Source organism: Streptomyces adelaidensis, from assembly GCF_016598475.1.
GTDB lineage: Bacteria > Actinomycetota > Actinomycetes > Streptomycetales > Streptomycetaceae > Streptomyces > Streptomyces adelaidensis.
Map to the genome: position 1 here is coordinate 1 of NZ_JAEMUX010000044.1, position 57,317 is coordinate 57,317.

The window sequence follows — 57,317 nt, forward strand, 5'->3', positions numbered from 1 at the left end:
GCTCCGCCTGAGGCGCTCCGCCTGAGGCTTCGCGCCTCGGCGCGGTCCGGCGAAAAAGGCGCGGCCCCGGCCCGAGCGGCGGGTCGGGGCGGGGCGAGGGTGCCGTCGGAGGGAGTCAGCCGGTCCGGGCCGGGCCCGCCGGCTCCTGCTCCACGGGGTCGTTGGCATGGGCGAGGAAGTCGTCGACCATACGGTGGAACAGACCCGCGAGCTGCTGGAGTTCCTCGGGCTCCCAGCCGGACAGCGCCATCTGCATGCCGCGGACCCCGGCTTCACGGATGCGGCCTATGGCCTGCTTGCCGACAGGTGTCAGCTCGATGCGCTGGGCGCGGCGGTCGTCCGGGTCGGGTACGCGGGTGACGTAGCCGGACTTCTGGAGCTGCTGGACCTGGCGGGTGACGTGGGAGGCCTCGACGCCGAGGCGGTTGGCCAGCTCCCCCGGGCGCAGCGGCTCGGAGTCGGCGATCTGGCGCAGCAGGGCCACGGCGGCACGGTCCAGCGGCACGTCGGCCAGGCTCATCAGGCGCTCGTGCGCGCGGGCCCGGGTGCTGAGGTACGTGATGCGAGTGAGGGCTCGCTCGATCTCGATCACTTCCGGGGAGGCGGTGTCGGAGGGTGGTGGTGATGGGGACATGGGATCCACTTTACCATCTTGTTGCCTGACTCAAGTAAGTTCATCGCCCCGTTGATGGTCAACGGGGACGCCGGGCGGTACGATCGGGCGCCGATTGACAGGATTCCTGTTGATTGGTTTCCTCAACGAAGGCGCGCTCCCGATGGTGGTCGAGCGCCCTCGGACCGAAACGGAGCCTTCATGCCTCTTCTCGCCCGCCCGGCGGTGGCCGCCCTCGCGGCCAAGGCGATGCAGCGTCTGCTGGCGCTGGCGAGCCGACGGGCCAGTGGGTCCGGTTCCACCGCCTCCTGGCTCGCCCGGCTCCCCGAGTACACCTGCGCCACCCGCGAACTGACCGTGCCCACCTCGTTCGGCCCGGCCCGCGCCGTGCTGTACCTGCCCGCCGCCACCGAGGGCGCTCCCCCGCCGCCGATCCACGTCAACTTCCACGGCGGCGGCTATGTCATGCCGCAGATCGAGCTGGACGACTCGTTGTGCCGGTGTCTCGCCGTCGAGGCGGGTGTCGCCGTGCTCAACGTGGACTACGTGGTCGCCCCGCAGCACCCGTTCCCGGCGCCGCCCCGGCAGGCGTACGAGGTCGTGCGGTGGGCCGCCGGACACGGGGACGAGCACGGCTGGGACGGGGACCGGCTCTCCGTGGGCGGTCAGAGCGCCGGCGGCGGGCTCGCGGCCGCGGTGGCCCGCCAGGCCCTGGAGGAGGCCGGCCCCGCCATCGCGGCTCGCGGCCGCGGTGGCCCGCCAGGCCCTGGAGGAGGCCGGCCCCGCCATCGCCCTCCAGGTCCTGCACTATCCCCCGCTCGACCTGGCCACCGCCGCCCGCGACAAGCGGGCCGCCGTCGCCAAGCCGGTGCTGCGCCCGTGGATGGCGGACATCTTCGACAGCGCGTACATCCCGGACCGGAAGCAGCGCGCCGACCGCCTCGCCTCCCCCGCGCACCCCTCGGACACCGCCGACCTCAAGGCCATCGCCCCGGCCTTCGTCGTCACGGCCGAGCACGACCTCCTCAGGGCGGAGGGCGTCGCCTACGCCGACCGGCTGCGCACGGCCGGCGCGCTTGTCGGTCACCACGACGTCACCGGGGCCGACCACGGCTACGACAACACGGACGAGGACAAGGCCCGTGAGGTGTATCCGCTGATCGCGGAGCAGGTGCGGCGGGCGTTCGCCGAGGGAGCTTCGTAGGGCTGTCGCCGAGGGCCCGCCGTACGGCGGAGCGCGGCCCCGACGAGCACGCTGAGACCCCGCACGCGGAGAGGGCCGGCCCGGAGCTTCGGGCCGGCCCTCTCCGTGGTGCTCAGCCGGTCGGCGACAGCGACTTCTCGAGATCGTTGCGCGGGGCCTGCCGGGAGGTGCGCAGGGCGGCGATGCCGATGAAGACCATGGAGGAGACGCCGGCGAGGGCGAAGGCGGTGAAGCCCCAGTCGCCGTTGCCGGCGGCGAGGAGCTGGCCGCCGAGCCAGGGGCCGAAGACGGCGCCGAAGCGGCCCATACCGGAGGTCCAGCCGACGGCGGTGGCGCGGTTGCCCGGGTCGGAGCGGATGGAGACCGTCGCATAGATCATGGTCTGGGCGCTGTTGAGGAAAACTCCGGTGAGGAAGACGACCAGGAAGGTCACACCCAGCGGCATCCGGACGCTGAGCAGGAAGACTCCCGCGGCGGTCAGCGCGAACCAGATCGACGAGATGCGGGGGGCGCCGAAGCTGTCGGCGGCCCGGCCGGCGACGAGCATGCCCACGATGCCGCCGAGGTTGAACAGGACCACGAAGGTCAGCGCGGAGCCCAGTTCGTAGCCCTCGCTCCGCATCAGGGTCGGCAGCCAGGTGGCGACGCCGTAGACGAGCAGCAGACCGCCGAAGGAGGCCACCCAGTACAGGAGGGTCTGGGTCCACTCGCCGCCGCGGAAGAGGTTGGCGAGGGCGTTCCAGCGGTCGGCGGCGTCCTTCTTCTTCTCGTCGGCGACGGGCAGTTCGACGTCGAAGCGGCGGGCCAACCGCGCGGCCTCGTCCAGGCGGCCCTTGGCCACCAGGAAGCTCAGCGACTCGGGCATGAACTTGGCGAGCACCGGGACGAACAGCAGGGGGGTCACGCAGATCCAGAAGGCGGCGCGCCAGCCGAGGGGCTCCACGACCCACAGGGCGATGTACGCGGAGAGGATGCCGCCGGCGTGGTGGGCGGTCATCAGCATGCCGATGGTGAGGGCGGCGCGGCCGCGCGGGGCGTAGTCGGAGACCATGCTGATGGCGGTCGGCAGCAGACCGCCGAGGCCGATGCCGGCGAGGGTACGGCCGAGGCCGAAGACGCCGACGCTGTTCGCCATCGCGCAGAGGCCGGAGGCCGGAGGCCAGCGAGAAGAGCGCGACGCAGCCGACCATCAGCTTCTGGCGGCCGATCCGGTCGGCGACCGTGCCCGCCGTCAGGGCGCCGATCAGCATCCCGAACGTGGCGTAACTGCCCAGGTCACCGGCCCGGTCCGGGGTGAGACCGAGGGCCTTCTCCGCCAGCATGTGCGGCAGCACCGAGCCGTAGATGAACATGTCGAGGCCGTCGAAGAGGACGGCCAGCCAGCACAGGCCCACGGCCAGGGCGGCCAGCTTCCCGACGCGAGCGGTCAGGGGCGGGGAGGAGGACATCTTTGTTTCCCTCTCGAACCAGTCGAAGCAAGGGGGGTGAGCCAGACGCTAAGCAGCCGCCCAAAAGAGTCAACATTTTTGTCAACAATCTTGGCAACGATTGAGTCGCGTCCGGCTCGGAGCGGAACCCGTACCCGTACCCGTCAGCCGACCGGCGGTGTGCCGTGCGTGTGGAACGACTCGATGGTCTTCAGACCCCAGGCCTGGCCCTTGGAACGCTCCTCCTGGGTCCAGGTGATCAGCGGCCAGTCGGGGGCCAGCAGGAGCCGGGTGAGCGGGTTGCAGAGCTCGATCCGGTTGCCGCCCGGCTCGTAGACGTACAGGAAGAACGTCTGCTGGATGGCGTGCTTGTGCGGGCCGGTCTCGATGAACACGCCCTGGTCGAGGCAGAGATCAGCGGCCCGGAGGATGTCCTCGCGGGTGTCGGTGGCGAACGCGATGTGGTGCAGGCGCCCCTGCGAGCCGGTCCAGTCCTCCGTGTAGACGACGTCGTACGACTTGTTGGTGAAGGTCAGCCACTGGGCGGCGACCTTCCCGGTGTCGAGGACGATCTGTTCGGTGGCGCGGGCGCCCAGCACCTCGCGGGTGAAGGCGGCGTTGGCCCCGACGTCGGCGGCGAGGAAGTTGACGTGGTCGAGGCGGCGTACGCCGACGCCGTGGCCGGGTTTGGCCTGGGGCTGGTTCTTCAGCCCCGGCCTGAGGTCGGCCGGCGCCTCGTACCACTCGCTCTCCCAGTACAGGGCCACCTCGTGGCCGTCGGGGTCGGTGGTGACGTAGAGCCGGCCGATGCCGGGTTCGTCCTCGACCCAGCGGCCCGCGCGGCCGGTGTTGGTCAGCTCCTTGACCCGGCGCTGGAGGGCCTCTTCGGAGGAGGTGCGCAGGGCGGTGCGGCGGATGCCGTTGGTGGAGTGGGCGGTGAGGGTCAGGCTGTGGTGCTCGTAGTCGTCCCAGGTCCGCAGGTAGACCGAGCCGTCGGAGCGGCCGTTCTCGGTCAGGCCCAGGATCTCGGTGAAGAACCAGAGGCTGCGGTCGAGGTCGGGGGTGAGCAGTTCGACATGCCCGAGGTGGGCGATGTCGCCGAGCGGCGGGGCCATCAGCGACTCCTTAGGAGTGGGAAGCGGGTACGGCGGGCCGGGGGAAGACCGTGCCGTCGAAGATCTTGCGGGCGGTGCGTACGACGGCGGTGCGGCTCGCCGTGGGGCTGCCGCCCCGGCCGTACGCCACGCCGCTCTCGATGTCGAGGAAGCCGGTGGGGTGCTCGATGCGCAATCGGTCACCGGTGGGCGGGAGTTGGGCCGTGCCCTCGCCGACGCCGCCCACGACGCGCAGCCCGGCCGCCACGCTCGCGGCGCCGAGCACGCCGATGGAGGTGTGGCAGCGCACCGGGATGAAGGTGCGGGTGGTGACCGCGCCGCCGTCCCGGGGCGGCGCGAGCAGGGTGAGCTTGGGCACGGTGGTGTGCTCGACGTCGCCGAGGCCCATCAGCCGGCCCGCCGCCAGCCTGATCTCGCGCAGCCGGCCGGCGAGAACCCCGTTCTCCTCCAGTTCTCTCGGCGCCTCGTAGCCGGTGACGTCGAGGACGGTGGCGGGAATCAGGACGGTCGGCATGCCGTTGTCCACGCAGGTGACCTCCGTGCCGGCGACGAGGTCACGGGCGTTGCCGGTGGGCAGCAGCGGGCTGCCGCTCATCGGGAACTCGATCACCACCGGCGCGGCCGTCCCCGGCACCCCGGAGATCTCGGCGCCCCCGGTGACCGCGATCCGGCCGCCGGGGGTGGGGAAGGTCGCGACGGCGAGGTCGCCGGTGTTGAGCATCCGGATGCGTACGGAGGTCTCCGGCTCGCCGGCGGTCACCAGTCCGCGTTCCAGCGCGAACGGGCCGACCCCGGCGAGGAGGTTGCCGCAGTTCTGACGGTCACTCACCTCCGGCTTGTCGACGCCGACTTGGAGGAACAGGTAGTCGACGTCGGCCTCGGGTCCGGCCGAGAGCGACACCACAGCCACTTTGCTGGTCAGGGGGTGGGCCCCGCCCAGGCCGTCGATCTGGTGCGGGTCGGGGCTGCCCATGACCCGCAGCAGCAGGTCGTCGCGGGCGGCCGGGTCGGCTGGCAGGTCCCCGGCGAGGAAGTAGGCGCCCTTGGAGGTGCCGCCGCGCAACAGCATGCAGCGGACCCCCTCGGGCCGGCCGGTCACGACTCCCTCTCCTCGGCGACGTACTCCTCGTAGGACCGGTAGGTCACTCCGAGGCGTACGAGGGTTTCGCGCAACCCGTAGCGGTCCAGGCCGAGTTGGCCGTCGAGGAAGGCGGCGCGGGAGGCGGCCTCCTTCTGTTCGCGGGCCTCGGCGGCCTCGGCCACCCGGCCGGCCCTCTCCCGGGATACGACGACCACGCCGTCGTCGTCGGCGAGGATCACGTCGCCGGGGCGGACGAGTTGGCCGCCGATGGCCACGGGGACGTTGACGGAGCCGCCGGTGGCCTTGACCGTGCCCTGCGGGCTGACGGCGGCGGCCCAGGCGGGGAAGTCCATGGCGCGCAGTTCGGTGGTGTCGCGGATGCCCGCGTTGATGATCAGGCCGCGTACGCCGCGCCGCTGGAGGGCGGTGGCGAAGAGTTCGCCGAACATGCCGTCGGTGGAGGGCGAGGTGGTGGTGACGACGAGGATGTCACCCTCTCCGCACTGCTCGACGGCGGCGTGGATCATGAGGTTGTCGCCGGGCCAGGAGAGCACGGTGACGGCGGTGCCCGCGATCCGGGTGTCCTGCTGGACCGGGCGGAGGTGGGTGCCGAGCAGGCCGGTGCGGCCCATCGCCTCGTGGACGGTGGCGACGCCGTACCCGGCGATCGCCTCGACGTCCTTGGCGTCCGCCTTCGGCGGGTTGGTGACGATCACGCCGCCCATCAGTCCAGCACCTCCGTGACCTGCGGGTAGGGGCGCATGTACGCCTCCGCCATCGTCTTGTGGGCGAGCCCCAGGTTGGGGCCCGCGTTGCGCTTGAGCTGGACGCCCCGGCGTACGGCGAGGTCGGTGTAGTAGTCCCACAGGTGCCGCTGGGCGCCGAGGCACTCCATGGCCTTGCGCTTGGTGTCCCAGACCTCGGTGATGTCGAGGAGGACCTCAGGCTTGAAACCGCACATCTCGGGCTGGTGCGGCTCGAAGAAGAACACCGGCGGGGCGCCGATGATCTCGCCCTCGGACGGGTAGCCGATGGCCTGGGCGAGCACGCGGGCGTCCAGGGCCATCCGGGCGGCGGCCGGGTGGTCGCCGTTGTACGGGTCCTGGAGCGGGTGGGTGAGGACCACGTCCGGCTGGGCCGCGCGGTAGGTGGCGACCAGCCGGTCGGTGAGTTCGGGGGTGCCGAGCAGCGGGTAGTCGCCTGCGTCGAAGAAGACGATCCCGGCGCCGAGGGTGGCGGCGGCCTTCTCGGCCTCCTCCCGGCGGATCGTCTTGATCTCCTCCAACCGCCGGCCCTCGCGCCAGGCCTTCGCGGACTCGCCGCGCTCCCCGAAGGTCAGGCAGGCGATGGTGACCAGCTCCCCGCGTGCGGCCGCCAGGGCCATGGCGCCGCCGGCCCTCCACACGAAGTCACCCGCGTGCGCGGTGATGACCAGGGTCGATCGTGGTGGGGTGGCGGCGGGCGCCGTGCCATCCGTCATCTGCTGAATCTCCTTGGTGGACAGACCGGACAGGCCGAACAGGCCTGTCTGCCCACCCCGGAGCGTCGTGCGCGGTGCGGCTATTCGCGCAGCGCGGTGATCACGCTCATGAGGTGGGCGCGGACGGCATCCTCGGCCGCCCGCGGGTCCCTCGCCGTGATCGTCTCGATCATGGCCAGGTGTTCACTCAGGGAGTGCTGGGGCCGTCCCGGCCGCAGCGCGAGCTGGAAACGGTGGCGTACCAGTTGGGCGTTGAGCCGCTCCAGCAGCTCCACCGCCACCTGCTGACCGGAGATCTCCCGGATGCGGGCGTGCAGTCGCTGATTGAGCTCGGAGTACGTCACCGGCTCGCCGTCGGCCACGGCCTTGGTCATCGCCGTACCGATGTCGGCCAGCTCGGCCAGCTGGTCGTCGGTGGCCAGGGTAGCCGCCTTCGCCGCGCACAGCCCTTCCAGGGCCATACGGCACTCGCTGATGGCGACCGCTTCCTCCACGCTCACCACCCGCACCCGCGAGCCCCGGTTGCGGATCCGCTCGACCAGTCCCTCGGCCTCCAGATCGATCAGTGCCGCGCGGATGCTGGCCCGTGTCACACCGAACTGCTCGGCGAGTTCGTTCTCCACCAGCCGTTGGGCCGGTGCCATCTCGCCGTGCAGGATCGCCTGCCGCAGCTTCGCCAACGCGAGCTGTTTGGCCTGCTCTCCGGTGCCCGGACGGGCTTCCTCCTGCATCGTGCCCTCCCTGAGTGAGTGCCTGTCGAACGTAAATCTAGGCCAACAGGATTGTCAACAATTTTGTTCCCACAGGGTTCGCACTGTTTCCGCCGCTTACGCCGTACCGCGCGTCTGGCGCACCGGGAGGATCACCGCCGAAGGGCGCGCCGGGTCGTGATGGACCCTCTGGTCGGCCGCGCGCAGGGTGGTGGCGGTGGCGAGGGGTTCGCCGGTGCCGGGGTTGCGGGCATAGCGCGGAAACGCGCCGCTGGAGAGCTGGACCCGGATGCGGTGGCCGCGCCGGAAGCGGTGCGCGGTCGGCCAGCGGCGGACGGTGGCGCGGCCGGGTGCGTCGGCGCCGGCCAGGCTGGTCAGACCGTCGCAGACATTGACGGAGCGGCCCTTGGCGTCGACGTCGCAGAGCCGGACGAAGACATCGGCGTACGGCAGGCTGGAGCTGAACCACACCTCGGCGCGCACCCCGCCGACGACCTCGACGTACTCGTCGAGCACGGCGGTGGTGTAGGTGAGCACGTCCGCACGGGCCTCCAGCTCGGTGTTGTCGACGCGGCCCGCGCCGGGCGGCATGGCGACACCGCCGACGGAGGGTGTGGGGTCGGCCGGGTCGTAACGGTAGGTGTCCGGTGCCGAGGCTAGGGGCGGTCCGACGGCCAGCGTCCCGCCGGGGTGGAGGTGGAAGCGCTGCTCCTCGTACCCCTTCGGCGGCCAGGACTCGAAGTCGCGCCAGGCGTCCTGGCCCGTCACGTACAGCCGTACCGGGCGCGCTCCGGGGGCTGTTCGCCGCGTGCGTGGGCGAGGCCGAACTCGACGGCCTCGCACGCGACGGTGCTGTCGACCGACGTGTGCGTCCAGGGGCCAATGGTCAGCCGCGCCTCCCGTCCGGCCGCCCGGAGGGTCGTGAAGTCGCGTATCTGGCCGGGCAGGAAGATGTCGTACCAGCCTCCGATCGAGCTGAACGGGACGGTCACCGTCGGCCACGCGCTTGCGGTGGTCGAGGTCGGTCCAGTGCGGGTCGTCGGTGTCGTGGGCGAGGATGTCCACCGCCGACTGCTCATAGCCCATGTAGCTGGTGCCGATCAGCACGGTCGGGTCACCGGCCCACGGCTGCCCGACCATGTGGTCGGGGAGCCGCCGGAGCCGAGCCACCGCGGGTGCTCTGGATCAGCACCTGTTGACGCCCTCTCCTGCCCGAGGGCAGGAGATTCCGGTCCGTGCCGCTACGCCGCACCCCCTTGGGTTCCTGCTTCACGGGCCCCTGCCGACCGGTGAGGTCGGTCTTACACGGCCTCCACAGGCCTGACTTCCCGCCCGACCGGCGGTAGGTCCGACAACTACGTTGTCGGACAAGGCGATCCCGCCATGGATCTGCGGCCCTCCGGGCCGTTGGAGCCAGGATGCCCCACACCTCCACCCTGAAAGGTGGAGGTGTGGGCAAGGGTTCGGTAGCCACGCTCGGCCAGCGGTCTGACCGCCCCGAGGGCGACCGCACCCCGCCTGCCGTACGGGCAGCGGATCAGCGCGGTCGGCAGGCCCTCGGCGCCGGTGCGGGGCGCCCAGCGGTCGGCCAGCAGGTCCACGCCGTCGGGCATCGGCACCCGCAGGTCGCGCTCGACCACGACGTCGCGGGTGAGCGGCGGGGGCAGTTTCAGCGCGCGCTGGATCAGATGGCTGCTCAGATTCACCGGCGTTGCTCCTGTTCCGGTGGGGGTGTGGTGGACCGGCCCAGCGCGGCGGTGACCACGGGCACCATCCGCATGAGCCGGTCGATGAACTCCTCCGGGTCCAGCGGCTCCGCGCCCGCCACGACCCAGGTGTTGACGACGGCGGAGGCACCGCCGGTCAGGAACGTCGTCAGGTCCTCGGCCAGTTCCGGTTCGAGATGGGCGCCGTACCGCCGGCGTACGACCTGCCGGTTGACCGGGATGATCAGTTCGGTCAGCGCCGCGTTCAGTTCGAACGCGCAGGACCCGGTGAGCATCGCCCGGTAGAACCCGCGGTGTTCCGCGAAGTGCCGCGCCATGGCCAGCACTCCGGTGCGGTCGGTCATGTCCGCCGAGTTGTGGGCGGCGCCCTCGATCAGTTCACGCCGGGCGAGGTCCAGCGCGGCCTGGAGCAGCAGCCCGTCGCGGTCGCCGAACTGCTGGTACAGCACCTGCCGGCTCACATCGGCGGCCTCGGCGATCTCGGAGACCGTCACGGCCGTGCTGCCCCGCTCGGTGACCAGGGCGCTCGCGGCCCGCATCAACGCGGCCCGCGAGCGGCGGACCCGGCGGTCCATGGGCGGCGGGGTGGCCGTCGGCTGTGGATTCGGCGGCGGCGGCTCCGTCGGCTCGGGTAGTTCCGGCTTCATGACCACGGTGATGGACACCTGTCAAGAAATGAGCAAGTGTCCAGGAAGACCGCGCCGACCGTGATCAGCTCCGAGGTACGGCGATGCTCAACGCGTTCGCCGTGACCACCGCGCCGATGGCGGTCCACTCGATCGGGCCCAGGTCCTGTCCGAGCATGATCCAGCCGGCCAGGGCGGCCAGGACGGGGTTGACGCTCATGAAGAGCCCGAAGGTCTGGGCGGGCACGCGGCGCAGGGTGAACACATCCGCGAGGTACGGCACGGCCGAGGCCAGGATGCCGGCGGCGATCGCGTAGCCGACGGCCCCGGCGGTCGGCGGGTGCCGGAGCACGACCACGACGCCGACCGGCAGGAAGGCCAGCGCGGAGAGCCCGGCGGCGACCGCGGCGCCCTGGGCGCCAGGGACACGCCGGCCGACGGTGCGGTTCAGGAGGATGTACGACGCCCAGCAGACGGCGGCGAGGAGGCCGAGCCCCATGCCGAGGTGGTCGGCGGACGGCTGCGGACGCATCAGGGCGACGACACCCACGGCGGCGATCGCCGCGCAGCACGCGTCCACCCGGCGGCGTGAGCCGGCCAGGGCGATGGCGAGCGGGCCGAGGAACTCCAGGGTCACCGCGAGCCCCAGGCCGATGCGGTCGATGGCGGTGTACAGCGACAGATTCATCGTCCCGAACACCAGCGCCAGCAGCACCACCGGCCACCACTGCCGCGCGGTGAAGGAACGCGGCCGGGGCCGGGCGACGGCCACGAGGACGATCGCTGCGACGTACTGGCGTATCGCGACCACCCCGGCGGGCCCGAGCACCGGGAAGGCCAGCGAGCCCAGCGCGGCACCGACCTGGTTGGACACCCCGCAGCCGACCATCGTGAGGACACCGGCCGGCTGGGCCCCGCCCGGCTCGGGGGCCGGGGCCGGGGGCCCTGGGACCGTTCCGGAGGCGGCGGGGGCGGAGGCAGCGGCGGTGTCCATGCGCCGATCGTGCGCCCGGGCGGCGGTTGCGCAAAATGCATCACCGCCGCGATCCATACGCTGGAGTCATGGATGTCACCGACCCGGCCGTCCGGGGTGTGGAACTGCGGCAGCTGCGCTGTCTCGTCGCGATCGTCGAGGAGGGCACGTTCACCGATGCCGCCATCGCGCTCGACGTCTCCCAGGCGGCGGTGTCCCGCACCCTGGCCTCGCTCGAACGCACGCTGGGCGTACGGCTGTTGCGGCGGACCTCCCGCGAGGTGACCCCGACGCCGACCGGCCTGCGGGTGGTCTCGCACGCGCGGCGGGTGCTCGGTGAGGTGGAGGAACTGGTGCGGGAGGCCACCTCGGGTCATGTCCGGCTGCGGATCGGCTACGCCTGGTCGGCGCTCGGCCGGCACACGCTGACGTTCCAGCGCCGTTGGAGTGCCACGCATCCGGAGACGGAGTTGCAGTTCCTCCGGGCCAACTCCGCGACAGCCGGGCTCGCGGAGGGCGCGTGTGACCTCGCCGTGGTGCGGCGGCCGCCGGACGACCGCCGGTTCGACGCGGCCATCGTGGGCCTGGAGCGCCGGCTGTGCGCGATGGCCGCAGACGATCCGCTGGCCCGGCGCCGCTCGGTGCGGCTCGCGGACCTGAGCGGGCGCACCCTGCTGGTGGACCGCCGGACCGGCACGACCACCACGGAACTGTGGCCGCCCGACGCCCGCCCGGCGACCGAGGAGTCGCATGACGTCGACGAGTGGCTGACCACGATCGCCGCGGGCCGTGCCATCGGCGTGACCCCGGAGTCCACCGCCAACCAGTACCGGCGGCCCGGCATCGTCTACCGGCCGGTGCGCGACGCCGAGCCCATCGCCGTACGGCTCGCCTGGTGGCGGGACGATCCGCATCCCGCCACCCAGGCCGCCATCGAACTGCTGTCGGAGCTCTACCGCTCCGGCTGAGCCCCTGGCTTCGGCGTCAGCCGCAGCACGGTGCCCTCGCCGTTGGCCGACAGCAGGAGCGTCCCGTCCGGGGCGGCGGCGAGGCCCGCGAAGCGGCGGGCCATGCCGGGCATGACGTCCGCGAACAACGCCGGTTCGGCGCGCGGGACGACCCCCGGGGCGGTCCGACCGGCAGGTCCTCCGCGTCGATCCGCCGCTCCCTCGTGGCGAGGGAGATCGCGCACAGCCGACGATGCCCGGTCTCCACCGTGAACAACTCCCCGCCCAGGACTGCCAGTCCCTGCGGTGCGCCGAGCCCGTCCGCCACGACGGCAGACTTGCCGGCCTCGTCGATCCGGAGCACCGTCCCGAGCCGTTCCTCGCTGACGTAGAGGCGGCCCTCCGCGTCGAAGGCCACGTCCGTGGGCCGGTCGAGCCCTTCGGCGAGCACGGTCACGGTGCCGCCTTCCTCTTCGCCGTCCTCGATGGCCACGATCCGGCCCGCGCCCGCCTCCGCGACCACCAGCGACCCGTCCGGTCCCACCGCGATCCCGATGGGCCGGTCGAGCCCGCGCGCCCGTTCCCGCCTGGTCCCGGACTCGGGGTCGTAGGTCTGCACATTGCCGAACTGCGAGGTGTAGTGCAGCAGTTCGCCCTCGGCGGTGATGCCGTGGGCGAAGGGCAGCAGGAGGTGCGTGGTCACCTCGTCGGCCGCCGGGCTCGCCAGCCGGTAGTGGTCGGCCGCGTACACCGTGCCGCCGAGGTCGACCGTCACGCCGTAGGGACCGCCGAAGCCACGGGGCACGAGGTCACGGGTGCGGCCGTCGGGGTGCAGCTCGGAGATGCCGCCGGCGGCGTAGCTGGAGACGAACATGCGGTTCTCCGCGTCGAACGCCGCGTTGTCCAGCCCCTTCAGCCCGCTGGTGACGAGCGTGCGGGACCCGCCGCCGTGCAGGTCGATGCGGGTGACGATGCCTTCCACGCCGCGCGACACGACGTGCATGACGCCGCCCTGGTCGAAGCGGACCGCGACGGGCTCGTGCACGTCCTCGGAGACCACCTCGGGCACCCCGCCGTCCGGCGGGATCCGCCAGACCTGGCTGGTGATCATGTGCGGGTAGTAGAGATGGCCGTCCGGGCCGCGCTGCATCGCGTTGCCGAGGGCCAGGCCCTCGGTCAGCACGACCGGGTCGCCGCCGTCCGGGAAGAGTTCCATCAGGCGGCCGTTCGGCTTCATCTCGTTGATGAAGAGCCGGTCGCCGATACGGGTGATGCCGTTGGGGTTGTGCACGTCGTCGGAGACGAGCGTGTACTCCCCCAGCGGACTGCGGCGCCACACCCGGCCGGGCACCAGGTCGGCTATGTACATCGAGCCGTCCGCGCCGAAGGCGAGGTCGTCCGGCGACTGCACCGGGCTGTCCATCGGGACGACGATGTCGACGTCCCCGGTGGCCGGGTCGACGGCGCTGATCTGTCCGGCGAGGAACTGCGCCACGTACAGCCGCCCGTCGGGGCCGAAGGCGACGCCGTTGGAACCCCACAGCGGGTTCGGCGGGTTGAGCCGCCGGGCCTCCCAGCGGGTGCTGGTGGCGCGGAGTTCGCCGGTCTCGTCGTACCGGTTGGGGCGATCGGTCATGGCCGCTCCCGTCCCGCTCACTCGGCGCCCACGAGGACGTCGTCCATGCCGCCGTCCGCGCGCCAGCGCCGCAGCAGTTCGTGGAAGGCGACCGGTCCGTCGCCGTACGACTCGCTGCGCTCGCGGGGCTTGCCCTCGTTGTTGTAGTAGCCGGGGGTGCACTCGGCGTGGAACTTGTACAGGTCGGCGGCCTTCTCGCGGATCGTGGCGACCCAGGCGCCCTGGGCCTCGGCGGTCGGCTCGACGTAGCGGGCGCGGCGCCTGCGGGCCTCGGCGACGACCTCGCCGATGTGGGACGACTGCTGGTCGAGGATGTGGACGTAGTTGACGGCGCTGGCGTTCTGCATGGGGCCGAGCTGGAAGAGGTTGGGGAAGCCGTGGCTGTAGAAGCCGTGGAGGGTCTGCGGTCCTGCCGTCATCCAGGACTCCAGCAGGCTGACGCCGCCGCGGCCGTACGCCGGGAGCCGGCCGGACAGCAGCCCCGAGACGCCGACCTCGAAGCCGGTGGCGAAGATGACGCAGTCCACCTCGGACTCGACCCCGCCGACCACGACGGCCTTGTCGGTGATCCGCTCGACGCCGTGGGTGTCGGCGGTGTCCACGAGGGTGACGTTGGGCCGGTTGAAGGTCTGGAGGTAGTGGTCGCTGAAGGTGGGCCGCTTGCACATGTAGCGGTACCAGGGCTTCAGCTTCTCGGCGGTCTCCGGGTCCTCGACGATGGCCGCCACCCGGTCGCGCAGCTCGTTCATCTTCTGGAAGTCGGCGATCTCGTAGACCCGTTCGCGCTCGTCCACCGGGACGTCCGCGTACGCGTCGGTCGGGATCAGCTTCTCCTGGAGCCGGGCGCTGCTGGTCCAGGCGTCGCCGACCAGGTCCTCGTCGACCCTGACCCCGGTGACGGTCTTGAGGAAGTTGTCCATGCGCCGGCTCTGCCAGCCGGGGGTGAGCGTCTTCGCCCACTCCTCGTCGGTGGGGCCGTTGCCGCGGACGTCGACCGTCGAGGGTGTGCGCTGGAAGACGTACACGTGCTCCGCGTCGGCCCCGAGGTGGGGGACGACCTGGATGGCGGTGGCGCCGGTGCCGATGACGGCGACGCGCTTGTCGGCGAGGCCGGTCAGACCGCCGTCGGCGTCGCCGCCGGTGTAGTCGTAGTCCCAGCGGCTGGTGTGGAAGGTGTGGCCCTTGAAGTTCTCGATGCCGGGGATGCCGGGGAGCTTCGGCTGGCTGAGCGTGCCGCTGGAGACCACCACGTACCGGGCCCGCATCAGGTCGCCCCGGTCGGTGGCGACGACCCACTCCAGGTCGGTCTCGTCCCAGCGGAGTTCGGTGGCCACGGTCTGGAAGCAGGCGTCGCTGTAGAGGTCGTAGTGCCGGCCGATGGCGCGGGTGTGCTGCCGGATCTCCTCGCCGGGCGCGTACTTCCACTTCGGGACGTAGCCGACCTCTTCGAGCAACGGCAGGTAGACGTAGGACTCGATGTCGCAGTGGATGCCCGGGTAGCGGTTCCAGTACCAGGTGCCGCCGAAGTCACCGCCCTTCTCGATCACCCGGATCGACTCCACACCGGCCTGTCGCAGCCGGGCCGCGGCGAGCAGTCCGCCGAACCCGCCGCCGATGACGACCGCCTCGACCCGGTCGTGCAGCGGTTCCCGGGTGAACTCCGGGTCGGCGTAGGGGTCGGCGTCGTAGGAGACGAACTCACCGGCGATCCGCTGGTACTGCCGGCCGCCGTCCGGGTGGATGCGGCGCTCGCGCTCGGCCCGGTACCGGGCGCGCAGGGCGTCCGGGTCGAAGCCCAGCTCTTCGGGGTCCGGGGGCGTGGGGGCGGACGAGGTGTGGGGGGTGGTCATCGATGTCCTCTCTGCTTGGCTTGGCCTGGTGCGATGGTCGTGCGGTGCGGCCCGCTCGGGTGAGGTGTCGTCAGGCGGGCCGGTGGCGGCGGAGCCAGGCGGCCTGTCCGCCGTCGACGAGCAGGTCCGTACCGGTGATGTAACGCGCTTCGGGGCCGGTGAGGAATGCCACGGCGTCGGCGATCTCCGCCGGGGTGCCGGTGCGGCCCGCGCCGCTGGTCTCCAGCATCGCGAGCATGTGCGCGCCGCTCGGGCCCTCGGCCTCCGCCTTCGACATGGCGGTGGTGATGACGCCCGGGCTGACGCTGTTGATACGGGCGCCGAGCCGGTTCCAGGCGAGCGCGGCACCCTCGACACGCAGGTGGTTGGCCCGCTTGGAGACGATGTACGCCATCGTCCCGCTGTCCCCGACGCCGGTGACCGCGCCGAGCCCGAGCAGTTCCTCCACGGGAGCCGTGGCGAGGGCGGCCTCGTCCTCGCGGCTCAGGGAGGCGACGTGGCCGGCCATGCTGGAGACGCAGACCATGGCCGTGCCCCGGGTGGCCACACGCTCGAAGGCGTCGATGACATGGGCCGTGCCCAGCAGGTTGACCTCCAGGATCGTCCGCGCCGAGCCGAGGGCGGCGGAGACGCCCGCGGTGTGCACGACGGCGGCCACGCGGCCCGCGTAGGCCGCCGCCCGCGCCAGTTCGTCCACGGACTTGCGGTCGGAGACGTCCGTCAGGACGCCCTCGACCGTGTATCCCTCGTCGCGCAACGCGTCGACGGCCCGGTCGAGTTGACCTTGTGAGGCGTCGGCGAGGTACACGGTCCGGCCGCTGCCGAGCCGGCGCGCGATCGCCACGCCCATGCCGCCGGCTCCGGTGACCACGACCACGTCACGACCCTGCTCAGGCTGCTGTTCCGCCATGGTCGACCTCCTTCAGTGCGATGGGTGTGCGGTCGGGTACCGCCTGGCGCCAGAGCTCGCCGGCCGCGATGGCCTGCCGCCACTGCCGGATCGCCTTGGGCGGCATGCCGACCGCGAGGGCGCCGGTGACCCGGTCGCCGGTGCGGTAGACGGCCACGAAGCGGCGTTCGGCCAGGTCCCCGTCGACGACGGCGACCTCGTCGTGGCCGCGCAGATAGCCGTAGGCCTGGACCTTCATGTCGTACTGGTCGGACCAGAAGTACGGCACCGGAGCGAACGGCTTGCGCGCCTCCGGTCCGGCGAGCAGGTTGCGGGCGGCCGCCATGCCCTGCTCGGCGGCGTTGGTGCGGTGCTCGACGCGCATCGAGGTGCCGAACAGCGGGTTGTACCAGCGGGCGATGTCACCGGCCGCGTACACGTTCTTCGCGGCCTCGCAGTACTCGTCGCAGAGGACGCCGTCGCCGACGGACAGGCCGCTGTCCGCTAGAGGCCCTCCCCGCCCAGCGGCAGGCGGACCGTGAATGTCGTCGCGCCCGGCCCGCTGGTCAGGTCGATGGTGCCGCCGTGGGCGCGGACCAGGGAGCGGGCGACCGCGAGGCCCAGGCCGCTGCCGCCGCGGTCGCGGCTGCGGGCCTTGTCGACGCGGTAGAACCGGTCGAAGACGCGTTCCTGGTCGTCCGCCGGGATACCGGGCCCGGAGTCGGTGATCCGCACCTCGGCGGTGCCGGACTCGACGGACACCTCCAGGGAGACCTTCGTGCCGGGCGGGGTGTGCACGGCGGCGTTGGTGAGGAGGTTGTCGAGGACCTGGCGGACGCGCAGCGGGTCGTGGCGTAGCCGTACCGGGTGGGAGCCGGTCGAGACGGTCAGTGGGTGGTCGGGGCGGCCGGCCCGGAAGGCGTCCGCCGCCTGGCCCGCCAACTGCACCAGATCGGCCTCCTCCAGCCGCAGCGGGGTCTCCACGTCGGCGGCGTCCAGGCGGGCGAGCATCAGCAGGTCGTCCAGCAGGTAACCCATGCGGGCGGCCTCGGCGCGCAGCCGGGCCAGGTGCTTGTCGCGTTCTTCCGGGCTGTGGGCGGCGGCGTACTGGAAGAGGTCGGCGTAGCCGCGTACGGACATCAGGGGGGTGCGCAGTTCGTGGGAGGCGTCGGCGACGAAGCGGCGCAGGCGCTGCTCGGCCTCGGTGCGGACGGCGAGCGCGTCGTCGATGTGCTCCAGCATGGTGTTGAAGGCGGTGCGCAGTTCCTCGACCTCGGGGCCGCCGTCGCGGTTGTCGTGGCGCACCGGCAGCCGTGCCGAGTCCGTCAGGTCGTGCGAGGTGATGCCGCGGGCGGTGTGCGCCATGTCGCTGAGCGGCTTCAGGCCGCGCCGCAGCGTGGCCCGGCCGAACACCACCAGCGCCATCAGGGCCAGTACGAAGGCGACGACCTGGACCGTGATCAGCTGGCCCACGGTGTCGTCGATGTCGTCCAGGGGCGCGGCGCTGACCAGGACCACCCCGGGCTCGACCTCGCAGGCCCGCAGCCTGTACTGGCCCTCGCCCCGGAGATGCTCGGTGCGCAGGATCTCTGTGTCGGCCGCGGCCTGGGCCTTGGCCACGAGGGTGAAGTCGTCGACGTCCTCGGGCACGTCGGCGGCGTCCTCGGGCTTGCGGAGCACGGGGGTGCCGTCGGAGACGTCGTAGACCGCGTAGTACCAGCGGTAGTACTTCTTTCCCTCGAGCGTGCCGTAGTCGGCGATGCTCTTGGACTGGGCGATCTGGGCGATCTTCAGCTGTTCGTTGAGCTGCGCCGACAGGTAGTCGCGCATGTACATGGTCAGCGTGCTGCCGACGACGGCGAACACGACGAGCGCGAGGGCGCCGAGGCCGAGGGCGAGGCGGGTGCCCAGGCGCATGCCCCGGTAGCTCCGCTTGAGTCGGGCGATCACTCGGGCGGTCACTCGGGCGGTCACTCGGTGGCCTGCCGCAGGACATAGCCGAATCCGCGGACGGTGTGGATGAGGGGTTCGCCGGTGTCCTCCAGTTTGCGGCGCAGCCGGCTGACGACCAGCTCGACGACGTTGGAGCGGCCGCCGAAGCCGTACTCCCAGACGTGGTCGAGGATCTGTGCCTTGGTGAGGACGGTCGGGGACTTGCGCATCAGATAGCGCAGGACCTCGTACTCGGTGGGCGTGAGGGTGAGCAGCTTGCCGCCGCGGCGGACCTCGCGGGTGTCCTCGTCCATCGTCAGGTCCGACACCTGGAGCACGGACCGCTGGAACGTGGGCCCGGCGCTGCGGCGCAGCACGGTGCGCAGCCGGGCCATCAGTTCCTCCACCGCGAAGGGCTTGACCAGGTAGTCGTCGCCGCCCCGGGTGAGGCCGGCGACCCGGTCGGCGACGCCGTCGCGGGCGGTGAGGAACACCACGGGCACCATCGTGCCGGACTGGCGCAGCCGGTCGAGCACGCCGAAGCCGTCGACGCCGGGCAGCATCAGGTCCAGGACCACGATGTCGGGACGGAACTCGGCCGCCTGCCGCAACGCCTCCTCACCGGAGTGGGCCGTGACCGCGTCCCAGCCCTCGTAGCGGGCGACGGTCGCCACCAGGTCAGCGATGGGCGGATCGTCGTCCACAACGAGAAGTCGCACTTTTTCCACGTGCTCATACTGCGCTACCGGTCGCATCGCGCCATAGCCGCTCACGGATGGGACGCCGATCGATAAAGACTTGAAAGTTGTCCGACAGGAAAACGACAGCACTCACCGGAGAAGCTCGTACCCCGGACCCGATCAAGGAGCTTTCCCCGTGACCACCGTCCAGCAACAACCCCCCACAGCGGTGAGCCGCTCGGGAGCGCGTCCCAAGGTGATCGCGCGCACCGGTCTGTACGCGGTCCTCGCGGCGAACGTGGCCGTGGTGACCTTCTTCTTCGTCCAGGCGGGCTTCGCCTCGAACGCCCTCATCGTGCTGGGCCGCCTCACCGGCCTGTACGGGGCGCTCCTCATGGCCTTCCAGCTGCTGCTGGTGGCCCGGCTGCCGTGGTTCGACCGGCGCATCGGCATGGACCGCCTGACCTCCTGGCACCGCTGGACCGGCTTCTCGGTGCTGTGGATGCTGCTGGCGCACGCCGTGTTCATCACCTTCGGCTACGCCCAGTCCGCGGACCTGGACCCGGTGAACCAGCTGATCGACCTGGCCGAGACCGTCGAGGGCGTGCTGCGCTCGATCGTCGCGCTGGGGATCATCATCATGATCGGCGTCGCCTCGGCCCGCTTCGCGCGGCGCAAGCTCGCCTACGAGACCTGGCACTTCATCCACCTGTACACCTACGTCGCGGTGGTGCTGGCCTTCACGCACCAGGTCGCGGCGGGTACCACGTTCGCCTCTTCGGAGACCGCGACGGCGTACTGGTACGTGCTGTGGGGCGTGGCGCTGGCCTCCGTGTTCGTCGGCCGGCTGGTCCTCCCGCTGTGGCGGAACTGGCGCCACCAGCTGCGCGTCACCGCCGTCGTCCCCGAGGCCGACAACGTCGTGTCGATCTACATGAGCGGCCGCGACCTGGACCGGATGCCCGCGCTGGCCGGCCAGTTCTTCCTGTGGCGCTTCCTGACCCGGGACCGCTGGTGGCAGGCCAACCCGTTCTCGCTGTCGGCCGCGCCCGACGGCAAGCAGCTGCGGCTGACCGCGAAGGCGGCCGGCGACGGCTCCGCCGCCCTGCGGCACGTGAAGGTCGGCACGCGTGTGTTCGCCGAGGGCCCGTACGGCGCTTTCACCGCGATGCACCGCACCCGGCCGGAGTCCGTGCTCATCGCCGGCGGCGTCGGTGTCACCCCCATCCGCGCCCTGCTGGAGGAGATCGAGGGGCACGCCGTGGTCATCTACCGGGTGGCCACGAACCAGGACGCTGTCCTCTACAACGAGCTCCAGCAGCTCGCCTTCGACAAGGGCGCCGAGCTGCACCTGGTGTCCGGCCCCGTCACCCCCGACAAGCTGGCGCCGCGCGAGCTGTTGCGGATGGTGCCGGACATCGCCGACCGGGACGTGTTCCTGTGCGGGCCGCCGCCGATGATGAACGCGGTCCTCGGCAGCCTGCGTGAGCTGGACGTGCCCAAGCCGCAGATCCACTTCGAACGCTTCAGCCTGGCCGGCTGAGAGACACGGGACACGAGGAAAGCACAGTGAAACGAGTCATACCCGCCCTGGTCCTCAGCGCCGCCGCGCTGGTCCCCGTCTGGCGTTACGCCCCCTCGACCGCCACTACGTCCACGACGACGACCGCCGAGTCGGCCCCGTCGGCCTCCGCGTCCGCCGCGGCGGGCTCCAACGTGGTCACGGGCACGACGGTCGACACCGAGAAGGGTCCCGTCCAGGTCCAGGCGACCTTCAAGGGCGAGAAGATCACCGCCGTCAAGATGCTCCAGCAGCCGGACCATCCGCAGACCGAGGCGGCGGTGCCGGTGCTGATCGAGGAGACGCTGACGGCGCAGAGCGCCGACATCGACACCGTCTCCGGCGCGACCATCACCAGCGACGGCTACCGGGAGTCCCTCCAGGCGGCCATCGACGAGAACGAGGAGTCGGCGTCCTCCGCGACCTCCTCGCCCTCCGCGTCCGCTTCGGAGGACTCGGCGAAGTCGCAGGAGAGCGCGAGTCAGACCGTCGCGGGGTCGACCGTCGGCACCTCCAAGGGTGACGTCCAGGTCCAGGTGACCTTCGAGGGCGACAAGATCACCGCCGTAGAGATGCTGAAGCAGCCGAACCACCCGCAGACCGAGGCCGCCGTGCCGGTGCTGATCAAGGAGACCCTGGCGGCGCAGAGCGCCGACATCGACACCGTCTCCGGCGCGACCATCACCAGCGACGGCTACCGGGAGTCCCTCCAGGCCGCGATCGACGCGAAGGCCTGATCGGGTGCGTCGCGTCGAACACATCATGGGGTTCCCGATCTCGCTGGTCGTCGAGGACGAGGACGCGACCGCCGCGGCCGCGGAACCGGCGTTCGACTGGCTGCGCGCCGTCGACGCCCGGTTCAGCCCGTTCCGCGCCGACAGCGAGGTGTCCCGGCTGGACCGGGGGGAGCTCGCACCGCACGAGCTCAGCGCCGAGCTGACCGAGGTCCTCGACCTGTGCGAGGAGTACCGCGTGGCGACGGGCGGCGCGTTCGACGTACGGCTGCCGGGGCGCGGGCTCGACCCGTGCGCCATGGTGAAGGGCTGGGCCGTGCAGCGGGCCGCCGAGCTGCTGACGGACCGGGGCGCGAAGAAGCTCTGCCTCAACGCCGGTGGCGACGTGGCCGCCACCGGCGGGCCGTGGCGGGTGGGGGTGCGGCATCCGGAGCGGGCCGACCGGCTCTGTACGGTCCTGGAGATCACGGACGGGGCGGTCGCGACGTCCGCGCGCTATGAGCGCGGCGATCACATCCTCGACGGCCGTACGGGGCGGCCCGCGACCGGGCTGCTCAGCCTCACGGTCGTGGCGCCGTCCCTGACGGAGGCCGACGCGACGGCCACGGCGGCGTTCGCGATGGGGGCGGAGGGGGTCGCGTGGGCCGCGGGCCGGGCGGGCTGCGAGGTGTTCGCCGTGGACGCGGAGCAGCGGGTGTTCCGTACGGCTGGGTTGCGGGTGGCTGCCGCCTGAGGGGCCCGGGACGCCTAACAGCTCGGGAGTGAGTGCGCCTCGTTCTGCGGCCACCGGCCGTGCGTGGCTGATCGCGCAGTTCCCCGCGCCCCTTACGGGGCTCCGCCCCGCTGCGCCCACGCCGTCGCGGTTCTCCCTACGACGGGGTCGCCCGTGGCTGCCGCCTGAAGGAGCCCGGGACGCCTGACAGCACGGGGGTGCGCCTCGTTCTGCGGCCACCGGCCGTGCGTGGCTGATCGCGCAGTTCCCCGCGCCCCTTACGGGGCTCCGCCCCGCTGCGGCCACCCCGTCGCGGTTCTCCCTCCCCCGGTGGATCCTGGGATGGATCACCGGGTGAAGGGAGGCGTATGGCCGACGTCTCGGGCGAGCGTGCGCCGATGTGGCGGCGGCTGCTTCCCGGGCTCGGGATGCTGCTGGGGTACCGCCGGTCGTGGCTGCGGGGGGATCTGGTCGCGGGTGTGACGGTGGCGGCGTATCTGGTGCCGCAGGTGATGGCGTACGCCGTCGTGGCGGGGCTGCCGCCGGTGGTAGGTCTCTGGGCGATGCTTCCCTCGCTCGCGCTGTATCCCCTGCTCGGCTCCTCCCGGCTGCTGTCCATCGGCCCGGAGTCGACGGCCGCCCTGATGACGGCGGCGGTGATCGGGCCGCTCGCGGCGGGGGACGCGCGGCGGTACGCCGTGCTCGCGGCCGTTCTCGCGATCGCCGTCGGGCTGCTGTGTCTGCTGGCCCGGGCGGTGCGGCTCGGCTTCGTCGCCGATCTGCTGTCCCGGCCGGTCCTGATCGGCTATCTCGCGGGGCTGGCCCTCGTGATGATCATCGACCAGGTGCCCAGACTCGCCGGCGTGGAGACGAGCGGCTCGGACTTCTTCCCGCAGCTGTGGTCCTTCGTCCGGCACCTCGGCGACGCCCACCCCGCCACCGTCGTCTTCTCTGCGATCACGATCGCGTTCGTCTTCACCGTGCCCCGGCTCTCCCGCACCCTCCCCGGCCCGCTCCTCGCGGTGGTCCTCGGTACGACGGCGGCGGTCGTCCTCGACCTCGACGGCCGGTACGGCATCGACGTGATCGGCGAGGTCCCGTCCGGCCTGCCGGGCTTCGCCGTGCCGGACCTGACCGAGCTGCCGTCCCTGATGCTGCCCGCCCTCGGTGTGCTGCTGGTCAGCTACACGGATGTCGTCCTCACCGCACGGGCGTTCGCCGACCGGGACGACAAGGGCCCGGGGTTCGACCCGAACCAGGAGTTCCTGGCGCTGGGCGCCGCCAGCCTGGGCGCGGGGGTGCTGCACGGCATGCCGGTCAGCAGCAGCGCCAGCCGTACCGCGCTCGCGTCCTCGGCGGGCGCCCGCAGCCAGGCGTACACGCTCGTGTCGGGTGTGGTGGTCCTCGCCGTCCTGCTCTTCCTCGGCCCGCTGCTGACCCGCACCCCGGCGGCCGTACTGGGCGCGATCGTGGTCTACGCCGCCGTCCGGATGGTCGACGGGGCCGGCTTCCGGCGGCTGGCCGCCTTCCGCCGCCGCGAACTGCTCCTCGCGGTCGGCTGTCTGGCCGGGGTGCTCGCCTGGGGCATCCTGTACGGCGTCCTGGTCGCCGTCGGCCTGTCCGTGGCCGAGCTGCTGACCCGCGTGGCCCGTCCGCACGACGCCGTGGAGGGACTGGTACCGGGTGTGGCCGGCATGCACGACGTCGACGACTACCCCGAGGCCCGCACGATCCCCGGGCTCCTCGTCTACCGCTACGACTCCCCGCTCTTCTTCGCCAACGCGGAGGACTTCCGCCGCCGGGCGCTGGCCGCGGTGGACGAACAGGAGGGCCCCGTACGGTGGTTCCTCCTCAATGCCGAGGCCAACGTCGAGGTCGACATCACCGCCCTGGACGCGGTGGAGGAACTCCGCCGCGAACTGGACCACCGCGGCATCGTCTTCGCTCTCGCCCGGGTGAAGCAGGATCTGCTCGACGAGCTGGAGGCTTACGGGCTCGCGGAGTCCGTCGACAGCGAGCTGATCTTCCCGACGCTGCCGACGGCCGTGGCGGCGTACCGGCGGTGGTGCCGCGAGCAGTGAGTCCGCAGGGGCGGCGCGGCCGGGAAATCCCGTTGCGAGCCGTGCCGCCCGCACCGGACAGTGACCCCATGACGACGCCGCACCCCACCGCCCTGCCGCCCGGACTGACCGTGCGCCCGGCCACGCTCGACGACGCGGAGAGGGTGTGCGCGCTGCTCAACGAGATCGACGTGCTGGAGATCGGCCGTGCCGAGACCGAGGTGGCCGAGGTACGGGCCGACCTGAAGCATCCCGAGGCGGACCTGGAGCGGGACTCCTGGCTGCTGTTCGACGGGGATCGGCTGGTCGGGTACGGGCTGATGTGGGACGAGTCCGGCGGCGAGCGCATCGACATGGACCACTACGCGCTGCCCGGCCAACCGCTCGGCGCACTGCACCTGTTCGACCTGATGGAGGCCCGCGCGGCGGAGCGGGCCGCCGCCAACGGGGCGGAGCGGGCGGTGGTGCACCTGCATCTCAACATCGCGCCGACGACCGACCTCGACGCCCTGCGCGGACGCGGCTGGCGCACGGTCCGCCGCTACCACGTCATGGACCGCTCCGTCTCCCCCACCGAGCCGCTCCCGACGCCCCCGCCCGGTGTCACCCTGCGCCCCTGCGCCACCGAGCCGGACCGCCGACAGGCCCACGCCCTCCTCCAGGCCGCCTTCGCCGACCACTTCGACTTCCAGCCGCGTACGTACGAGCAGTGGCTGGACGACATCGACGCCGAGACCGTCGACTGGTCGCTGGTCTGGCTCGTGCGTGTCGACGGTCTCGGGGACGCGGCGGCCCTCCGTTCCCGCAACGACCGCACCGGCATGGCCTGGATCGCCGGCATCGGCGTCCTGCGCGAGGCCCGCGGCCGAGGGCTCGGCAGTCTGCTGCTCCGCCACACCTTCGGCCACTACGCGTCCCTCGGCCGCGACCGCATCGGCCTCGGCGTGGACACCGACAACAGCACCGGCGCCCTCTCCCTCTACGAACGCCATGGCATGAAGCTGGACTTCGCGGTCGCCACCTGGGAGCTGGTCCGCCCTGTGGACAAGTAGACAAATCGAGCAGTAGAGAAGAGCGGCAGAGGAAGAGCAGCAGAGGGAGCGGCAATCCGTTCGACCCGTCGGACATTGTTCGAAACCTCTTGACGCCCCACCACGCGTCGATTGACACTCTCGCAACACGACGTCACAAGGTCGAAACAGCGGGACACCCAGGGCGAGGGTCCCCCGCCCGTTCGGCCGGCTGCCTCCTGTCTTCCTCACCCTTACTTCAGCCGTGCTCTCAGCAGGGATACTCGACATGACGTACATCGCACGTCTGCGCGGCCGCGCGAGACGCCGGGCGGGTCGTTCGCTCGTCGGACTGACCGCCGCGTCACTGCTCCTGGGCCTCGCCGGCCCCGCCGCGCCCGCCATCGCGGCGGACGACGCGGACACCGCCGCGAGCGCCGACATCACCGACGGCCTGGCCCTCTGGTACAAGCTCGACGCCACCTCCGGCACCACCGTCGCCGACGCCTCCGGCAACGGCCGGGACGGCACGGTGAGCGGCACCGCCGGCTGGTCGGGCGCCGAGGGCCGGGGGCTCGCCTTCAACGGCTCCGACACCTACGTCAAGGTGCCGAACGACGTCATGAAGGGCATGGCCTCGATCAGCGTCTCGATGGACGTACTGATCGACTCCGCCCAGACCACCCCGTACTTCATCTACGGCTTCGGCAACACCAGCGGCGGCAACGGCAACGGGTATCTCTTCACCACCGGCAACTCCTACCGGGCGTCGATCGCGACCGGCAACTGGTCGACCGAGCAGACGACCAAGCCGTCCGACTCCCACAACCTCACCCGCGGGGTGTGGAAGCAGCTCACGTACACGCAGACCGGCAACACGGCGGTGCTGTACGAGGACGGCGTGGAGGTCGGCCGCAACACCTCCGTCACCACCACGCCGGGCGCGATCGGCTCCGGCACGACGACCGCCAACTACATAGGCAAGTCGGTCTACTCGGGCGACAAGCTGTTCAAGGGCAGCATCCGCGACTTCCGGGTGTACGACCGCGCGCTCGCCGGTTCCGAGATCGAGCAGCTCTCGCTCCCCGTGGCCGAGCAGGGCGTCGCCGACGACAAGGCGGCCCTGAGCCTGGGTGACACCAGCGGGGTGAGCGCCGACCTGGAGCTGCCGAAGACCGGCACGGCCGGCGGCTCGTCCATCAGCTGGAAGAGCGACAACACCGAGGTGGTCGCGGACTCCGGCGCGGTGACCCGCCCCGCCGCCGGTGAGCCGGACGGTCACGCCACGCTGACGGCGACCCTGAAGAAGGGTTCCGTGAGCGACACCAAGACCTTCGAGGTCACGGTGCTCCCGGCCTTCGACGACAAGGCCGCGACCGAGCAGGCCGCCGAGGCGCTGAGCGTCCACAACCTCGACGACGTCCGCGGCAACCTCACGCTCCCCACCGACGGCTCCTTCGGCACGAAGGTCGCCTGGTCGTCCTCCGAGCCGGACGTCGTCTCCGCCGAGGGCGTCGTCAAGCGTCCCGCGCACGGTGACGGCGCCACCACGGTCGAGCTGACCGCGACGGTCACCAAGGGCGACGCGAAGACCACCCGCGACTTCACCGCCAAGGTGCCCGAGCTGCCCGCGAAGCAGGCCCTCAAGGGCTATATGTTCAGCTACTTCACCGGCGAGGGCACCTCGGACGGCGAGCAGCTCTACGCGGCTCTCAGCAAGGGCAACGACCCGCTGAAGTGGCGGGAGTTGAACGACGGCAAGCCGGTCCTGACGTCCACGCTGGGCGAGAAGGGCCTGCGCGACCCGTTCATCATCCGCTCCCCCGAGGGCGACAAGTTCTACCAGATCGCCACCGACCTCAGGATCTACGGCAACGGCGACTGGGACGCCTCCCAGCGCACCGGCAGCAAGTCCATCATGGTCTGGGAGTCCACCGACCTGGTGAACTGGACGAACCAGCGCCTGGTCAAGGTCTCCCCCGACTCGGCGGGCAACACCTGGGCCCCGGAGGCGTACTACGACGAGCAACTCGGCGAGTACGTGGTCTTCTGGGCGTCGAAGCTGTACGACAACGCCGACCACTCCGGCAGCACGTACAACCGCATGATGTACGCGACCACCCGCGACTTCTACACCTTCAGCGAGCCCAAGGTCTGGGTCGACCGCGGCTACTCGGTCATCGACTCCACGGTGATCCAGCACGACGGCACCTACTTCCGCCTCTCCAAGGACGAGCGGAACAACACCTCCGACACCCCCAACAGCAAGTTCATCTTCGAGGAGAAGAGCGACTCGCTGCGGAACCTCTCCTGGGACGCGGTCGCCGAGGGCATCGGCAAGGGCGCGATGAACGCCGCCGAGGGCCCGCTGGTGTTCAAGTCGAACACCGAGGAGAAGTGGTACGCGTTCCTCGACGAGTTCGGCGGGCGCGGCTACATCCCCTTCGAGACGACCGACCTGGCGTCCGGCACCTGGACCCCGTCCACCGACTACGACCTGCCGTCCAAGCCCCGGCACGGCACCGTGCTCCCGGTCACCCAGGCCGAGTACGACCGGCTGCTGAAGACCTACCAGCCGGAGCAGACCGTCACGAGCGTCGAGGACGTCAAGGTCGAGACGCGCATCGGTGACGCCCCGGTCCTGCCCGCCACCGTCATCGCCGAGTACGCCGACGGCGCCGAGCGGCCCGTCGCCGTCACCTGGGCGGCCGTGGACGAGGCGAAGTACGCGCAGGCCGGCACCTTCACGGTCAAGGGCAGCCTGCCCGGCGACTCGGCGATCGAGGTCAACGCCGAGGTCACCGTCTCGGCACAGGGCCCGGACGTCCCGGCCGACCTGCTCCTGCACTACGGCTTCGACGAGAGCGGCGGCAGCATCGCCCGTGACTCCAGCGGCCACGGCTACCACGGCACCTACGTCCGTACGCCCGACTTCGGGACCGGCGTCGACGGCGGCTCGTTCAAGATGTCCGGCGGCGACAGCGGCTCGACCTCCCCGTACGTCAAGATCCCGAACGGCGTGCTGAAGGACGCCGACAGCGTCACCGTCTCCACGTACGCGAAGTGGAAGGGCGGCGACAACTGGCAGTGGCTCTTCGGGCTCGGCCCGGACAGCAACAAGTACCTGTTCGCCAGCCCGTCGAACGGTTCCTCCTCGCTCTACTCGGCCATCACCGCGGCGAGTTGGGGCGCGGAGAAGAAGCTGTCGGGGGCTCGGCTCCCCGCCGGCGAGTGGAAGCACGTCACCGTCACCATCGACGGCGGGGCCGGCACGGCCGTGCTCTACGTGGACGGCATCGAGGTGTCCCGCGCGACCGACGTGGTCGTCAAGCCGTCCGAGCTGTACGACGCGAACAAGGACTACAGCGGCTACATCGGCCGGTCCATGTACTCCCCCGACCCGTACTTCGGCGGTGAGGTCGACGACTTCCGGATCTACAACCGGGCCCTGACGGCCGCCGAGGTCCTGGAGCTCAGCGGCAACACCACGGGCATCGCGAAGGTGACGCACCCGGAGCTGAAGACCGACGCGATCATCGGCGACGCCGACAGCAAAATCACGCTGCCGATGAAGCCGGGCACGGATCTCACCGAGCTGGCACCGGAGTTCACCCTCGCCCACGGCGCGGCGATCAGCCCCGCCTCGGGCAGCGTCCAGGACTTCAGCAAGCCGGTGACGTACGAGGTGACCGGCTCGGACGGGAAGAAGCGCACCTGGACGGTGTCGGCGCGGGAACTGAAGAGCCCGGTGCTCCCCGGCCTCAACGCCGACCCGAACATCGTCCGCTTCGGCGACACCTTCTACATCTACCCGACCACCGACGGCTTCGAGGGCTGGAGCGGCACGCAGTTCAAGGCGTACTCCTCGACCGACCTGGTCAACTGGAAGGACCACGGCGTCATCCTGGACCTGGGTCCGGACGTCTCCTGGGCGGACAGCAGGGCCTGGGCGCCGGCGATGGAGGAGAAGAACGGCAAGTACTACTTCTACTTCTGCGCCGACGCGAACATCGGTGTCGCGGTCTCCGACTCGCCCACCGGCCCGTTCAAGGACGTCCTGGACAAGCCGCTGCTCAAGGCGGGCACGTACAGCGGCCAGATGATCGACCCGGCGGTCTTCACGGACGACGACGGCCAGTCGTACCTCTACTGGGGCAACGGCCACGCCTATGTGGTGCCGCTCAACGACGACATGGTCTCCTTCGACGCCTCGAAGGTCACCGACATGACGCCGAGCAACTACAACGAGGGCACCTTCGTCATCAAGCGCAAGGGCACCTACTACTTCATGTGGTCGGAGAACGACACACGTGACGAGAACTACCGGGTCGCCTACGCCACCGGCTCCTCGCCCACCGGTCCGTGGACCAAGCAGGGCGTGATCCTGGAGAAGGACCTCTCGCTGGGTATCAAGGGCCCCGGCCACCACTCGGTGGTCCATGTCCCGAACACCGACGACTGGTACATCGCCTACCACCGCTTCGCCATCCCGGGCGGTGACGGCACCCACCGCGAAACGACCATCGACAAGCTGGAGTTCGACGCGGACGGCCTGCTGAAGAAGGTCGTGCCCACCCTGGAGAGCATCGACCCGGTCACCATCGTCCGGGCCGGCCCGGACGCCACCGGCAAGGAGGGCGCCAGGATCGAGCTGAACGGCACGATCTCGGGCGCCGGCACCGCCAAGTGGACGGCCGAGAAGGACGCGCCCTGCGCCTTCGCGGACGCCAAGTCGGCGAAGACCACCCTCACCTGCACCGACAACGGCACCTACACGGTGACCCTGACCGGCGGCCGCGGCAGCGACTCGGCCACCGTGACCGTCACCAACGCGGCCCCGAAGATCACCTCCGCGACCGGGCCGAAGGCCCCGGTGGCGGTAGGCAGGAGCACGGCGGTCACGGCCAGGTTCAGTGACGCGGGCACCCGCGACAAGCACACCTGCCAGGTCGACTGGAAGGACGGCACCAAGCCGACGGCCGGCAAGGTCACCGCCACCGGCTGCAAGGCCGAGCACACCTACCGCAAGGCCGGCGTCTACCGCCCGGTGATCACCGTCACCGACGACGACGGCGCCTCGGACAGCATCACGCTCCCCGAGCTGATCGTGTACGACCCGGCGGCGGGCCCCGCCACCGGCGCCGGCAGCTTCACCTCCCCGGCCGGGGCCTTCCCCGCCGGTCCCAAGCTCACCGGCAAGGCGTCCTTCTCCTTCAACGCCAAGTACGGCAAGTCGAAGAAGGACGCGAAGGCGGCCACCGTCCTCACGGGCAAGGCGTCCTTCGACTTCGGCCCCGGCAAGCTGAAGTTCCGTTCCACCGGCTCCGACTGGCTCGTGGTGACCGGCTCCAAGGCCGTCCACCAGGGCTCCGGCACCGTCAACGGCAAGAGCGGCTACGCCTTCCGCGTCACCGCCACCGACAACCCGGACACCTTCAAGATCAAGATCTGGAAGAAGTCCACCGGCAAGGTCGTCTACCAGAACGCCACCGCCGCGAAGACGAAGGGGATCACCATCGGCCGTAAGTGACAGCGGCCGTATGTGACAGCGGCCGTATGTGACAGCGAGTCCTTCACGGCACATTCCGCCGAGCCGCGCCCGGGTCGATCCCGGGCGCGGCTCGGCGCGTTGGGCGGCATCGGCGCGCCCTGGTCGGCCCCCCGGTTCGCGGGCCGCGAAACCCACGACCGCGAGGCACTGCTGGACTCCTACACGAGGCTGGCCGGGATCGCGGACCTCGGCCGGTCGCCCGTGGCGGGCGGCCGCAGCTGAGCCCCGGCCGTCGGCCGGTGGTGGTCTCCCGCCGCAAGCCCCCGGTCCGCCCAGGAAATCCTGGTCACGACCACCACCCACGACCGCGAGGCACTGCTGGACTCCTACACGAGGCTGGCCGGGATCGCGGACCTCGGCCGGTCGCCCGTGGCGGGCGGCCGCAGCTGAGCCCCGGCCGTCGGCCGGGGGTGGTCTCCCGCCGCAAGCCCCCGGTCCGGCCAGGAGCTGCCGTGCTCTCCCCACAGGTGCGGGACGACGGCGTCCATGTCGGTCACGGCCGTCTGTGCGGCCGCCGCCAGGGCCCGCCGGTCGGGGTGGCCGCCCGGGCCGATGACGGGCCGCACCTCGGCCTCGGCGAGCACTCCGCGTGCCGACACCACCCGCCACACCGACGCGAGCAGCGAGTCGTCCCCGACGTAGGCGGGCGTGGTGCTCGCCCCGCCCTCGGCGAACCGGTAGCGGACGCGCACCGGCTGCACGGGCACGCCCGCGTCGAGCGCGGCCTGGAACACGGCCCGCCGGAAGGGGCCCTGCGCACGGCCGCACCAGGTGCTCCCCTCGGGGAAGGCGACGACGGCCGCACCGCCGCGCAGGGCCTCGGCGATCCGCGCGACCGTCTCGGGCAGCGCCCGGATCCGGTCCCGCTCGATGAACAGCACCCCGCCGCGCGCGACGAGGGCGCCCGCCACCGGCCACCGGCGGATGTCGGACTTGGCGAGCATCCGCGCCGGACGCACCGCGCCGAGCAGCGGTATGTCCAGCCAGGAGACGTGGTTGGCGACGAGGAGCAGCCCGCCGGTGGAGGGGGCGGCGCCGGAGATCCGTACCCGTACCCCCGAGGCCCGCACGGTCCACCGGCACCAGCCCCGTACGATCCCGGCCGGCACCCGCAGGCCGGCCTGGCTCACCAGGACCCCGGCGAGGACCAGGGCCACGACCGCCGCGAACCGCGCGGCGGCCTTGACCGCGGCGACGCCGGAGTCTCTCGCGTCCACGCACACCTGAACGCTGCAGGGCGCGCTGGGCAGCCAGACGCTCACCGGGTCACGCGGCCGGTACGAGGGAGAGGAAGTGCCGCAGGTAGCAGGGGTTGACCCGGCGCATCGACAGCAGCACATACAGGTCGGCGACCCCGAAGTCCGGGTCGTGCGCGGGCTCACCGCAGACCCAGGCGCCGAGCCGCAGATAGCCGCGGAGCAGCGGCGGCAGCTCCGTACGGCCCGCCGGGGCCTCGCTCCTCGGGATCCAGGGCAGCAGCGGCCGTACCCGGTACTCCTCCGGCGCCAGGTGCTTGGCCCGCACCCGGTCCCAGGACGCGGAGGCGAGGGCGCCGCCGTCGGCGAGCGGGATCGAGCAGCAGCCGGCCAGCCACTCGTGGCCGCGGTCGAGCATGTAGCGGGCGATGGCGGCCCAGATGAGGCCGATGACCGCGCCGTCGCGGTGGCCGGGGTGGACGCAGGAGCGGCCGACCTCGACGAGGCCAGGCCGGATGGCGTCGATCCGGGTGAGGTCGAACTCGCTCTCCGAGTACAGCCGCCCGGCGACGGCGGCCCGCTCGGGCGGCAGCAGCCGGTAGGTGCCCACGACCTGTCCGGTCACCGTGTCCCGGACGAGCAGGTGGTCGCAGTACGCGTCGAACGCGTCGACGTCGAGCCCCGGCCGCGGGCCGGCCGGCAGGGCGCCCATCTCTCCGGCGAACACGTCGTGGCGCAGCCGCTGGGCGGCACGGACATCGGCCTCGTCGCGGGCGAGGGTGACGGTGTAGCGGGTGGGGGCCGCTGACAGGGGAGGGGTGTCCAGAGCGGATACGGCGGTCATGGCTCACTCCAGGTCACGGGCCGGTTCGGCCTGAGCGGAAGAACAGGCCGGTCGGTGCGGCCTGCGCGTACCTGTTCTTCCGATGCCGTCTGGCCGACGCGTGTCCGGTGGCGGGAGCCGGGATGTGGGCTTGTTGAACGGAACGCTCCCGGTGACCGGTGTCTGGCCGGTGCGCGACCCCCGAGCCACGTGCGGGTTTCGTCCCGAAATTCCAGACGGGGCCGGGGATGAGCACCACTCCCGGCCCGCCCGTCCGCACGTTTCGGCGAACGTTCATGAGGTGACTGCGACCCGGGCCCCGAAGACGGCGGTCCCCCTACGGCGCTACCGCTTACCGGCTTTCCGGGCAGCCCGGAGCCACTCCTTGTTCATGCTCGTGATCGACACCAGCGGAATCCCCTTGGGGCAGGCCGTGGCGCACTCCCCGGCCAGCGTGCACCCCCCGAACCCCTCGTCGTCCATCCGCTCCACCATGTCCAGCACCCGCGTCTCCCGCTCGGGCGCCCCCTGTGGCAGCACGTTCAGATGGTTGATCTTGGCCGAGGTGAACAGCATCGCCGCCCCGTTCGGACACGCGGCCACACATGCCCCGCATCCGATGCACTCCGCGTGCTCGAACGCGAAGTCGGCGTCCGGCTTCGGCACGGCCGTCGCGTGCGCCTCCGGCGCGGCCCCCGTCGGCGCCGTGATGTACCCGCCGGCCTGGATGATCCGGTCGAACGCCGACCGGTCCACCACCAGGTCCTTGATCACCGGGAACGCCGACGCCCGCCACGGTTCGACATCGATCGTGTCGCCGTCCGCGAAGGACCGCATGTGCAGCTGACACGTCGTGGTCCGCTCCGGCCCGTGCGCGTCGCCGTTGATGACCAGCGAGCAGGCCCCGCAGATCCCCTCGCGGCAGTCGTGGTCGAAGGCCACCGGGTCCTCACCGCGCAGGATGAGTTCCTCGTTGAGCGTGTCGAGCATCTCCAGGAAGGACATGTCGGGCGAGATGCCGTCGACGTCGTACGTGGACATGGCGCCGTCGGCGTCGGCGGCCCGCTGCCGCCAGACGCGCAGGGTGAGCTTCATGCGTAGCTCCGCTGGGTGGGGTGGACGTACTCGAAGACCAGGTCTTCCCTGTGCAGGACGGGGGCCGTGCCGGTGCCCGTGAACTCCCAGGCGGCGGCGTACGTGAACTCCTCGTCGCGGCGCTCCGCCTCGCCGTCCGGCGTCTGGGACTCCTCGCGGAAGTGGCCGCCGCAGGACTCGGCGCGGTGCAGCGCGTCGAGGCACATCAGCTCGGCGAGTTCGAGGTAGTCGACGACGCGGTTGGCCTTCTCCAGGGACTGGTTGAACTCCTCACCCGTGCCCGGGACCTTGATCCGCCGCCAGAACTCCTCACGGATCTGCGGGATCCGCTCCAGGGCCTTGCGCAGTCCGCTGTCCGTGCGCGCCATGCCGCAGAACTCCCACATCAACTCGCCGACTTCGCGGTGGAAGGAGTCGGGCGTGCGGTCGCCGTCGACGGCGAGCAGCAGGTTCAGCCGGTCCTCTGTCTCGGCCAGGACCTCCTGGACGACGGGGTGTTGGCGGCCTGTGTCGCCCTGCCGCGGGTGCCGGGCGAGGTAGTCGTTGATCGTCGCCGGCAGTACGAAGTACCCGTCCGCGAGGCCCTGCATCAGCGCCGACGCGCCGAGCCGGTTGGCCCCGTGGTCGGAGAAGTTGGCCTCGCCGATCGCGAACAGGCCCGGGACGGTGGTCTGGAGGTCGTAGTCGACCCAGAGTCCGCCCATCGTGTAGTGCACGGCCGGGTATATCCGCATGGGCACCTCGTACGGATCCTCGTCGGTGATCCGCTGGTACATGTCGAAGAGGTTGCCGTACTTGGCCTCGACGGCCTTCCGCCCCATCCGTGCGATCGCGTCGGCGAAGTCCAGGTAGACACCCTGCCCGCCGGGACCGACGCCCCGCCCCTCGTCGCAGACGTTCTTCGCGGCGCGGGAGGCGATGTCGCGGGGCACGAGGTTGCCGAAGGAGGGGTAGATCCGCTCCAGGTAGTAGTCGCGCTCGTCCTCGGGGATCCGGTCGGCCGGGCGGGTGTCGCCCTTGGCCTCGGGCACCCAGATCCGCCCGTCGTTGCGCAGCGACTCGCTCATCAGCGTGAGCTTCGACTGGTGTTCGCCGGTGCGCGGAATGCAGGTGGGGTGGATCTGGGTGAAGCACGGATTGGCGAACAGCGCGCCCCGCCGGTGCGCCCGCCACACGGCGGTCGCGTTGGAGTTCATGGCGTTGGTCGAGAGGTAGAAGACATTGCCGTAGCCACCGCTCGCCAGCACCACGGCGTCGGCGAAGTAGGTGTCGATGCGACCGGTGATCAGATCCCGCGCCACGATCCCCCGGGCCCGCCCGTCGATCACGATCAGGTCGAGCATCTCGGTCCGCGGACGCATCTCCACGTTCCCGGCGGCGATCTGCCGGGACAGTGCCTGGTACGCGCCGAGCAGAAGCTGCTGGCCCGTCTGGCCACGGGCGTAGAACGTCCGCGAGACCTGTACGCCGCCGAAGGAGCGGGTGTCGAGCAGACCGCCGTACTCCCGGGCGAAGGGCACGCCCTGGGCGACGCACTGGTCGATGATCTCGACGGAGATCTGCGCGAGCCGGTGGACGTTGGACTCACGGGCCCGGAAGTCGCCGCCCTTGACGGTGTCGTAGAACAGCCGGTGCACGGAGTCGCCGTCGTTGCGGTAGTTCTTCGCGGCGTTGATGCCGCCCTGCGCGGCGATCGAGTGGGCGCGGCGCGGGGAGTCCTGGTAGCAGAACTGGACGACGTGGTAGCCCTGTTCGGCGAGGGTGGCGCCGGCCGAGCCGCCGGCGAGGCCCGTGCCGACGACGATGACGGTGTGCTTGCGGCGGTTGGCGGGGTTGACGAGCTTGGCCTCGAAGCGGCGGGTGTCCCAGCGCTCGCCGATCGGCCCTTCGGGCGCCTTGCCGTCGACGACCGGTTCCCCGGTCACGTAGTCCGCGTACGTAGACATGTCAGCTCACCACTCCGGTCATGACGGCGACGGGTACGGAGACGAAACCCACGGTCAGCACCAGCGCGAGGAGGTTCGCGGTGGTCTTCAGTGCGCGGTCGCGGGTGCGGCTGCCGGCGCCGAGGGTCTGCGCGGCGCTCCAGAAGCCGTGCCGGATGTGCAGGCCGAGCGCGAGCACCGCGACCAGGTAGACGACGTTGCCGTACCAGGTGGAGAAGGTGTCGATGACGTTCTGGTACGGGTGGCCGGACTGGAAGCCGCCCGGGTGGAGGGTGCCGGTCGTCAGGTCGAGGATGTGCCAGACGATGAACAGGCCGAGGATGACGCCGCCCCACCGCATGGTGCGGGTCGCGTAGCTCGCCCGGCGCTTCTTGTGCACGTACTTGGCGGGCCGGGCCCTCAGGTCGCGGCGGCTCAGCTGGTAGGCGGCCGTGGCGTGGGCGACGACCGCGACGACTAGCGCCACGCGGGTGATCCACAGGGCCCACTCGTAGTGCAGGAAGGGCTCGCCGAGGGTGCGCAGCCAGTGCGCGTAGCCGTTGAACTCGTCCGAGCCGAAGAAGATCTTGAGGTTGCCCAGCATGTGGACGACCAGGTACGCCAGCATGATCAGACCGCTGACGGCCATGACCGTCTTCTTGCCGAGGGTGCTGTCCCACACCGTGCGCGGCATGGACGGTTTTCGTTCCGCCCGTTCCGCCTGTTTCGCTCGTTCCGTCCGCGTTGCCAGAGCCATGGGACTGACGCTAGGGCCGCGCGACCCCATCGGTCCAAGACATGAAACGGCTCGATTCCATAGCCGTCGCCTATCGTCCCGTATCGTGGAGGGGTGCAGTTCCAGCAGCTCCAGTACTTCGTGGCGGTCGCCGAGACCCGGCATTTCACCCGGGCGGCCGAGGTGGTCCATGTCGCGCAGCCGTCCCTCTCCCAGCAGATCAAGGCGCTGGAACGCGAGTTGGGGGCGGACCTCTTCCTCCGGGCGCGCGGCAACATCACGCTCACCGACGCCGGTGAGGCCCTGCTGCCGCTGGCCCGCCGCATCCTCGCCGACACGGACACGGCCCGGCAGGAGGTGCAGGAGCTGGTGCAGCTGCGCCGGGGCCGGGTCCGGCTCGGCGCGACCCCGAGCCTGTGCACCGGTCTGCTCCCCGACGTACTGCGCGCCTTCCACGACCGGTACCCGGGCATCCGGCTGCTGATCGAGGAGGGCGGCTCCCACGACCTCGTACGCCAGCTGGCCCGCGGCGCCCTCGACCTCGCCCTGGTCGTCCTGCCCCTGCCGACCCCCTCCCCCGCCCTCACCACGGTGGAGCTGCTGCGCGAGGACCTGGTGGTGGTCTCCTCCCCGGACGAGCCCAGGCCAGGCAACGGCCGCCGCACCGTCCGTGTCCCGGACCTGGAGGGCGAACGCATGGTCATGTTCCGCCACGGCTACGACCTGCGCGAACTCACCGTCGCCGCGTGCCGCTCCGCGGGGTTCGAGCCGGACTTCGCGGTGGAGGGCGGCGAGATGGACGCGGTCCTCGGCTTCGTCCGCGCCGGCCTGGGCGTCGCCGTCGTCCCCCGCATGGTCGCCACCCGCTCCGGCCGCGGCCTGCGCGTGACCCCTCTGGCCCGCCCCGGCCTGCACCGGACCATCGCCCTGGCACACCGCAGCGATGTGGCTCCGCCGCGGGCGGCTCGCGAGTTGCAGCGGATGCTGTTGGAGCGGTGAGGAGCGCCGCGACCGGTGGCTGCCCCGGTGTCAGGCGTTCCCCTCGGCTCCAGCGGCCGCTCAGCCCGTCGCGTCCACCAACGCCAGTTCGTGCAGCCGCTCGGGCGGGCCCGGGCGGGCGTAGTACCAGCCCTGGGCCGTGTCGCAGCCCAGTATCCTCAACTGCTCGGCCTGGGCGCCGGTTTCGACGCCCTCGACGGTGACCGCGAGGTCGAGGCCGTGGGCGAGGGAGACGATCCCCTCGACGATCTTCAGGTCGACGGGGTCGGCGGGGAACTGCTGCATGCTCTGGGTGAAGGACCGGTCCAGCTTCAGGACACGGACCGGCAGGCGGCGCAGATTGGCGAGGTTGGAGTAGCCGGTGCCGAAGTCGTCGAGGGCGATGTCGATGCCCATCTCGGAGAGTCTGCGCAGGGGTTTGAGCAGGTCGTCGTCGGCGCCGATCAGCGCGGACTCGGTGACCTCCAGGCAGAGGGCGTCCGGTTCGAGGCCGGCGCGCTCCAGGATGTCCACCGTGTCCTGGACCAGCCCGGGATGGGTGAGCTGGCACGGGGACAGGTTGACGTTGACGCGCAGCGGGCCGGCCGCTCCGGTACCGCCGTGTCGTTCCTGCCACTCGCGGGCCTGGCGCACCGACTGCTCCAGGACCCAGCGGCCGAGCGGGACGATCAGCCCGGTGTGCTCGGCGAGCGGGATGAACCGGTCGGGGCCGATGACACCGTGCTGCGGATGCAGCCAGCGGACCAGCGCCTCGGCGCCGCGCACGGTGCCGTCGCCGAGGTGGACCAGCGGCTGGTACTCGATGAAGAACTCGCCCCGGTCGAGGGCGGCGGGCAGGGCGTTGGTGAGTCCGTGCCGGGTGATGGCGCGGGCGTCGGCCTCGGCGTCGGCCATCTCGTAGCGGTTGCCGCCGGCCGACTTGGCCCGGTACATCGTGATGTCGGCGCTGCGCAGCACCTCCGCCGGACCGCGCTCGCCCGCCGGGCCCTCGACGATGCCGATGCTGCCGCGGACCAGCAGTTCACGGCCGTCGATACGGACCGGGGTGACGAGGGCGTTCATGATGCGGTCGGCGAGGTCGTCGACCTCGCGTTCGGTGTCGGTGCCCGTGGTCAGCGCCACGAACTCGTCGCCGCCGAGCCGGGCGACCATCTCGCCGGGCGCGGTCGCGCAGGACTGCAGCCGGTCGGCGACCTCGACGAGGAGACGGTCGCCCGCCGCGTGCCCGAGGCTGTCGTTGATGGTCTTGAAGCCGTCGAGGTCGAGGTAGCACAGGCCGAAGCGCTGGCCGTCGCCCGCCGCGAGGGCCTTCTCCAGGCGCTCGAAGAAGAGGGTGCGGTTGGGCAGCCCGGTGAGCGCGTCGTGGGTGGCCTCGTAGCGGAGGCGGAGGTTGAGCAGGCGGCGCTCGGTGGTGTCCTCCATGAGCGCCAGCTGGTACTGGGGGTTGCCGTCCGCGTCCCGCAACAGCGACACCGTCAGATTGGTCCACAGGACCGTTCCGTCAGGCCGGGAGAACGCCTTTTCGGTGTGGTAGTGCTCGCGCTCCCCGCGTACCAGTTCCTCGTACAGGCGCCAGACCTGGGGCGCGTCGTCGGGGTGCGTCCACTCGGGGACGCCTCGCCCGCGCATCACGCGCTCGGTGACGCCGAACATGCGCAGCAGGGCGCCGTTCACCTGGAGGATGTTGCCTTCGAGGTCGGCGATGCCGATGCCTATGGCGGCGCCCTCGAACACCGCGCGGAAGCGGGCCTCGGTCGCGTGCAGCGCCCGGGCGACCGCGCCCTGGGCCTCCAGCGCCGCGCGGGCGATCGCCTCCTGCTCGGCCAGCGTCCGCTGCCGCAGCGCCTCGGCGTATCCGGCGGCCATCGCGGACTGCAGCCGCGCGGCGCGGGCCCGCAGATCCTCCTGGAGTCTGTCGCCGCCGCAGTAGAGCACCAGGTAGGCGTCGACGCAGTCCAGGGTCTGGCTGAGCGCCTCGGGCTCGGTGCAGTGCGCCTCGACGAGGGCGGCACCGACGGCCTTGCCCTCCTCGGCGTCGTACGTCCGGGCCCGCAGTGCCTCGCTGAGCCTGCGGGCCAGCGGCAGGAGCCGTTCCTCGAACTCGGGCCGGGTCAGCGACGTGGAGGTGGCGGGGAAGACCGCGCGGCTCCAGATCGTCGCGAACCGGCGGAGTCTGTCCTCCGGCCCGTCCTGCTCCGCCCTCATGCCGTGGTCCCCACACCGGCGAACTGCGCGAAGGCGTACGGATCCTCGTCCTCGGGAGCCGTGTCGGGCCGCCACTTCGCCATCGGCACCAGTCCGGGTTCCACCATGTCGTACCCCTCGAAGAACCGCGCGATCTCGTCCCGAGAGCGCATGATCAGCGGATTGCGAATGTCCTTGTACACGTCCACCGCGCCTTCGGCCCGCTCCTGGGGAAGCGGAATTCCCTCGTAGCAGGCGTGCGAGACGACGAGCACGCTGCCGGGCGCGAGCGCGTCGCGCAGCTCGGCCACCGCTCCGTACGGGTCGTCCCTGTCCTCCACGAAGTGCAGTATGGCAACCAGGAGCAGGGCGACCGGCCGGTTCAGGTCGATCAGTCGCTCGACACGGGGGCTCGCGAGGATGTCCTGGGGCTTGCGGAGGTCGGCCGCGACCACATCCGCGTCGTCGTTGCCCTCCAGAACGGCCTGGCTGTGTGCTACGGCGACGGGGTCGTGGTCGACGTACACGACCCGTGCGCCGGGGCTGGCGGCCTGGGCGACGTCGTGCACGTTTCCGAAGGTGGGGATCCCGGATCCGATGTCCAGGAACTGGGTGATGCCCGAGTCGGCCGCGTACCGCACGGCCCGGCGCATGAACGCCCGGTTCGCCTGCATGATCTTGGGCAGCCCCGGCACGAACTCCATGGCCCGGCGGGCCGCCTCCCGGTCGACCTCGAAGTTGTGCGAACCGCCCAGGTAGTAGTCGTACATCCGGGCCACGGACGGCATCGAGATGTCGATGCTCCGCGGAGCCCAGGCGGGACGCTCCATCTGTGTTCTCCAACGCGTCGGGGGTGGCGTAGGCGATCCGGTGTTCGAGCAGAGGGTACTGATCGTCCGCCGACGGAGCGAGCGAAAACGGAAATTGACCGTCCGTTCAAGTCCGCTGCCGATGGCACATGCCCAACCGCCGCCCCAGCCATGCCTGTTCGGGTCGGGACATTGCCGAAGTCCCGCCTTCGCCGCCCCGTCCTCGCTCTCGTCCTCGCCCTCGTTCCCGCCCGGTCCCCGTCCCGTCCCCGTCACCGCTCGCTGTGCGTGCCTCCGCGTCCGGGCACGCCAAGCGGTCCGCCCCCTCCGTGCGGTGCGGAGGGGGCGGACCGGGATCGGCCGCGCCGATGTGGTGCTTGGGGAGAGTGATCCTTATTCCGGCGCGCCGATCGGCTCTCCGTCGCCGTTGATGGCGAACCATGTGCCGCCCACGCCCTGGCCGTTGGTGTCGCCGGGCGACTTGTCGTTGGCGAAGGTGTAGAGCGGGATGCAGTTGATGGTCTGCTGCTTGAACTTGTCGGGCCGGTCGAAGACCGTGTAGCCCTTCAGCAGGATGCCCTCGGTGTCGTTCTTGTCGACCGGGGCGACGACGGGCCACTTGTCGAGGCAGGCGCCGGTGCACGCGGTGGACATCGGCCACTGGGTGTCCTTGAGGAACCGGTAGACCGTCATGCCGTTCTTGTCGACGACGATCTCGCCGAGCTTGGCGTCCTTGCGGGTGGTCAGGCCGACCTGCTCGGCCGCCTCGCCACCGGTGTCGCCCGCGTCGCCCGTGTCACCGGCGGCTCCGCCCTTGGTGGAGGCCTTCTTGCCGTTGGGGGCCGACGCGAACCAGGTGCCCTTGAGGCCCTGGCCCTGGATGTCACCGGCCTTGGTGTCCTTGGCGAAGTAGTACATGGGCCAGCCGCCGACCGTCAGCTGCTTGGTGCCGTCGGGGCGGGAGACCTCACCGAGCAGCGCCTTGTCCACGCCGTCGGCGGCGGTGGCGCCCGAGGCGGGCACCGGCGGCCAGGTGGTGGCGCACTCGCCCTCACAGGTCGTCTTCGGCGGCTCGAACGAGTCCTTGTCGAAGCGGTACAGGGTGCGTCCGGCGCTGTCCGTGAGGACCTTGCCGTACTCGTCGCTGTTCCACACCGTCAGCTGGCCCGCGGAGGCCGCCGTGGTCGACTGCGCCTGGTCCTGCGCGCTGGAACCGGCCGCGCCGGCACCGGCGATGGTGCCCGCGCCCAGCGTCGGGGTGGAAGCGGCGCCCACGTTCTGCGAGGACGTCGACCCCTGTTCCTGACCGCACGCAGTCGTCAACGCCAGCACAGCCGCAGCTGCCGCTACGAGTGAGGCGCTCCGCCAGGAGGTCTTCATTCCAACTCCCCGTGATTCCGGTGGGTGTTGCAGCGCCCTACTGCGCCGCTCGCTGGCCCTAAGTACGGGAAGGGGTGGCCGATGTGTTCAACGTGGCGGGAATTTCTTTCCGAAGTCTGTGACGCCGTTCGTGGCGCGGCCTGCGGAGGTATCGAAAGAGGGGTCAGCATCCAGCATCCGAGGTCAAACCTTCGGGGCCCGTTTTTCGCTCCTTTGGAGCAATCCGTACGCGCCCGGGCCTACGCGGGCGCGCGAGCACGGATCATTCTTCGACGTGCAAGGACCCCAGCGGACGCGATCCGCTCTCGCCCTGCGGCTGTCGGCCCTGCTCGCACTGACCTGGCTCCTCACCGGAGCGCCGAGCGGCGCGGCCGTCGCCGACGCCTGCGCGTACGCCTCGGTCGGCCCGGACGGCGGCGGCGCGGTCGCCGTGGCGATCGGGGGCACCGACTCCTGCGAGCCGGCTACGACGCCCACGCCGACTCCCACCCCGACGCCGACACCCAGCCCCACGCCCACCCCGTCGTGCCCGCCGGAGCCGACGCCCACCCCGACTCCCCCGCCCAAGCCGACACCGACGCCGAAGCCACCACCACCACCCGCTCCGACCCCGGACCCCACGCCCACGCCGACTCCCACCCCACCGCCGCGGCCCGCACCGCCTCCGCCGCCTCCACCTCCGCCGCCTGTCATCAAGGCGCCCCCGCCCGCCCCCAGCCCGACTCCCTCGCCGAAACCGGAACCGAAGCCCAAGCCGAGCGCGCGTCCGGAGGTCTCGCCGACACCGGTGAACTACCCGCCGTACCGGCCCCCGGCCCGCTCCCAGACCAAGCGCTCCGGGCCGTCACTCGTCTCGCTCACCCTGCTCGTCACCGTGCCCGCGGTGTTCGCCGCCGCCGCCCTGCGCCCGCGCTGATCCGCTGATCCGCTGATCCCTGGAGGAACCTCTTGTCGGAATGGCTTGTTCTCACCCTCGCGATGGGGGCGGCCTGTCTCGTCGTCCTCATCGTGGCCGTAGTACGGCATCACGCCGCGCCCGCGGACGAGGACCCGTCCGAGACCCCGGACGTCATCGAGTACATCACCATGATGATCGGCGTGGTGTACGCCATCGTCCTGGGCCTGGCCATCGCCGGTGTCTGGGAGGCGCGCAGCGCCGCCCAGGACCAGGTCCAGACCGAGGCACAGGCCCTGCACGAGATCAGCGAACGGGTACGGGTCTATCCCAAGGACGTGCGCGACCGGATCCGCGACGACATCGACGCGTACGTCGACCATGTCGTGTCCACCGAGTGGAAGGTCATGTCCGAGAAGGGTGAGGTGACCGAGCGCGGCACCGAGCTGCTCGACACCGTCCGCGCGGACGTCACCGACTACCGGCCGCGCAGCGACTTCGAGGCGCAGACCTACCAGCCGCTGGTCGACCAGGTGGCCGTGGCCGACGCGGCACGCGGCAGCCGCGCCGACTCCACCGGCGAGACGATGCCCGGGGTGGTGTGGTTCGGCCTGATCATCGGTGCCGTCGTGACCGTCGGCATGGTGTTCGCCCTGCAGATCCGGCGTACGCCGCGTGAGCTGATCCTCGCCGGTCTGTTCTCCGCCCTCATCGCCTTCCTGCTGTTCCTCGTCTGGGACTTCGACGCGCCCTACAGCCGGGGCCTGTCGGCCACGGCCGATCCGTTCCTGGCGCTGTTCCCGAACGCGGGCGGGTGACGGTCCCTCAAAGGCCCGGTCGTACGGCCGGGGGACGGGTGCCGCGCCGCACCTGTCCCCCGGCCGTACGCATGAGGGTCCCCTGTGCGGAGCACACGCTTGCCCCATTCGCGCGACTGCGATCGCGCCACCGGGCGCGCCTTCCTAGCGTTTCGGTCATCGAGGTGCATTTCAGGTGCAGGCGGAAACGGTCCGCAGCAAGCTCCTCGGGGACCCGGAGGCTCACCATGCGCGCGATACGCGTCGCTTCGGCCGTTCTGCTGGGCGTGACCGCCCTCTCCTTCACCGCTCCGGCCGCGCAGGCGGCACCGGCCGGCGACATCACGTCGTTCGGCTTCGGTGTGCTGCCCTCGACCGTCGCCGCCGGCGGGCAGGTCACCCTGCGCGTCGACAGCTGCAACGACAAGGCGACCGTCTCCTCGGGCGTCTTCGACACCGTCACCATCCCGAAGGGGCAGTCGTCGGCCACGGCCACCGTCGACTGGGACGCCAAACCCGGCGCGGTGCACGAGGTGACGTTCCAGTGCGGCAACGAGAGCGGCCAGACCGACCTCACCATCGCCACCGGCCGGCCGGCCCACCAGCCCACCCGGGGCGCCCGCGCCGGGGCCGGCGGCACCGTCGCCGGCCTCGACCTCCAGGAGATCGGCCTCGGTGCCGTCCTCATCGCGGGTTCGCTGGGCGCGGCATGGCACTGGTCGCGCCGCCGCCCCGAGGACGGCGGCCACAGCTGACGGCACCACGGCAGCGCACGCCGTACAGCCCTTCGCCCCGGTACCTGAGAGGGTCCGGGGCGAAGGGCTGTACGGCGTGCGCTGCCAAACGGGCTCAGATCTTGTTCTCGGAGCGGCGGCGCATCCAGAACACGCCACCGCCGACGACCGCGGCCGTCACCAGGCCGCCGCCGATCGCGATGTCGGTCGGCGTGGCCCCGCTGGAGCTGCTGCCGCCGATACCGCCGCGGACGCCGCCGATGACGGTGAAGACGTCGTTGAACGTCTTGCGCCGGCCCTCACAGCTGGTGGTGACGCTGTACGAGCCGGGGCTGGCGTTGGAGTTGACCCGCACCGTGGCCGTGGCGGTCCTGCCGCCCATGGATTTGAGGTTGGTGGTGGGAAAAGCGTTCGAGCTGATCGTGCTGCCGGTCATCGTGCACGCGTCACCACCGCTGACGGTGAGGACGAGTTGGCCGCCACGGGCGATGACGCTCGGGGCGGCCGTGACCGAGTTGGGTTGGTCCCAGGCGGCGGCCGTCGGCGCGGCGAGGCCGACCAGGGCGACCGCGGCGGCCGAGGCCGCCAGGGCACGAGTAGTACGCATGTGATCCTCCGCGGAAGACGCCCCGGGAACCGTCCCCGGTCGATCGGCGAGAAAGCGCCTCCCAGGAAGACCCTCAGATGCCCCGCACAGGGCCGCATTTCGGCGATGGTCCGTCCTGGTGAGCGGACACGCCGGGATATCTCCGCATGATCGGATATCGCCGCAGGTCACGGACCGTCAGAAAATTCCTGTGGGTGGCAACTCGGATGGCGCAGAACTCCGCTTCACCGCCACCCGTTCGCCCCTGCCTTGTCGCCGTCGCCGTGCGGCACGCTTAGCGTTTTCGTATGCGCGACGGACGCGGCGACGGCCGTGTCGAGAGGGGATGGCGAATGTATTCGTCCGGACCGGCAGAGGCCGAAGAGGAGGAGCGGCGGAAGAAGCGCGCTCCGTGGGGCGTGATAGCGCTTGTCCTGCTGACCGGCCTCGCTCTCATTCGCAATGGTTCGGGGGAGTTCGACGTCGGGCCGCCGCAGCCCGCGTCGGCGGCGGCCGCCGACGGCCGCACCACACCCCACGGCACCTTCACCAATGTCCCCGATCCGCTGCCGTACGCCCTGGTCGAACGGGTGCGGATCCCCTCCATCCAGGTCGACGCGCCGGTCGTGCCCGTCGGTCTGGACTCGGAGGGCTGGGTGGACGCACCGCCGGCCCATGACGCGAACCTCGCGGGCTGGTTCACCGGCGCGGTCTCCCCCGGCGAGAAGGGCACCGCCGTGGTCGTCGGCCATGTCGACAACTTCCAGGGGCCCGCCGTGTTCTACGGACTCGGGGCGCTGAAGAAGGGCGGCAGGATCGAGGTCCAGCGCGGGGACGCGAAGACCGCCGTGTTCGAGATCTACGGGATCGAGGTCTTCGAGAAGAACAACTTCCCCGGCGACCGGGTCTACGGGAACAGTGGAATTCCCGAATTGCGGGTCATCACCTGCGGAGGCGGTTTCTCCAAGCAGAACGGCTACGACGGGAACGTCGTCGTGTTCGCCCGCCTGGTCGAGGTTCGCTGAGCGCTCCCCGACCGGGCGGGCGAAAGCCCATCGGAATTTCTGTACCGAAATCTCCGCCCTACGTGTATTCCCGCTGGGGCACCGTGACGTGATAGCCGGAGTCCAGCAGTTCGGGGAGATAGCGGCGCAGGGCCCGTACGCTCTGTGAGCGGTCGCCGCCCGCGTCGTGGGAGAGCACGACGACACCGGGGCCCGCGCCCTTCTCCACCCGCGCTGCGATGGTGTGCGCGCCCGGTGCCCGCCAGTCGAGGGTGTCCACGGTCCAGGCCAGCGGCTCCATGCCGAGTTCGGCGCCGAACCGGAACGCGGCCCGGTTCCAGGCACCGTACGGCGCGCGGAACCACAGCGGCGGTTCGCCGTACGCCTTGTCGATGATCTCGCTGGTGCGGGCCATCTCGGCGTGGATCCTGGACCGGGAGAGGGTGGGGAGCAGCGGATGGGACCAGGTGTGGTTGCCGACCACGTGGCCGTCGTCGGCCATCTCCCGCAGCAGGTCCTTGTGCTGGACCGCCATCTCGCCGCAGACGAAGAACATCGCGCGGACGTCGTGGTCGCGGAGGATGCGCAGGATGTCCGGGGTGTAGCGCGGGTCGGGGCCGTCGTCGAAGGTCAGCACCATGGTCCGGCCGCGCCCGTCCACGCGCAGGAACGGTTCGCGCCGGACGGCGGCGGGGACGAGGGTGCGGCGCCGGACGGTCGGGCCGTACCCGGCGATGGGCTGGAGACGGTAGGCGGAGGGCTTGAGCGCCCGGCGGGCCGCCGGACCGGCGGCCGGGGCGGCGGCGCGGGTCGGGGCCGGGCCGGAGGCTCCGTCGCCGATGAGCAGAGCGGCGGTGCCGGCGGTGCCGACCGCGCCCAACAGGGCGGCTCCGCCGATGAACAGACGGCGCCGTGTGAACATCTGATCCTTCGTCATGACTCATCAGTCGACCAAGTCGGGGACGCCGCACCACCGCGACACCGGTGCGGCGGTATGGAAACACTCGATGGGAGTAGTTTTCCGCGCCCCCGGTGATCACCCGGCGCACGCCGGAGCCCGGGTGCTCGGACAGCCTCGCGACCGTGACCGATCAGCAGGCATCCCGGTTCGAACGGGGCACCGACGGCCCCAAGGTCATCCTCGTCGGCCTGGACTGCTCCGAGTCGTCGCTGCGCGCCGTGGCCTACGCGGCCGGCCTCGCCCGCCGCCAGCACGCGCTGCTCGCGATCGTGTACGTGCAGCCGTTGCTGGCGGCCAGTGCGGCGCTGGGGGTGCCGGTGGCCGGGACGACCGACGAGATCGCCGCTCACCTCGTCGCGGAGATCCGGGAGGCCGCCGAGCAGGTCAAGGGCATCTTCGAGGTGCGCTGGGAGTTCCACACCTTCCGCGGCGACCCGTACAACGGCCTCGTGACGGCCGCGGACCGTCTGAAGGCCGACGCGGTGGTGGTGGGCGCCTCCCAGCAGGCGGGCCACCGGTTCGTCGGCTCGGTGGCACTCCGCCTGGTGAAGGCGGGACGCTGGCCGGTGACGGTCGTGCCGTAGCCCGTAGCCCGTAGCCCGTAGCCCGTAGCCCGTAGCGGATGAACTCATCGGTGGCCGGGCCGCGCGCCCGGCGGCTACCGCCCCATGACCAACCCGTCCTGCGCCGCGCCCCGGCTGAGGACGACGTCCCGGATGCGGTCGCGTACGCGGGTGACGTCCGCCCCGGCCCCGGACGCGATCGCGGCGTTGAGGTCGACCACCCGGCCCGGGCCTAGGTCGAACCACTGCGGCACGAACTCCGCCTTGGTCACCGCCCAGCGGGCGCCCGCGCGGGCGGGCGGGGCGAAGGTGAAGCGGGCCAGGGTGCCCTGGTTGCCGCGGGGGTCCGTGGCGCCCGAGTGGTTGGACATCGTGCCCGCGATCTGGTCGCCCATCCCGTAGACGATCCAGGTGCCGTTGACCTTCTCGTAGGCCTGCGGGACGTGTGCGTGGGTGCCGAGGATCAGATCGATGTCGGGCCGCCCGCCGGTGGCGGCCGCGGTGAGCTCCTCCCCGAGGTTCAGCTGCTGGGTGTCCGGCGCGTCCTGCCATTCGGTGCCCCAGTGCAGCGAGACGACCACGACGTCGGCGCCGGCCTGCCGGGCGGTCCGGGCGTCGGTGAGAATCCGCTCGCGGTCGATCAGGTTGACGGCCCAGGGGCGGCCCGTCGGCAGCGGGATGCCGTTCGTGCCGTATGTGTACGACAGATGCGCGACCTGCGCGCCCCCCGCGCGCATCAGGGTCGGGCTCCGCGCCTCTTCCGCCGTACGCGCCGATCCCGAGTGCCGCACGCCGGCGCGGTCGAGCGCGTCCAGCGTGCGATGGATACCGGCCGCGCCGTCGTCCAGGGTGTGGTTCGAGGCGGTGGAGCACGCGTCGTACCCGGTGGCCGCGAGCCCGTCCGCCACCTGCGGCGGGGACTTGAACGCGGGGTAGCCGCTGTAGTTCCCGTCCGCCCCGTAGACCGTCTCCATATGGCAGATCGCCAGATCGGCACCCGACACCACGGGCTTCACCCCCGCGAGCATCGGCCGGAAGTCGTAGCCGTCGCCGCCCGCGTCCTGGTAGGCCCTCTCGATGATCGACATGTGCGGGAGGACGTCGCCGGAGGCGACGAGGGTGAAGCCGCGGGCGTCTTTGGCGGGGGCCGAGGGCGCGGGCCGGCCGGGCGGCCGGGGCGAGCCCTGATGCTGACAGGCGGCGGTCGCCGCGAGGAGGAGGGCGGCGAGGGCCGCGAGCGTGGGTCGCCTGTGTGCGGTCATGGATGAGCACCCCGTTGCAGTCGTATTTGATGATGAGTTAGTACGAATCCACATACAGGCGTACACAGCAGTCAAGTGGGCATACCGGCGCACGGGTGCATGATTAGCCCGTCCGGCGTTCGAGGACGAGGCCGAAGGCCTATGGGGGTCCGGGGGCGGAGCCCCCGAAAACACCGGCAGACCGTTCGTCGCACCGTTCGCCGACAGGTTCGACCGCCCGCCGCACATCCGTGACCGGCCCCTGTCCACACGGAGCGCCCCGCGTTCCCATACGGCCATGACGGCCGGAACCACGATCACCCACGGGACGACCGCCGAACACGAGCTGGCCGAAGTCCAGCGCGAACACGGCCGCCCCCTCTTCGCCCTGCTGCTGCGGCTCTCCGACGGGGACCGTCAACGCGCCGAGGACCTGGTGCAGGAGACCCTCGTACGCGCCTGGCAACACCCCGAGGCACTGCGCGCCGACGACTTCGACTCCGTACGCCCCTGGCTGCTCACCGTCGGGCGGCGGCTCGCCATAGACGCGCGGCGGGCTCGGCAGGCGCGCCCGGCCGAGGTGGGGGACGCGGTACTGGAGAACGCCCGTGTGATGGCCGACCACGCCGAACGGTCGGTGGCCACCCTCGATGTGCGCGAGGCTGTGAAGACACTCACTCCCGAGCACCGTGAAGTACTGGTGCAGGTGTACTTCCAGGGTGCGAGTGTGGCGGAAGCCGCCGAAGCCCTCGGAATCCCGCCCGGTACGGTGAAGTCCCGCGCGTACTACGCGCTGCGCGCCCTGCGCCGGGTGCTTCCCGGTTACTCGACCGACCTGCGGTGAAACCCATGGCTGAGTCAAGCCTCCGTAAAGCGCCTTGCTGAAGACCATGGTTGAGCAATCAGCTGTCTTCATCCGTGTTCCGGACTGGGGCCCGGGATGGGCGACGCGCACGCACCGGAGGAAGGCAGGAAGGGATGCTGCACAGAGGTCAAGAGAGCACGGACGGCGCCGGCGGCGGCGAACTCACCGTCCCGATGGCGTGGTTCTACGCCGAGTACATCGCCGAGGAGCTGCTGCGGACCGGCGACCTGATGCCACCGACGTCCTTCGAGTTCCGGGCGGGGCGGGACGCCCTGGCGCTCACCATCTTCCTCTCGGACGCGGGCGGTGAGCTCTCCGGTATCCGGGTCGTCACCCAGCTGGAGACCTGGCTGTCGCTGACGGCGTACGACCAGCCGTGGCAGGACTGGGTGTGCGAGCGCATGACCCATCTGACCGCCGAGACGCTGGAGAGGGGCGGCCCGGCGCCGGACCTGGCACTGGCAGAGGCGACCTGGAGCTGGCTGGAGGAGACGGAGCTGCTCGCACCCGACCTGGACGCGGTGCCGGGCGGCGGCGCGGTCTTCGGCGAGGACGACGGTCCAAAGGTTTGGACTCCGGCCTGGCGGCTCGGTCTGCCGCTCGGGCATCTGGCGATCCATCTCTTCTAGTCCCGGCGACCCCGTGTTCAGGTGCAGGCCATCCACCTGTTCCGGCCTTGGTGAACCATCTTTTTCGGTTCGGGACCAATCCGGCTGGCGGAGGGCTCCGAATCTTTTGGTTGGCATTGGCTGTGAGGCTTGAGTGATTCGCCGGTCTGGTCCGTACCGGTGGGGGCAGGAAGCAACCCCCACCGCACACCGGCCCGAGGAATTGCCATGTGGTCCCAGGATCGTCATCACGACGTCGGCGCGTACTCGCTGGGCGTGCTGGACGAGGTGGAGTCCTTCCACTTCGAGGACCATGTCCGCGGCTGCCCCCAGTGCGCGGTACAGGTCACCGAGTTCCGTCCAGCAGCCCGGCAGTTGATGCTGTACCGCAACGCGACACCGCGTGCCGTGCACCCCTTCGCGGCGCCCGGCCCCCGACTGCTGGGTCGGCTGCTCGACGAGGTGACGGCCCGGCACCGGGCGAAGCGCAGGCGCTGGCTGTTCGCGTTGGCCGCGTCCGTGGTCATCGCCGCGGGCGGCCCCGCCGTGGCCGTTCTCGCAGGTCCGGGCGAGGCACCGGACACGGTCGCCGCCACCGACTCCAAGACGGGCGTGTGGGCCGAGGTCAGGGCCGATGACCAGGTCTGGGGCAGCGAAATCGAACTGAAGATCAAGGAGGCGGACGGTGCCCACGCCTGCCGGCTCGTCGTGATCGGCAAGGACGGCTCCGAGGAGACGGCCGCCAACTGGAAGTCCCCCGAGGACGCCGACAACGCCTCCACGATGATGGGCGGCACCGCCATGCAGCGCGAGGACATCAGCCACTTCGAGGTACGCAGCCAGGAGGGCGAACTCCTGGTGACCCTGAAGGCCCCGGCCTGGCGCTGAACCGGATCGAACCGATCCGCGTCCGCATGAATCGCCCCGCCTGATTGGTCCGTACCTTCAATGGTTGCGGATCATGGCCGCACTACTTGAGCAACCTTGACAGACGCCGGTCCGCGAGCGGTCTGCCGCCCGTCTGGCAGGTGGCGCAGTACTGCAGCGACGAGTCGCTGAAGGAGACATCCCGGACGGTGTCGCCGCACACCGGGCAGGGTTCGCCGGTACGGCCGTGGACCCGGAGCCCGCTCTTCTTCTCCGCCTTCAGCCGCCCGGCCGCCAGCCCCCGGGAGCGTTCGACGGCCTCGGTGAGTGTGGTGCGCAGCGCCTCGTGGAGGTGCCGGGTCTCCTCCGACGTCAGCGACGAGGCCAGCTTGAACGGCGACATCTTCGCGGCGTGCAGGATCTCGTCGCTGTACGCGTTCCCGATCCCCGCGATCAGACTCTGGTCGCGCAGCGCGCCCTTGATCTGGCGCCGCTCACCCGCGAGCAGCCCGGCGAAGCGGCTGACGTCGAAGTCGTCGGCGAGGGGGTCCGGGCCGAGCCGGGCGATGCCGGGGACCTCCGCCGGGTCCCGTACGACGTACACCGCCAGCCTCTTCTGCGTCCCGGCCTCGGTGAGGTCGAAGCCCCCGCCGGTCTCCAGGGCGACGCGCAGCGCGAGCGGGCTCTTGCCGCCCGGCCGGGGCGGGCCGTCGGGCAGCCGGTCCTTCCAGTGCAGCCAGCCGGCGCGGGCCAGATGCGTCACGAGGTGCAGTTCGCCGCCGTCCGCCTCGATGTCCAGGAACTTCCCGTACCGCCGTACGCCCGTGACCTCCCGTCCCTCGAAGGCCGTGACCGGCGGCTCATACGTCTTCAGCACGCTGATCGCGACGGGCAGCACGCGGACGACCTCGTGGCCGACGAGATTCCCGACCAGGAAGTCGCGGAGTGCGTCGACCTCCGGTAGTTCCGGCATACGTCCAGGGTGCCACGTGGTGTCCGCGGCGCCAGGCGGTGGTGTCGGAGGGTGTCCGGGGTGGGTGGGGAGTGCGCGGGTGCGTGGGGGCTGGTCACGCAGTTCCCCGCGCCCCTGAATGGCCCTGCGGGCCGATTCCCAGCAGACGTCGCGCCCCTCAAGGGGCCCGGGGAACTGCGCGACCAACCACGGACCACCCGCAGCCGCCCGAATACCGCCCCGATCGGGCTCTTGGGCGCACCCGGCTCCACCTCACCCCCGCCCCGAAACCACGAACTCGCACCACACGCACTTCCCCCCACCCCGCGCCTCCACTCCCCACACGTCCGTCAGGCGGTCGACGAGGAGCAATCCCCGCCCCGACACGCCGGACTCCCCCGCCTCCCGGCGTCGGGGCAGCGCGCTGGAGGAGTCCTCGACCTCGACCCGTAGCCGACAGTCGGTCCCGGCGAGGGCGCGCAGGGTGACGATGGCGGAGCCCTCCGTGTGCATGAGGGCGTTGGTGATCAGTTCGTCGGCGACGAGTTCGATCTCGTCGGCCCGGTCGCGCGCGCCCCACGTACGGACGGCGGCCCCGATCATGTGCCGGGCCTCGGTGAGCGCCTCGGGGTCGCCGGCCCCGACATGCTGCTGGAGGCGCCCGCCGGGCTGCTCGGCGCTCTCGCTGCGGCGGCGCAGCAGGAGCAGAGCGACATCGTCGTCGCCGCCACGTTCCTCGGCCACGTCGATGAGCCGGTCGGCGAGGTCGTCGACGTCGTCCGGCCCGGTGGCTATCAGTGCCTTCAGGGTCCGCATGCCGTCGTCGAGGTCGGCGCCGGGCTGCTCGATGAGGCCGTCGGTGCACAGCAGCAGCGTCTGCCCGGGGTCCATTTCGATGGCGGTCACCGGGTACTCCAGGCCGCCGAACTCGGCGGACAGCCCGAGCGGCAGTCCGCCGTCCACGGTCACCCGGTGACAGGTGCCGTCGACGTGCCGCATCAGCGGGTCTATGTGCCCGGCCCGGACCACCTGGACCACGCCGGTGGCCAGGTCGGCCTCCGCGTAGAGGCAGGTCGCGAAGCGGTCGGTGTCGAGTTCGTCGAGGAAGACGGAGGCGCGGGCCATGACGGTGGCCGGGGTGTGACCCTCGGTGGCGTAGGCCTTCAGGACGATGCGGAGCTGGCCCATGACGGCGGCCGCGTGCGTGTCGTGGCCCTGGACGTCACCGATGACCGCGCCGACCCGGCCGCCAGGCAGTGGTATGAGGTCGTACCAGTCGCCGCCGATGTCCCGGCCGAGCGAGCCGCCGATCGACGCGGCCCGGTAGCGGACGGCGATGTCGGCGTCCGGAACACTGGGGATGGACCGGGGCAGCATGGCCTGCTGGAGGCCCTCGGCGAGGTCCTTCTCCTGCTCGTAGAACATGGCCCGCTGCAGGCTCTGCGCGATGCTGCTGCCCAGCGCGACGAGCACGTCGCGCTCCTCCCGGCTGAAGCCGCGCCGGTCGTTGTAGAGCAGCCCCATCGCGCCGATGGGCCGCGCCTGCACGATCAGCGGCAGATACGCGGCCGAGGTGATCTTGAGGTCGGTGATGTGCGGCCACAGCAGCGGATACGACTCGGCGAACTCCTCCGGCGACTCGATGAAGTGCGGTACGAGGTGCCGTACGACCTCGTTCATCGGGTACTTCACGTCGAGGCGGGTGACCCGGGTGCCGGGCACATAGCTGTCCTGGGGGCCGGCGGCGACCATCCGGACGCGCCCGGCCTCCACCAGGCCCATGACCAGACTGGTGGCGCCGAGGTGGGTGAGGCCGTCGGTGTCCTCCAGGACGTCGATGACGTCCTGGACGCTACGGGCGTGGGCCAGGGCGGCTGTGATGACCTGCACGACGTTGGTCTGCCGGCGGCGGGCCTCGTCGTCCGCGGCCTGGTCGGTGCGGGCCCGTATCTCCCGCAGCTCGCTGGTGGCGTCGCGGACGATGCCGATGACGCGGTACGGGCGGCCCGTCGCGTCGCGGCGGATGTAGCCCTGCGTGTGGGTCCAGCGCAGGGTGCCATCGCGCAGCCGGATGCGGAAGTAGGCGCCGTAGTTCTCGCTGCCGTCCTTGAGTGCCTTCGAGACCAGGGTGTCGAGTCTGCGGCCCTCCATCGGGGGTACCCGCAGGGACAGCGACTCCGGTTTGCCGTCGTATTCGTCCGGGCGTACGTCGAAGATCTCGTGGGCCGTGGCGTCCATGTGGAACGCACCGGCGTCGAGATCCCAGTCGAAGGTGCCCATGAGATTGAGCGCCAGGACCGGGTCCGGGTGGGCGAGCCAGTCGTCCGGGACTTCCGAGTCGCTCGATCCCCGATCAACCATGGGGCAACTTTGACAGCATTTGCCCGATTATTCGAGTGGAGGGGCCCTATCCCGGCCCGCGATCCAGGAGCGCGAGAGCCATGGAGTGGTTCACCACACCCGACGGCTGGCTCAGCCGTCTGCTGTTCCAGCGGTCGCTGGCAGCGATCTATCTGGTCGCCTTTCTGGGGGCGGCCCTGCAGTTCCGTGCGCTGATCGGTGAGCGCGGCATGCTCCCGGTGCCCCGCTTCGTCGAGCGGGTGCCCTTCCGGCACGCCCCGAGCGTCTTCCACCGCCACTACTCGGACCGTTTTTTCGCGACGTGGGCCTGGGCGGGCTGTGCGGTGTCGGCGGCGCTCGTCGCGGGGCTGGACTCGCTCCTGCCGCTCTGGGCCGGTATGGCGCTGTGGCTCGTGCCGTGGGCGATGTACCTGTCGATCGTGAACGTCGGCCAGACCTGGTACTCGTTCGGCTGGGAGTCACTGCTCCTCGAGGTCGGCTTCCTCGCGGTGTTCCTGGGCAACGACGAGGTGGCGCCACCGATCGTGGTGCTGTTCCTGCTGCGCTGGGTGCTGTTCCGGGTCGAGTTCGGCGCCGGACTGATCAAGATGCGTGGCGACCCGTGCTGGCGGAAGCTGACCTGCCTCGACCACCACCACGAGACCCAGCCGATGCCGGGCCCGCTCAGCTGGTTCTTCCACCACCTCCCCAAGCCGTTCCACCGCGTCGAGGTGGCCGCCAATCACGTCACCCAGCTCGTGGTCCCCTTCCTCCTCTTCACCCCGCAGCCGATCGCCACGGCCGCCGCCTCGCTGATGATCCTGACCCAGCTGTGGCTGATCCTGTCGGGCAACTTCGCCTGGCTGAACTGGATCACGATCGTGCTGGCCCTGTCCGCGGTCGACTTCGGGACCACCGCCCCGGACACCCGCGACGCACCCCTCTGGTACACGGTCGTCGTCCTCGCCGTCGCCGCGCTGGTCCTCTGGCTCAGCTACCATCCGGTCCGCAATCTGCTCTCCCGCCGCCAGGTCATGAACCGCTCCTTCGACCCGCTCCACCTGGTCAACACCTATGGGGCCTTCGGCAGCGTCAGCAGGGTGCGGTACGAGGTGGTCGTCGAGGGGACGGCGGACGACACGCCGCGCGAGGACTCCCCCTGGCTGGAGTACGAGTTCAAGGGCAAGCCCGGTGATCCACGCCGCTGGCCGCGCCAGTTCGCCCCGTACCATCTGCGGCTCGACTGGCTGATGTGGTTCGCGGCGCTGTCCCCCGCGTACGCCGGTTCCTGGTTCGGCGCCATGGCGGAACGGCTCCTGGAGAACGACCGCGACACCCTCCGGCTGCTCCGCCGCTCCCCCTTCCCTGCCGACGCGCCACCCCGCTTCGTCCGCGCCCGCCTCTTCCGCTACCGCTACACGGGTTGGCGGGAACTGCGGAAGACGGGGGCGTGCTGGGAGCGGACGTACGTACGGGAGTTCATGCCGCCGACACGGCTGGCCATGTCTCCCGCACGGAAGCGGTAGCGGGCGTTCTCGTGCCGTCCGTGGGCCGGGCTTCTTCCCCGCGGCCTCTCGACGCGGGGCCGTCCCGCAGGGCACAGTGCTCCTCGTACTCGGTCGTTACTCATGGGTACGCACCCCCGTCGCGTACGACACCGACGCGCACGACACCGCCAGGGAGCGCCCGTGACCAGCTGGGTCGGCCGGACCGCCGCCGAGATAGCCGCCGCCGTACAGGAGAAGCGGGTCACGCCGCGGGAGGTGGTGGCGGAGCATCTGGCGCGGATCGCGGCGCTGGACGGGCGGGTCGGGGCGTTCCGCAGGGTGCGGGCGGAGGCCGCCCTGGCGGAGGCCGACGAGGTGGCCGCGCGGGCCGACCTCGCGGAACTCCCGCTGGCGGGCGTGCCGGTGGCCGTCAAGGACAACCTCGCCGTACGGGGCGAGTCGACCCGCAACGGGTCGGCCGCGACCCCGGACACGGCGGCCGACGACGACCATGTGACGGTGGCCAGGCTGCGGGCGGCGGGCGCGGTGGTCGCGGGGCTCACCAACGTGCCCGAGCTGTGTGTCTTCGGCACCACGGACGGGGTGCACGGCACCGCCCGCAATCCGTGGGACACCTCGCGCACGACCGGCGGTTCGTCGGGCGGCAGCGCGGCCGCGGTCGCCGCCGGGCTGGTGCCGCTGGCCCTCGGCAACGACGGGATGGGCTCGCTTCGCATACCGGCCGCCAACTGCGGTCTGGTCGGCCTCAAGCCGGGCTTCGGGGTCGTCCCGGCGGACATCGGGCACGGCGACTGGTTCGGCATGTCCGAGAACGGCCCGCTCGCGACGACCGTCGAGGACGCCCTGCTGATGTTCCGGGTACTGGCGGGCACCGAGACCGGACAGCCGGCCGCGACCGCCCCGAGCACCCCAAGCATCGCCCTCTCCGTACGCAGCCCCTTGCTCGGCGTGACCGTCACCCGCCCGTACGCCGATGCCGCGCGCCGGGCCGCCGAACTGCTGGCCGGGGCGGGCCACCGGGTCCGGCCCGCCGATCCGCCGTACCCCCTCTGGCTGGGCACGACGTCGCTGGCGCACTGGACGGCGGGGACGGCGGTGGACGCCGAGGGCCTCGATCCGCAGCTGCTCACCCGGCGCACCCGGGTGCACGCGGCCGTGGGGCGCCGCTTTGTGAAAGGGGTCCGCGAGGGCGACCGCCGGGAGCGGTTGCGCCGTCGCCTGGAGCCGTTCTTCGCCGAGCACGACGTGCTGCTCACCCCGGCGCTCGCCCGGCGCGGGCCCGCCGCCGCGAACTGGCACGAGCGGGGCTGGCTGCGCAATCTGCTGGTGAACACCAACTACTCGCCGCTGACCCCGCCGTGGAACCTCACCGGCTGGCCGGCCATGTCGGTGCCGTTCGGCACGCTCGCGTCGGGCGCGCCCTGCTCGGTGCAGTTGGTCGGCCGCCCGGGTTCCGAGCTCGAACTCCTGGCGGTGGCGGGCCGGTTGGAGGAGCTGCACCCGTGGCGGCGGACGGCACCGATCGACTGACGGCCTCTACAGCGCCTTGTACATGATGTGCAGCCCGACCCGGCCGTCCTTCGGGTGGTCGAAGGCGTCCGGGACGGTGCCGAGGATCGTGAAGCCGAGGGAGGTCCAGAGGCGTACGGCGGGGTTGGTCTCGACGACGGCGTTGAACACCATGCCCCGGTAGCCGTGGGCCTCGGCGGCGGCGAGGACGTGTTCGGCGAG

Annotated in this window: 49 protein-coding genes and 4 pseudogenes (1 of these 53 running past the window's edge); 21 read left to right on the top strand and 32 right to left on the bottom strand. The window is 71.3% G+C overall.

Annotated elements, in window-relative coordinates; all coding sequences use genetic code 11:
* Nucleotides 1-115 precede the first annotated feature (115 nt).
* A complete protein-coding gene (locus I8N67_RS24010) occupies nt 116-634 on the bottom strand; it encodes a MarR family winged helix-turn-helix transcriptional regulator (RefSeq protein WP_200305364.1) in 519 nt (172 codons plus the stop codon).
* A 228-nt stretch (nt 635-862) separates the two neighbouring features.
* Here I8N67_RS24010 and I8N67_RS44285 point away from each other — a divergent pair.
* Both I8N67_RS44285 and I8N67_RS43925 read left to right on the top strand, forming a co-directional pair.
* Nucleotides 863-1,255: pseudogene (locus I8N67_RS44285) on the top strand (alpha/beta hydrolase); the annotation flags it as partial.
* A 109-nt stretch (nt 1,256-1,364) separates the two neighbouring features.
* Nucleotides 1,365-1,817, top strand: a complete 453-nt coding sequence (locus tag I8N67_RS43925) for an alpha/beta hydrolase fold domain-containing protein (RefSeq protein ID WP_307835344.1) — start codon at nt 1,365-1,367, stop codon at nt 1,815-1,817.
* A gap of 112 nt (nt 1,818-1,929) precedes the next feature.
* Here I8N67_RS43925 and I8N67_RS24020 read toward each other — a convergent pair.
* From I8N67_RS24020 to I8N67_RS24070, 11 genes and pseudogenes are all read right to left on the bottom strand, one after another.
* Nucleotides 1,930-3,265: pseudogene (locus I8N67_RS24020) on the bottom strand (MFS transporter).
* A gap of 143 nt (nt 3,266-3,408) precedes the next feature.
* Nucleotides 3,409-4,359 carry a catechol 2,3-dioxygenase gene (locus I8N67_RS24025; protein ID WP_200305366.1) on the bottom strand — a complete coding sequence of 317 codons (951 nt, stop codon included), beginning with the start codon at nt 4,357-4,359 and terminating at the stop codon, nt 3,409-3,411.
* A gap of 10 nt (nt 4,360-4,369) precedes the next feature.
* Nucleotides 4,370-5,458 (bottom strand): 4-oxalomesaconate tautomerase, encoded by a 1,089-nt coding sequence (locus I8N67_RS24030; RefSeq protein ID WP_200305368.1) that lies wholly within the window; start codon nt 5,456-5,458, stop codon nt 4,370-4,372.
* Nucleotides 5,455-6,165, bottom strand: coding sequence for a 4-carboxy-4-hydroxy-2-oxoadipate aldolase/oxaloacetate decarboxylase (locus I8N67_RS24035; protein WP_200305370.1), 711 nt, complete (start codon nt 6,163-6,165; stop codon nt 5,455-5,457). Before I8N67_RS24035 ends, I8N67_RS24030 begins: the two co-directional genes overlap by 4 nt.
* Entirely contained in the window at nt 6,165-6,920 is a 756-nt protein-coding gene (locus tag I8N67_RS24040) for a PIG-L deacetylase family protein (protein ID WP_200305372.1), read from the bottom strand. The genes I8N67_RS24035 and I8N67_RS24040 overlap by 1 nt, the downstream gene beginning before the upstream one ends.
* A gap of 80 nt (nt 6,921-7,000) precedes the next feature.
* Complete coding sequence (locus I8N67_RS24045; protein ID WP_200305374.1) at nt 7,001-7,651, bottom strand: GntR family transcriptional regulator; 651 nt, start codon at nt 7,649-7,651, stop codon at nt 7,001-7,003.
* Between the two features lie 96 nt (nt 7,652-7,747).
* Nucleotides 7,748-8,398 carry a CocE/NonD family hydrolase gene (locus tag I8N67_RS24050; protein WP_200305376.1) on the bottom strand — a complete coding sequence of 217 codons (651 nt, stop codon included), beginning with the start codon at nt 8,396-8,398 and terminating at the stop codon, nt 7,748-7,750.
* Entirely contained in the window at nt 8,395-8,622 is a 228-nt protein-coding gene (locus tag I8N67_RS24055; protein WP_200305379.1) for a CocE/NonD family hydrolase, read from the bottom strand. The genes I8N67_RS24050 and I8N67_RS24055 overlap by 4 nt, the downstream gene beginning before the upstream one ends.
* A 363-nt stretch (nt 8,623-8,985) precedes the next feature.
* A complete protein-coding gene (locus I8N67_RS24060) occupies nt 8,986-9,336 on the bottom strand; it encodes a hypothetical protein (RefSeq protein WP_200305381.1) in 351 nt (116 codons plus the stop codon).
* Nucleotides 9,333-10,022: a TetR/AcrR family transcriptional regulator gene (locus I8N67_RS24065; RefSeq protein ID WP_307835345.1), complete on the bottom strand. Its 690-nt coding sequence runs from the start codon at nt 10,020-10,022 to the stop codon at nt 9,333-9,335. Before I8N67_RS24065 ends, I8N67_RS24060 begins: the two co-directional genes overlap by 4 nt.
* Before the next feature lie 46 nt (nt 10,023-10,068).
* Nucleotides 10,069-10,977 (bottom strand): EamA family transporter, encoded by a 909-nt coding sequence (locus tag I8N67_RS24070; RefSeq protein WP_234046197.1) that lies wholly within the window; start codon nt 10,975-10,977, stop codon nt 10,069-10,071.
* A gap of 68 nt (nt 10,978-11,045) precedes the next feature.
* Between I8N67_RS24070 and I8N67_RS24075 the strand changes: the two genes are divergently transcribed.
* Entirely contained in the window at nt 11,046-11,924 is an 879-nt protein-coding gene (locus tag I8N67_RS24075) for a LysR family transcriptional regulator (protein ID WP_200305385.1), read from the top strand.
* Here I8N67_RS24075 and I8N67_RS24080 read toward each other — a convergent pair.
* The 6 genes and pseudogenes from I8N67_RS24080 to I8N67_RS24105 form a co-directional block, all read right to left on the bottom strand.
* Nucleotides 11,909-13,539 (bottom strand): annotated as a pseudogene (locus tag I8N67_RS24080) (hypothetical protein). The gene I8N67_RS24075 and the pseudogene I8N67_RS24080 sit on opposite strands and share 16 nt — an antisense overlap.
* A 17-nt stretch (nt 13,540-13,556) precedes the next feature.
* Complete coding sequence (locus I8N67_RS24085; protein ID WP_200305387.1) at nt 13,557-15,389, bottom strand: flavin-containing monooxygenase; 1,833 nt, start codon at nt 15,387-15,389, stop codon at nt 13,557-13,559.
* Between the two features lie 70 nt (nt 15,390-15,459).
* Nucleotides 15,460-16,299: an SDR family oxidoreductase gene (locus tag I8N67_RS24090; RefSeq protein ID WP_200305389.1), complete on the bottom strand. Its 840-nt coding sequence runs from the start codon at nt 16,297-16,299 to the stop codon at nt 15,460-15,462.
* Nucleotides 16,280-16,786 (bottom strand): annotated as a pseudogene (locus I8N67_RS24095) (oxidoreductase C-terminal domain-containing protein); the annotation flags it as partial. The gene I8N67_RS24090 and the pseudogene I8N67_RS24095, both read right to left, overlap by 20 nt.
* A complete protein-coding gene (locus I8N67_RS24100; RefSeq protein WP_200305478.1) occupies nt 16,783-18,228 on the bottom strand; it encodes a sensor histidine kinase in 1,446 nt (481 codons plus the stop codon). The pseudogene I8N67_RS24095 and the gene I8N67_RS24100, both read right to left, overlap by 4 nt.
* Nucleotides 18,229-18,248: 20 nt before the next feature.
* Nucleotides 18,249-18,938 (bottom strand): response regulator transcription factor, encoded by a 690-nt coding sequence (locus tag I8N67_RS24105; RefSeq protein ID WP_307835346.1) that lies wholly within the window; start codon nt 18,936-18,938, stop codon nt 18,249-18,251.
* Nucleotides 18,939-19,086: 148 nt separating this feature from the next.
* Here I8N67_RS24105 and I8N67_RS24110 point away from each other — a divergent pair, with 148 nt between their 5' ends.
* From I8N67_RS24110 to I8N67_RS24140, 7 genes are all read left to right on the top strand, one after another.
* Nucleotides 19,087-20,433 carry a ferredoxin reductase family protein gene (locus tag I8N67_RS24110; protein ID WP_307835347.1) on the top strand — a complete coding sequence of 449 codons (1,347 nt, stop codon included), beginning with the start codon at nt 19,087-19,089 and terminating at the stop codon, nt 20,431-20,433.
* A 26-nt stretch (nt 20,434-20,459) separates the two neighbouring features.
* Nucleotides 20,460-21,188 (top strand): FMN-binding protein, encoded by a 729-nt coding sequence (locus I8N67_RS24115; RefSeq protein ID WP_200305393.1) that lies wholly within the window; start codon nt 20,460-20,462, stop codon nt 21,186-21,188.
* Nucleotides 21,189-21,192: 4 nt separating this feature from the next.
* A complete protein-coding gene (locus tag I8N67_RS24120) occupies nt 21,193-21,918 on the top strand; it encodes an FAD:protein FMN transferase (protein WP_200305395.1) in 726 nt (241 codons plus the stop codon).
* Nucleotides 21,919-22,265: 347 nt separating this feature from the next.
* Nucleotides 22,266-23,978, top strand: coding sequence for a SulP family inorganic anion transporter (locus I8N67_RS24125; RefSeq protein WP_200305397.1), 1,713 nt, complete (start codon nt 22,266-22,268; stop codon nt 23,976-23,978).
* Between the two features lie 68 nt (nt 23,979-24,046).
* Nucleotides 24,047-25,009 carry a GNAT family N-acetyltransferase gene (locus I8N67_RS24130; protein WP_200305399.1) on the top strand — a complete coding sequence of 321 codons (963 nt, stop codon included), beginning with the start codon at nt 24,047-24,049 and terminating at the stop codon, nt 25,007-25,009.
* Nucleotides 25,010-25,256: 247 nt separating this feature from the next.
* Nucleotides 25,257-30,497: a family 43 glycosylhydrolase gene (locus I8N67_RS24135; protein ID WP_200305401.1), complete on the top strand. Its 5,241-nt coding sequence runs from the start codon at nt 25,257-25,259 to the stop codon at nt 30,495-30,497.
* Between the two features lie 12 nt (nt 30,498-30,509).
* Nucleotides 30,510-30,740, top strand: a complete 231-nt coding sequence (locus I8N67_RS24140; RefSeq protein WP_200305403.1) for a hypothetical protein — start codon at nt 30,510-30,512, stop codon at nt 30,738-30,740.
* 104 nt (nt 30,741-30,844) lie between these two features.
* Here the strand turns inward: I8N67_RS24140 and I8N67_RS24145 are convergent, their stop codons facing one another.
* The 5 genes from I8N67_RS24145 to I8N67_RS24165 all read right to left on the bottom strand — a co-directional run bounded on the left by I8N67_RS24145 (nt 30,845) and on the right by I8N67_RS24165 (nt 36,251).
* Nucleotides 30,845-31,780, bottom strand: a complete 936-nt coding sequence (locus I8N67_RS24145) for a lysophospholipid acyltransferase family protein (protein ID WP_200305405.1) — start codon at nt 31,778-31,780, stop codon at nt 30,845-30,847.
* Nucleotides 31,781-31,784: 4 nt separating this feature from the next.
* Complete coding sequence (locus tag I8N67_RS24150; RefSeq protein ID WP_200305407.1) at nt 31,785-32,558, bottom strand: GNAT family N-acetyltransferase; 774 nt, start codon at nt 32,556-32,558, stop codon at nt 31,785-31,787.
* 324 nt (nt 32,559-32,882) lie between these two features.
* Nucleotides 32,883-33,632, bottom strand: coding sequence for a succinate dehydrogenase/fumarate reductase iron-sulfur subunit (locus tag I8N67_RS24155; protein ID WP_200305409.1), 750 nt, complete (start codon nt 33,630-33,632; stop codon nt 32,883-32,885).
* Nucleotides 33,629-35,578: a fumarate reductase/succinate dehydrogenase flavoprotein subunit gene (locus tag I8N67_RS24160; RefSeq protein ID WP_200305411.1), complete on the bottom strand. Its 1,950-nt coding sequence runs from the start codon at nt 35,576-35,578 to the stop codon at nt 33,629-33,631. Before I8N67_RS24160 ends, I8N67_RS24155 begins: the two co-directional genes overlap by 4 nt.
* A gap of 1 nt (nt 35,579) precedes the next feature.
* Nucleotides 35,580-36,251: a succinate dehydrogenase gene (locus I8N67_RS24165; protein WP_200305413.1), complete on the bottom strand. Its 672-nt coding sequence runs from the start codon at nt 36,249-36,251 to the stop codon at nt 35,580-35,582.
* 156 nt (nt 36,252-36,407) lie between these two features.
* Between I8N67_RS24165 and I8N67_RS24170 the strand changes: the two genes are divergently transcribed.
* Nucleotides 36,408-37,292: a LysR family transcriptional regulator gene (locus I8N67_RS24170; RefSeq protein ID WP_200305415.1), complete on the top strand. Its 885-nt coding sequence runs from the start codon at nt 36,408-36,410 to the stop codon at nt 37,290-37,292.
* Nucleotides 37,293-37,352: 60 nt separating this feature from the next.
* Here I8N67_RS24170 and I8N67_RS24175 read toward each other — a convergent pair whose 3' ends face one another.
* From I8N67_RS24175 to I8N67_RS24185, 3 genes are all read right to left on the bottom strand, one after another.
* Nucleotides 37,353-39,497 carry a putative bifunctional diguanylate cyclase/phosphodiesterase gene (locus I8N67_RS24175; protein ID WP_200305417.1) on the bottom strand — a complete coding sequence of 715 codons (2,145 nt, stop codon included), beginning with the start codon at nt 39,495-39,497 and terminating at the stop codon, nt 37,353-37,355.
* Complete coding sequence (locus I8N67_RS24180; protein WP_200305419.1) at nt 39,494-40,306, bottom strand: SAM-dependent methyltransferase; 813 nt, start codon at nt 40,304-40,306, stop codon at nt 39,494-39,496. The genes I8N67_RS24175 and I8N67_RS24180 overlap by 4 nt, the downstream gene beginning before the upstream one ends.
* A 372-nt stretch (nt 40,307-40,678) precedes the next feature.
* Nucleotides 40,679-41,665, bottom strand: a complete 987-nt coding sequence (locus I8N67_RS24185) for an SCO0930 family lipoprotein (RefSeq protein ID WP_200305421.1) — start codon at nt 41,663-41,665, stop codon at nt 40,679-40,681.
* Between the two features lie 274 nt (nt 41,666-41,939).
* Here I8N67_RS24185 and I8N67_RS24190 point away from each other — a divergent pair, with 274 nt between their 5' ends.
* The 3 genes from I8N67_RS24190 to I8N67_RS24200 all read left to right on the top strand — a co-directional run bounded on the left by I8N67_RS24190 (nt 41,940) and on the right by I8N67_RS24200 (nt 44,112).
* A complete protein-coding gene (locus tag I8N67_RS24190) occupies nt 41,940-42,581 on the top strand; it encodes a hypothetical protein (protein ID WP_200305486.1) in 642 nt (213 codons plus the stop codon).
* A 32-nt stretch (nt 42,582-42,613) separates the two neighbouring features.
* The gene (locus I8N67_RS24195) at nt 42,614-43,378 is read left to right on the top strand and encodes a bestrophin-like domain (RefSeq protein ID WP_200305423.1); all 765 of its coding nucleotides are present in this window, start codon (nt 42,614-42,616) and stop codon (nt 43,376-43,378) included.
* A gap of 227 nt (nt 43,379-43,605) precedes the next feature.
* Complete coding sequence (locus I8N67_RS24200) at nt 43,606-44,112, top strand: hypothetical protein (protein WP_200305425.1); 507 nt, start codon at nt 43,606-43,608, stop codon at nt 44,110-44,112.
* 94 nt (nt 44,113-44,206) lie between these two features.
* On the opposite strand, the gene I8N67_RS24205 is transcribed toward I8N67_RS24200, so the two are convergent.
* Nucleotides 44,207-44,698: a hypothetical protein gene (locus I8N67_RS24205; protein WP_200305427.1), complete on the bottom strand. Its 492-nt coding sequence runs from the start codon at nt 44,696-44,698 to the stop codon at nt 44,207-44,209.
* 332 nt (nt 44,699-45,030) lie between these two features.
* Between I8N67_RS24205 and I8N67_RS24210 the strand changes: the two genes are divergently transcribed.
* The gene (locus tag I8N67_RS24210; RefSeq protein ID WP_200305482.1) at nt 45,031-45,702 is read left to right on the top strand and encodes a class F sortase; all 672 of its coding nucleotides are present in this window, start codon (nt 45,031-45,033) and stop codon (nt 45,700-45,702) included.
* A 58-nt stretch (nt 45,703-45,760) separates the two neighbouring features.
* Here I8N67_RS24210 and I8N67_RS24215 read toward each other — a convergent pair whose 3' ends face one another.
* The gene (locus tag I8N67_RS24215) at nt 45,761-46,618 is read right to left on the bottom strand and encodes a polysaccharide deacetylase family protein (protein ID WP_200305429.1); all 858 of its coding nucleotides are present in this window, start codon (nt 46,616-46,618) and stop codon (nt 45,761-45,763) included.
* A gap of 146 nt (nt 46,619-46,764) precedes the next feature.
* Here I8N67_RS24215 and I8N67_RS24220 point away from each other — a divergent pair, with 146 nt between their 5' ends.
* Nucleotides 46,765-47,226, top strand: a complete 462-nt coding sequence (locus I8N67_RS24220; protein ID WP_200305431.1) for a universal stress protein — start codon at nt 46,765-46,767, stop codon at nt 47,224-47,226.
* 74 nt (nt 47,227-47,300) lie between these two features.
* Here I8N67_RS24220 and I8N67_RS24225 read toward each other — a convergent pair whose 3' ends face one another.
* Nucleotides 47,301-48,467 carry a CapA family protein gene (locus I8N67_RS24225; protein ID WP_200305434.1) on the bottom strand — a complete coding sequence of 389 codons (1,167 nt, stop codon included), beginning with the start codon at nt 48,465-48,467 and terminating at the stop codon, nt 47,301-47,303.
* Nucleotides 48,468-48,744: 277 nt separating this feature from the next.
* Here I8N67_RS24225 and I8N67_RS24230 point away from each other — a divergent pair, with 277 nt between their 5' ends.
* From I8N67_RS24230 to I8N67_RS24240, 3 genes are all read left to right on the top strand, one after another.
* Nucleotides 48,745-49,290: a sigma-70 family RNA polymerase sigma factor gene (locus I8N67_RS24230; protein WP_200305436.1), complete on the top strand. Its 546-nt coding sequence runs from the start codon at nt 48,745-48,747 to the stop codon at nt 49,288-49,290.
* A 134-nt stretch (nt 49,291-49,424) separates the two neighbouring features.
* Nucleotides 49,425-49,940, top strand: a complete 516-nt coding sequence (locus I8N67_RS24235) for a hypothetical protein (protein ID WP_200305438.1) — start codon at nt 49,425-49,427, stop codon at nt 49,938-49,940.
* A 207-nt stretch (nt 49,941-50,147) separates the two neighbouring features.
* Complete coding sequence (locus tag I8N67_RS24240) at nt 50,148-50,807, top strand: hypothetical protein (RefSeq protein WP_200305440.1); 660 nt, start codon at nt 50,148-50,150, stop codon at nt 50,805-50,807.
* An 82-nt stretch (nt 50,808-50,889) separates the two neighbouring features.
* On the opposite strand, the gene I8N67_RS24245 is transcribed toward I8N67_RS24240, so the two are convergent.
* On the bottom strand, nt 50,890-51,759 hold the full coding sequence (locus I8N67_RS24245; protein WP_200305442.1) for an Fpg/Nei family DNA glycosylase: 870 nt from the start codon (nt 51,757-51,759) through the stop codon (nt 50,890-50,892).
* Nucleotides 51,760-52,011: 252 nt separating this feature from the next.
* Complete coding sequence (locus I8N67_RS24250) at nt 52,012-54,099, bottom strand: SpoIIE family protein phosphatase (RefSeq protein ID WP_200305445.1); 2,088 nt, start codon at nt 54,097-54,099, stop codon at nt 52,012-52,014.
* Between the two features lie 80 nt (nt 54,100-54,179).
* Here I8N67_RS24250 and I8N67_RS24255 point away from each other — a divergent pair, with 80 nt between their 5' ends.
* Entirely contained in the window at nt 54,180-55,604 is a 1,425-nt protein-coding gene (locus tag I8N67_RS24255) for a lipase maturation factor family protein (RefSeq protein ID WP_200305447.1), read from the top strand.
* A gap of 162 nt (nt 55,605-55,766) precedes the next feature.
* On the top strand, nt 55,767-57,116 hold the full coding sequence (locus I8N67_RS24260) for an amidase (protein WP_200305449.1): 1,350 nt from the start codon (nt 55,767-55,769) through the stop codon (nt 57,114-57,116).
* A 6-nt stretch (nt 57,117-57,122) separates the two neighbouring features.
* Here I8N67_RS24260 and I8N67_RS24265 read toward each other — a convergent pair whose 3' ends face one another.
* Nucleotides 57,123-57,317: the 3' end of a GNAT family N-acetyltransferase gene (locus I8N67_RS24265; protein WP_200305451.1), read on the bottom strand. It continues 288 nt past the right edge of the window; the window shows 195 of its 483 coding nt (coding positions 289-483); its start codon lies off the right edge, out of view — the gene reads right to left on this strand; it ends in the stop codon at nt 57,123-57,125.

Bases quoted from the DNA above. Each gene is read 5' to 3' on its own strand.
- I8N67_RS24010 (WP_200305364.1), bottom strand. From the start codon at position 634: ATGTCCCCATCACCACCACCCTCCGACACCGCCTCCCCGGAAGTGATC.
- I8N67_RS24025 (WP_200305366.1), bottom strand. From the start codon at position 4,359: ATGGCCCCGCCGCTCGGCGACATCGCCCACCTCGGGCATGTCGAACTG.
- I8N67_RS24035 (WP_200305370.1), bottom strand. From the start codon at position 6,165: ATGGGCGGCGTGATCGTCACCAACCCGCCGAAGGCGGACGCCAAGGAC.
- I8N67_RS24040 (WP_200305372.1), bottom strand. From the start codon at position 6,920: ATGACGGATGGCACGGCGCCCGCCGCCACCCCACCACGATCGACCCTG.
- I8N67_RS24045 (WP_200305374.1), bottom strand. From the start codon at position 7,651: ATGCAGGAGGAAGCCCGTCCGGGCACCGGAGAGCAGGCCAAACAGCTC.
- I8N67_RS24070 (WP_234046197.1), bottom strand. From the start codon at position 10,977: ATGGACACCGCCGCTGCCTCCGCCCCCGCCGCCTCCGGAACGGTCCCA.
- I8N67_RS24075 (WP_200305385.1), top strand. From the start codon at position 11,046: ATGGATGTCACCGACCCGGCCGTCCGGGGTGTGGAACTGCGGCAGCTG.
- I8N67_RS24085 (WP_200305387.1), bottom strand. From the start codon at position 15,389: ATGACCACCCCCCACACCTCGTCCGCCCCCACGCCCCCGGACCCCGAA.
- I8N67_RS24090 (WP_200305389.1), bottom strand. From the start codon at position 16,299: ATGGCGGAACAGCAGCCTGAGCAGGGTCGTGACGTGGTCGTGGTCACC.
- I8N67_RS24125 (WP_200305397.1), top strand. From the start codon at position 22,266: ATGGCCGACGTCTCGGGCGAGCGTGCGCCGATGTGGCGGCGGCTGCTT.
- I8N67_RS24130 (WP_200305399.1), top strand. From the start codon at position 24,047: ATGACGACGCCGCACCCCACCGCCCTGCCGCCCGGACTGACCGTGCGC.
- I8N67_RS24135 (WP_200305401.1), top strand. From the start codon at position 25,257: ATGACGTACATCGCACGTCTGCGCGGCCGCGCGAGACGCCGGGCGGGT.
- I8N67_RS24150 (WP_200305407.1), bottom strand. From the start codon at position 32,558: ATGACCGCCGTATCCGCTCTGGACACCCCTCCCCTGTCAGCGGCCCCC.
- I8N67_RS24155 (WP_200305409.1), bottom strand. From the start codon at position 33,632: ATGAAGCTCACCCTGCGCGTCTGGCGGCAGCGGGCCGCCGACGCCGAC.
- I8N67_RS24160 (WP_200305411.1), bottom strand. From the start codon at position 35,578: ATGTCTACGTACGCGGACTACGTGACCGGGGAACCGGTCGTCGACGGC.
- I8N67_RS24165 (WP_200305413.1), bottom strand. From the start codon at position 36,251: ATGCCGCGCACGGTGTGGGACAGCACCCTCGGCAAGAAGACGGTCATG.
- I8N67_RS24175 (WP_200305417.1), bottom strand. From the start codon at position 39,497: ATGAGGGCGGAGCAGGACGGGCCGGAGGACAGACTCCGCCGGTTCGCG.
- I8N67_RS24180 (WP_200305419.1), bottom strand. From the start codon at position 40,306: ATGGAGCGTCCCGCCTGGGCTCCGCGGAGCATCGACATCTCGATGCCG.
- I8N67_RS24185 (WP_200305421.1), bottom strand. From the start codon at position 41,665: ATGAAGACCTCCTGGCGGAGCGCCTCACTCGTAGCGGCAGCTGCGGCT.
- I8N67_RS24200 (WP_200305425.1), top strand. From the start codon at position 43,606: ATGCGCGCGATACGCGTCGCTTCGGCCGTTCTGCTGGGCGTGACCGCC.
- I8N67_RS24205 (WP_200305427.1), bottom strand. From the start codon at position 44,698: ATGCGTACTACTCGTGCCCTGGCGGCCTCGGCCGCCGCGGTCGCCCTG.
- I8N67_RS24210 (WP_200305482.1), top strand. From the start codon at position 45,031: ATGTATTCGTCCGGACCGGCAGAGGCCGAAGAGGAGGAGCGGCGGAAG.
- I8N67_RS24215 (WP_200305429.1), bottom strand. From the start codon at position 46,618: ATGACGAAGGATCAGATGTTCACACGGCGCCGTCTGTTCATCGGCGGA.
- I8N67_RS24225 (WP_200305434.1), bottom strand. From the start codon at position 48,467: ATGACCGCACACAGGCGACCCACGCTCGCGGCCCTCGCCGCCCTCCTC.
- I8N67_RS24230 (WP_200305436.1), top strand. From the start codon at position 48,745: ATGACGGCCGGAACCACGATCACCCACGGGACGACCGCCGAACACGAG.
- I8N67_RS24235 (WP_200305438.1), top strand. From the start codon at position 49,425: ATGCTGCACAGAGGTCAAGAGAGCACGGACGGCGCCGGCGGCGGCGAA.
- I8N67_RS24240 (WP_200305440.1), top strand. From the start codon at position 50,148: ATGTGGTCCCAGGATCGTCATCACGACGTCGGCGCGTACTCGCTGGGC.
- I8N67_RS24245 (WP_200305442.1), bottom strand. From the start codon at position 51,759: ATGCCGGAACTACCGGAGGTCGACGCACTCCGCGACTTCCTGGTCGGG.
- I8N67_RS24250 (WP_200305445.1), bottom strand. From the start codon at position 54,099: ATGGTTGATCGGGGATCGAGCGACTCGGAAGTCCCGGACGACTGGCTC.
- I8N67_RS24255 (WP_200305447.1), top strand. From the start codon at position 54,180: ATGGAGTGGTTCACCACACCCGACGGCTGGCTCAGCCGTCTGCTGTTC.